This window comes from Dactylosporangium sp. NPDC005572 (assembly GCF_040605515.1).
GTDB lineage: Bacteria > Actinomycetota > Actinomycetes > Mycobacteriales > Micromonosporaceae > Dactylosporangium.
In genome coordinates this window covers 1-43,030 of the sequence record NZ_JBEXCY010000092.1, presented here as the reverse complement: position 1 = coordinate 43,030, position 43,030 = coordinate 1, and the positions used below count along the sequence as shown (strand labels likewise).

The window sequence follows — 43,030 nt, the reverse complement described above, 5'->3', positions numbered from 1 at the left end:
AACTACACCTTCTCATTAACCCTCTTCCCCTCCACGCCGCTCTTCCGATCCGGGTGCCGGAGGGGGGTGTTCACGCCGTCGCGGTGGGGGCCGCGCCCGCCCACCCCAGCCCGTCGGGCTGGGCTGGCCGGCGCTCACTGCTGCCGGTAGGTCCAGCCGAGGCGTCAAGGCAAGATAGTCCGCGAGCAGGTCCGGCCTGGCGGGCCGGATCATCGACGTCGTTACGCCGCTGCCGCTGCCGCCGATCGAGCCCCTTGCTCGTCGCGCTGCACGGTCATGTGCCGGCCGGCGTGCGCGTCGTGGTGACCACCGTCTGTGGCCGTCAGGTCAACGAGGGCACCGTCTGGTAGCGGCGCGCGGGCCGAAGCCCGCGGTTGGTCAGCGGCTCAGCGCGGCGACGTGCTCCAGCATCGCGTCCAGGGCTACCTCCAGCGGGCGGACGTTGCGGTGGATCTGGGTCATCAGCAGTCCGCCCTGCAGCGCCGTGAGGAGGGCGAGCGCGAGGTCGTCGGGGTCGCCGGCGAGGTGGCCGCGCCGGTGCATGGCGGTCAGGCCGGACCGGATAGCGGCCTCCCAGCGCAGGTAGCCCGAGGCGACCGCGAGGCGGGCCTGCGGGTTGTGCTCGGCGACGTCGCTGCCGATCGAGCCGATCGGGCATCCGCCGCGGCATTGCAGCCGCCGCTGGTGCTCGACCAGCGCGTCGCGCCACGCCCGTAGGCCGGCCATGGTGTCGAGCCGGTCGAGGTGGCCCGCCTGCAGGTCCATGACGGCCTGGGTCTGGTGGTCGATCACCGCCATCAGCAGCGCCTGTTTGTCGGCGAAGTAGTGGTAGATCTGCGAGCCGCTGACGCCGGCGGCCGCGCGGACGTCGTCGAGGGTCACCTCGGTGACGCCCCGCTCGTACATGAGCTGAGCGGCGGCGACGACGATCCGGCGGCGGGTGGCCTCGCCCTTCGCGGTGAGGCGTTTCGCGGTCACGGCCGCCACCTTAGCCGATTTTGGACTGGACAACCCATTTTTGGCGAGGAATTGTGGGCCAGGCAACCCATTCGGTTCCGAGAAAGGCCCACACATGGAACTCACCGGCAAGACCGCACTCGTCACCGGCGCGACCGGCGGCATCGGCGGCGCGACGGCACGGCAGCTTGCGGCCAACGGCGCCCAGGTCGTTGCCTCCGGCCGCGACCCGGGCCGTGGTGCACAGCTCGTCACGGCGATCACCGAGGCCGGCGGCCGTGCCCGGTTCATCCCCGCCGACCTGACCGACATCGACTCGCTGCGCCGGCTGGCCGACGCGACCGGCGACGTCGACATCCTGATCAACAACGCCGCGCTCTTCCCGGTCGCCCCGACGACGGCGCAGGACGTCGCGGCGTTCGACCAGGCCGTCGCCGCGAACGTGCGCGCCCCGTACTTCCTGACCGCGGCCCTGGCACCCGCCATGGCCGCCAGGGGCACCGGCAGCATCGTCAACGTCAGCACGATGGCGGCCAGAATCGGCATGCCGGGCTTGTCGACCTACAGCGCCACCAAGGCCGCGCTGGAGTCGCTGACCCGGACGTGGGCGGCCGAGTTCAGCCCGGCGGGCGTCCGGGTGAACACCGTCGCACCCGGACCGACCCGCACCGACATGGTTATGCACACCATGGGCGAGGACGGCGCGGCGCAGGTCGCCGGGACGACCCTGCTGCGGCGCCTGGCGTCGCCGGAGGAGATCGCCGACGTCATCGTGTTCCTGGCCACCGACCGGGCCAGCTACATCACCGGCGCGACCCTCTCCGCCGACGCCGGAAGGACCGCCGTCTGACGGCGACCCCGATGCTCCGCTGTCCTGGTTCGCGCCGGGACAGCGAGGCGGGGCGCAGGCCTCGGGGATCTCGCCACCGAAGGTCTCGAGGGTGATGTCGGCGCGCTCGGGCCCGCTGAGGTACCGGTGTCGAGGCCGTCGCTCACCGGCGAGCTGCTCGCCGGTGAGCTCGCCGTCGAACACGTCGACGTTCTCCGCCTTCCTGGCCGGGCCGGTCGACTTCGGGATGGCCGACCGGCCCTGTTGCACATGCCAGCGCAGCATCTCCTGCGCCGGTGTTCCGCCGTGTGCTTTGGCGATCTCACCGATGCCCGGGTCCTGCAGGGTGCTGGTGTGCTTGCCGTCGCGGGAGAACGTGATGCCGCCGAACGGCGAGCACGCCGGCGACGGGATGGGTGCACGGCGCCGAAGGCCCGCGCGTCGCGCTGGACGAAGTACGGATGTGCACCTCGATTTGGTTCACGGCAGGTACGACCGGCGCCGTGTCGAGCAGCGCGGTGGGGTGGTCGACCATGAGGTTGTTGACCCCGATGGCGCGGACCTCGCCGTCGGCGAGCAGCGTCCAGGTCGTCTTTGTTCGATCGCAGAGCTGATCAGGCCTGTGTGCCGTCGGGCCGGCCGGCACCTCTGGGCAGTGGCTGGCCTGGGCTTGGCTACTGCCGATCACGGACCTTCTGCGAACGCGAGATCGGCAGCGATCTTCCCGGCAGCGCTCGCCGCCACTCCTTGCAGCAGGATGCCGACCAGGTTCGATCTGGTGACTGGAAGCCCGGACTGCTCGTCCGTGCCGATCTTGGTGCTCTGGGCGGTGCCGCCGTCCGGACCGGCCGGTTCTGCCGGTGCCGGGCGCGGCCGTTGGGAACGAAGTGAGATCCGGGGTGGCGGAGGCGTCCCGGTGTGCGGGGCTTGCCGGGAGGGGTAGCCGCATCGCGATGCACCGCCGGATCCGACAGGAGGCGTTCGTACCGTGCCCGGGCCAGCCAGATTCTCGTCGGTGCTCACCGCCGTGTTCGTGATGGCGATCTGTGCCGCGCTCGGCACGATGTTCATCTCCTTCGATCAGCGCCGGCGGGCCGAGCGTGCAGCAGAGGCCGAGGACCGGGCGAGATCCGCTGTGACAGCGCTGGCGTTGCTCGTGACGGATGCCGAGGCGGCCCGGTGCGGTCTTGCGGTCACCGGCGACCAACTGTTCCGCACGCGTCTGACCGGCAATCTGGATGTCATTCCGCAGCGGGAGCGGGAACTGGAACGAAGCGTCGCGCATGACCCCGTCGAGGTCACGCTGGTCCGGCAGATCAGTCGGTACCTGAGCGAGTACCTCAGGAACTACCTGTCGCCGGCGCTGGCGGCGAGCCGTTCCGGTGGTCCTGCCACCGTGCCGAACGCGATCATGCTGGCGGCGCGGCGACACGCCGACATGGTCGGGTCGCTCCTGGACCGTCTGATGGAACGGGTGGCCCGGTCTAGTGTCCGGGATCGGGCGATGGCCGAGACGCACAGCAATGCGGGCATCCTCGCCGGGGTGGTACTGCCGTTGTTCTCAGTGGTCGCCCTGGTGCTGATGCGCCGCCGCGTGACAGTGGTCGCGGGTTCGGTGCGCAGGCTCGAGACCGCTGCGGGCCGGGTCGCCGATGGTGAGCTCGACGTCCGGGTGCCTGAGGACGGTCCTGTGGAGACCGACCGGTTCCAACGCGTGTTCAACGACATGGTCGCTACGTTGGCACGGCGGCGGCACACGCTGAACGAGACGGTGATGGGGCTGACCGAGCAGGTCGCCGAGCGGTCAGCGTTGTGTAGCGCGGCGACGCTTGCCGCGGGTGGGCAGCCACCCGAAGAGGTGTTCGACGCGGTCACCGAGCAGGCCGGCACGCTCTTCCGCGCCGACCTGGCCGACCTGCTGCACTTCGAGCGCGACGGCACCGCGAGTATCGCGGCGACGTGGAGCCACGAGCAGTGGGATCTGCCCACTGACGAACAGGTCCGGCTCGAGCCGGAAGGCATGGCCGCCCAGATGCTGCGCTCCGGCCGTGCAGTCCGTCTCACCCACCCCGGAGCCCCAGCACCCGCATGGCAGCGACCCGCCCGCTTCGGCCTGCAGGTCGCGATCGACATGCCAGTCTTTGTCGCCGGCCGCGCCTGGGGCGTGTTGCGGCTGATGTCACGGCGCCGGGAGGCACTGCCCGAGGACGTCATGTCCCGGGCCGCGCCGTTCACAGACCTCGTCGCGGCCGCGGTCGCCGACCACCAGGCGCGCACCGACATCGCCGAGGCATGCGCGCGAATCATGTTCGCCGCTGACGAGACCCGCCGCACGATCGAGCGGAAGCTGCACAACGGACCGCAGCAGCGGTTGACGGCGTCGCTGTGGGCGTTGCAGACGCTGGACGCGCAGATACCGGCAGACCTCACCGAACTCCACACCCAGATATCCGTGGTGACTGCCCGCATGAGCGCAGCGTTGGACGACCTCGCGAGCATCGCCCGCGACGTACACCCGGCGATCCTCTCCCAGCGCGGTCTGCCATCGGCGGTCCGATCGCTGGCCCGTCGCTCGAAGGTTCCGGTCGAGACGAGCCTCGATCTGCCGGCCCGGCCGGACGAGCGGGTGGAGACCGGCACATATCACATGCTTGCCGAAGCCCTCGCCCTCGCGGACGAACATCCCCATACGAACCTCGTCAACGTCGAGGCGTCCGTGCGCAGCGGCCGGCTGCAGCTCCACATCGAGATCAACGGCATGCGGACCCGGGACGCGACGTCAGGTCCCGGACTGGTCGGCATCCGCGACCGTGTCGAGGCACTGGGCGGCGTGACCACCGTCGAAAGCAGCCCGGAGCACGACATCCGACTCCTCATCGACGTGCCATTCACGACCCGCTGAAGCCCGCAGGTTCACCGAGCCCGTAGCAGCCGAACAGCAGGAACAGCGCACCTCGCGCCCCAGAAATGACGTGCGCCACGACGGACACGGCGGTGTTCGGTCCGAGGGCGGGAGCAAGGCGAATGCGGGCGCTCATCGACCGGGCACTCGGCCGGCACCGAACGCCAACCTCGATCGCGTTGATCGCGAACGTGGCGTCCCTTCGGGCAGCGGCAGCTCGGAAGGGCTGCCGGTCGCGTGTCGGCAAGGGCGGGCGTGCGGTCGTTGCCGACGCTCATGGTCGTCGCGTTCGTCCTCGTCGCGGGGCAGGTGATCGCCGAGGGTACACGCGGCGCGCTGGTGCCGCAGGTGGCCGGCACCGAGAACCTCGACGGAGCGGCCGTGACTCCCGCCCGGCCCGGCCGATCCGGCGGTCGGGCGGCTGGCGGTGCGCAATAGTGATCGGATGAGTATCGGCAGTCTGGCGGTGGTGTGCGCGGTCGCGCTGCTGGGGCCGCTGCTGGCGTTGCCGCGGCGTTGGCACCTGCCGGTCGTGCTCGGGGAGCTCGTCGCCGGGGTGGCGGTCGGGCGGACCGGCGCAGACATCGTCGACGCCCGGGACGGCACGTTCGTATTCCTGGCGAACATCGGTTTCGCGCTGGTGATGTTCGTGGCCGGGACGCATGTGCCGGTGCGGGACCTGCGCCTGCGCGGCGCCCTGCGGATCGGCCTCATGCGCGTGGCGGGCCTCGCGGCGCTCGCGTGCATTCCCGCGGTACTCCTCGCGAACTTCTTCTTCCACACCGGGCATGCGGCGCTCTACGTGGTACTGATGGCGTCGTCGTCGGCCGCGCTGATCCTGCCGATCGTCGACGGCCTCGGCCTGGCGGGCGACGCGGTGCTGCAGCTGCTGCCGCAGGTCGCGATCGCCGACGCTGTGTGCATCGTGGCCCTGCCGCTCGCGATCGACCCGCGGCACGTCGGCCGGGCGGCGCTCGGCGCTGGCCTGGTCCTCGCGGCAACGGCGGTGCTGTACGTGCTGCTGCGGTGGCTTGAGGCGTCGGGCCTGCGCCACCGGGTCCACCGGGTGTCCGAACGACGCAAGTTCGCCATCGAGATGCGCGTCAACCTCGTCATCCTGTTTGCGCTCGCGGCGCTTGCCCAGGCGGCACACGTCTCGGTCCTGCTCGCCGGCTTCTGCTTCGGGCTGGCGGTCGCCGCGGTCGGCGAACCGCGGCGGCTGGCACGGCAGCTGTTCGCGCTGACCGAGGGATTCCTGGGCCCGCTGTTCTTCGTCTGGCTGGGCGCGACGCTCGACGTGCGGGCGCTCGCCGCGGATCTCCGGTCGGCGGTACTCGCCGGGGCGCTCGGACTGGGTGCGGTCCTGGTCCACGTGGCAATGCGGCTGACCGGCCAACCGTTCGCTTACGGCGGCCTGGCCGCGGCGCAGCTCGGCGTCCCCGTCGCCGCTGCAACGCTCGGCACGCAGCTCGAGCTGCTGCGTCCGGCCGAGGCCGCCGCCCTGATCCTCGCCGCGACGCTCACGATCGCCGTGGCGGTGTGGTCCGCCGCGGCCGCGGCGCGTGCAGCAGCCTCGACGCCCTAGCGCAACTCCCTGGCCGCTGATCCCGCCAACAGGCGGCGCCACACGCTGACGGCGCACTCAACGCCGCCGAACCGGACCACTGCGTGCTCAGGTTGATCACCGGGGTCGGGTGGACCGCCAGCAACAGTCACTGTGGGCGTCGGACGGTTCGGTGGGACGACATGCGCTCGAGCGAATCAAGCGTGAGCGGGAAGCTGGGATCCACGGCGCCCAACAGGCAAGCTTCGCGACCAACGCGGCTGAGAAGTGCCCTGCGTCGTCGACGAACAGCGACCACCACGGGCACAACACCTCTGAACTGGCCAGCCCACCGACGGCACTACCAACACCGCGGCTATGGCGAGCGGAACCGCCGAGAGGCTGCGTGACAAATAAACCAATCCTGACCGAAGCTGATCAAAACGACACGCAAACCATCGTACCGCGCCCCGGGCGGCCGCCCGCCGTGTCCCGACCTGATCGTCATGTTGCGGCCGGTTCGCGACCGACACCACTACTGCTTCCACCCGACCGCCCGGACTGCCGAACAGGGCGGCCGCCGAGGCGTGCGCCTTCCACGCGCCGGCGTCCGGGCCGACGACGACCGCGGCCGGCTGCCGGGCCAGAACATCAAGCATCGGCCACGACGCCGCATCCAGCTGCTGACCGGCCTCGATCAGGCGCAGTGCCGGCACGGCGAAATGATGCTTCTCCTCGGTGACCTCACCGAGAACTCGCCCAGTGCGGTTGACCCGGCGACGCAGGCGAGAACAGCGGAGTGTCGAGGGTGAGTTGCGCGTCGATCACGCGGCGAGGATCCGGGCCAGCACGGCCTGACAACGCGCCTCCCGCTCTTCCGACGTCCAGCGGTTGGCGAGCTCGTCGAGCTTCGCGCGCATCCGGGCCCGGCCGGCGGCGGTGAGGAGCACGCCACGCTCGTCGACGTAGTCGCCGCGGGCGTCGGGCTGCTGCTCGGCGATGACTCGACTGTACCCAGTCGGAGTGGCCGGGTACAGCAGGTGACGCTGGGCCGGCCGCCGTGGGACGAGAAGAGATGACGAGGACCTCGAACATGATCGTGTCCTAACTGTCGGACATCTGGTCAACGCCATCGGTCCTGAGCTTTGACGCGGTTTTCCTGCGCCTGACCTGCCATGACTATCCGGGCTACGGTGAGTCGGCCCTCCGGGCGCGCGCCTCGTGCTTCGCCTCATCTTGTATCGCCAATCAGGGCAATTTAGGAAGCCGGTGCCACGTTTTAGGCGGTAACCCCCGGCTCGGCATGTTTCGGCGGTCGCGTCGGATAAGGTGCCCTCTGCTTCCCGCGCGAGTCATCGCCCAGACGCACTTCGAGCCCCAGCCGTTGCGCCCTGGGAGACGGATGCGGAGACGCAGCCGGGCCACCGGCCTTCGACACCGGTGACCCGTGCACGAAGTTGTCCCTGCCAGCTGCGAACCGCTAAGGAGTTCCTCCGAAGTGCAAACAGTACATGGGGGCGGTAGCCCCTGGCGTGAGCCTGCGCGGACGTCGCGTCCGCGGCCGGCGCATTTCACGACCGAGCCGTGGTTCCTGATCGGCTCGGTGCTGGCCACCGTGGTGTTCATCGTGGTCGCACTCATCGCGACCGGCGCCATCGCGATCCTGGCCACGGTCCTCGCAGCGTTCGGTGGTGTGGTGCTGGCGTGCGCCACTCTGTTGAATGCCGCCGCGAAGTATCGGCGATGAAATGGGCCCAGTGCGCGACGACCTCGCGTACTGGGCCTTCTCGATGGTGTCCGCGGGTAGCGTGATCAGTGTTGCTGCTGGTCACGGGGGTGCGCGATGCGGCCACCTGTCGAGCCGATGCACGCCATCCCAGCCGCAGTCCTACACGCCCGCAACGGACCCGAAGCCATCGAACACCTCATCGGGTCCGGACAGCCGTTCGCAGGCGAGGTCGTCGCCGCGGCCACTGGCGAGCGCGACGCCTTCTACACCCAACTGCACGCCTGCCGCACCGACCGAGTCCACATCCTGCTCGCATCGCTGCGCGCCGCTGGACTGCACAGCTACGCCGACGCATTGTCCCAGCACGGCGTCGCCGGCGTCCGCAGCGGCGACGAGGTCGCCGTCCTCATCCGCAACCTCCGCCAGGTCGGCGACGACCTAGATGCCGAGCGCCTGTTGTGGCACGCCGTCGACGGACGACCAGTGATCGATCAGCGGGCCGTCATCACAGCCCTGCACCGGCAGGGCGCCAACACGGATGCCGAAGCCGCGCTCATCCGGCTGCGAAACAGTGGCAACTCAGGCAGCGCCACCCTCGCCGGCATGTTGCGCCGAGAAGGACTCACCCACCTCGCCGACATCGTGGCGCCGCCGCTTCCCCCACCGATTGACCCGTCGCGCAAGCGACTCTGGCCGAGCCGGTGGTACCCAGCCGCGCCCCGAGGGCCGACGATGCGTCATAGCCGGAACTGTCGATGGAGCCGGCCCGACCCAACGGCCGGACCCGCGACGCGTCGATCGAGACGTGTATCGACGAATCGCACCTGGCGCGTCCAGATCAACTTGAGAGCATCCCGGCGAGGGCGTTGTCGGCGTGAGCAGGAGCATGAGCAGGTCACCGGTGGCGAGCAAGGCCAGCGATGCTCGGGTGACCGCATTCGAGAGGTAGTACGACCCGAAGGTTGGTGCCTTGACCGGTGGGGCTGCTGATCGTGATCGTACCGCCCAGCGCATCGACCCGGTCGGTGAGTCCGGTGAGTCCTGAGCCGCGTGCTGGGCTGGCGCCGCCGATGCCGTCGTCTATGACGGACAGATACAGTCGGCTGTCGCTGGCTTCGGCGTCGATGTGTATGACGGATGCGTTTGCGTGTTTGATGGTATTTGCGAGTGCTTCCGCGACGATGTAGTACGCCGCTATCTCGACGGGCTCGGGGAGCCTTCTGGTGAGGTCGAGGCTGAGGTCTGTTGGGACGGAGCAGCGACGGGTCAGCGCGCGCAGCGCGGGCCGCAGGCCGCCGTCGGACAGGATCGCGGGGTGGATGCCGCGCGAGATCTCCCGCAAGTCGTCCAGCACGCCGGTCAGCCCGCTGGCCATCGCTGAGAGTCGTTCGCGGAGCTCAGCCATCTCGCCCGGGATACCGGTCTCCGCCTCGCGGATCTCGAGCGCTAGTGCGAGGAGCCGCTGTTGGACGCCGTCGTGCAGGTTGCGTTCGATGCGTCGCAGGGCCTGATCGGCGGCGATCACCGCGCGTGCCCGGGAGGCCGCCAGGTCGGCGCGGGCCTGGGCGTTGGCGATGGCGATGGCGACCAGTTCGGTGTACTGCGTGAGGCGCATCTCGGCGTTGAAGGTCCACGGCTCGTCCCGTGTCATGGACGCTGTCACGACACCCCAGAGGTGCCTCTCCACGACGACCGGGGCCCCGATGGTGGAGCGGACGCCTTGCTCGCGCATCAGTGCGGCAAGCGGACCGGGAGCGTCCGTGTAGTTGTCCATCCGGGCGGAGCGGCCGCTGCGTGAGACCAGCGCCGCGACACTTTGGCCGTCCAGCGGCACCTTCACACCGACCGGGAACAGTGTGCCGGACCAGTCCCGGGCTGCGAGCATAGTTACTGTTCCGTCTGGTTCATAACGAATGACGTTGGTCAGGTCAGCGTCGACGAGGTAGGCCAGTTCCGCGGCGACCGCGTCGAAGATCGAGACTTCGGTTGCGCCGTGTGCGACCAGTACGGCGATGCGTCGTAGTGCGACCTGTGCTTCGGCGAGCCGGGGGTGTTCCCCGGCGTTCTGGTTCTGCGAGTGATTCATCGTGTCCAACCTGGCTGATGTCTGCTTGGAGTCGCGCCGATGCCCGCGGTGGAAGCTGGCCCGCTTCGCGGTCGCGATGGCCGGCGGCGACTCGGCTGGATGTGGCGGCAGATGTTCGATGTGGACAGAACGTGCCCCCGTCGTCGGTGGCCCGCGCCGAGGCGCGCAGCAGGTCAGGGCATCCGTCGGCGGAAGCTCCGGCCTGGCTCGGCTGAGGTCACTCTCCGTGCTGTCCTACCAGTGCCGCTACACCCCGCACGGTCGCGGGAGCGGCGAGCGGATGCGTGCGTGCGTGACTGCCGGCATGGCGTCGAACGTTTCGAGGTTCTTGATGGCGTCGGCGGTGACCTCGTCGATGGTGCGCATCCCGTTGATGGCGAGCAGGATGCCACGCTCCGCGTACCACTCGAGGACCGGCTTGGTCACCTCGTGGTACAGCGCCAGACGCCGGCGGATGACCGGTTCGGTGTCATCGGCACGGTGCTCGGTCGCGGCTCGCGCCAGCAGGCGACGGACCACTTCGTCGTCATCGACCCGCAGGTGTAGGGCGACTTCGGCGGTCATCCCGAGTTCGGCCGCGACCTGGTATGCCGCCCAGGCCTGTGCCGGTGTGCGCGGGTAGCCGTCCAGGACGTAGCCGGTGCCGGCGATTTTCGCGGCCCGCAGTGCCCGGCGGGCCATCTCCAGCACGATGGGGTCCGGCACCAGTCGCCCACGGTCGAGACAGTCCCGCACGGCGCGGCCGAGATCGGTGCCGCGCAGGACATGGCTACGCAGCAGGTCGCCGGTGGCGATGTGCGGGATGCCGAAGTGGGCGGCGATGCGGGAACCCTGGGTTCCCTTTCCGGCGCCAGGGGGCGCGATCATCAGTAGACGCACGATCCTCTCCTAGGCTTCGTTGAGGGCGGTTGTTGGTAGCTACCACTCAACGGTGCATGGGGTGGCGGGACCGAGCATGAGTCGGATGACCTCATCCGGGATACGGTGGTCAGCACCGGATATTCGTCCATGGGCAGAGGGTTGCACCGTGACCGTTCCTGAACCTTTCGGCCGACCGGATGGCGGGCCTCCTGGGGTCGATCTGTTCGGTCGCTCGTTCGAGCTGGAGATGATCGACGCGCTGCTGGCCGACCCGGGCGGCGCCGGCCGGGGCCTGCTGTTGCGGGGGGACCCCGGAGTGGGCAAGACGGCATTGCTGGATGCGGCGGCTGTCCGTGCGGCGGCCGTGGGGGTGCGCGTGTTGCGCGCGAGCGGCGCGCCGTTCGAGGCGCAGATGAAGTATTCGGCGCTGCATCAGATGTTGTACGCCGTCCGGGACGTCGCGCAGCGCCTTCCCGGGGATCAGCGCGACGCCCTCGCCCACGTCTTCGGCCGGGGAGCAGGGCCTCCGCCTGCTCCCTTAGTCACGGCGACGGCCGTGCTCACGTTGTTGAGTGAGATCGCCGCCGACGGGCCCCCGCTGGTGCTGGTGGACGACGTGCAGTGGCTCGACGAGGACAGCGCGACCGTGCTGGGGTTTCTCGCCCGGCGCATCGTCGACATACCGGTGCGACTCATGGTGGCCGTGGACGACGGCGCGGTGAGCCTCTTCGATGAGATACGGCTGGCGGAGCGGACGGTCGGCCCGCTCAATCCCACCGCGGCGGCGACGCTGCTGGACACCCGTCATCCTGGACTTCCTGGTGCCGTGCGGCGGCGGCTGCTCGCCGACGCGGCCGGCAATCCGCTGGCGCTGCTGGAGCTGCCCGCCGCGCTGACGGGTCGGCAACGCTCGGGCCATGCCCGGCTGCCGGTGTTCCTGCCGCTGAACGCACGGCTGGAAGCGACGTTCGCGGCCGGGCTGGCGGACCTGAACGCATCGGTGCGGCAGCTTCTGCTGTTGGCTGCGCTGGACGCCGAGGCCGGCCTGCCGGTGATCCGCACCGCGGCTCGGCGCCGTACGGCGCTCGACGACCTGTCGGCGACCCGGCAGGCCGGCCTCGTCCGGCTGGACACGGCCGACGATCGGCCGGCCTTCCGCCATCCGCTCGTCCGTGCCGCGATTGTGCAGCTGGCATCCGCGGACGAGCGGCGCGCGGCGCACCAAGCCCTTGCCGAGGCGCTCGAGGGCGAGCCGGATCGTCGTGCCTGGCATCTGGCTGAGGCGGCGACGGGCCCGGATGAGACGCTCGCGCGCGCGTTGGACGACGTGGCCCTGCCCGGCTGGCGTGGCGGCGACAGGGCCCAGCCGCAGGGCAGCGCCTCGAGCGCGGTCTGCGCGCTCGTCCGCGCCGGTGAGCTCAGCACGGAGCCGAGTCTGCGTTCACGTCGGCTCGTTGAGGCGGCGTACCTGGCGAACGTGACCGGCCAGCTCGATCAGGTGCCGCAGCTGCTGACCGATGCCGGGCAGGCACCGGACACCGCGACCGGACTCGTCTTCGCCGCGGCGGCGCACCTGCTCACCAACGGTGAAGGCGACGTCGACGCGGCCCACCGCCTGCTGACCAAGGCGCTGGATGACATCGACGAGAGTGCGGGCGCCCACGGCTGGGACTCGTACGGCATTCTGTACGCGCTGCTGTTCGTCAGCGTCTACAGTGGCCGTCCCGAGCCATGGGAGCTGCTGGGCGCTGCACTGTCACGATTTGATCCGGATGCTGTGACTCCGCTGCAGCTGTGCTACGACGCGTTCGCCGATCCCGCCCGGACGGACCGTCCCGTCCGGCAACGCATCGCCACGGCCTTCGAAGCTCTCTCGGCCGATGCCCCGCCGTGGGACTTCATACCCCTGGCATACGCGGCGCTCCAGGTCGACGCCCTGGGGGAGTACCGGCATCTGTGCCAGCGCGCGATCGACCGGTACCGTGACGCCGGCGCGACCACCGTGGTCATCGTCGGACTGCAGCTGCTCAGCGCCGACTCCACCGCCCACGGCCGCTGGGACGAGGGCGAACGGCTCGCCGAGGAGGCACAGGACCTGGCCGTCGCCGACGGCTACCACCTACTCGAGGGCCAGTTGCGGTCCCAGCTGGCATTCATCGAAGCATGCCGCGGAAACGCCGACCGCGCCCACGCGATGACCGACGAGGTCACCGCCTGGGCGATCCCCCGTGGCGTCGGGCTGATGCAGGCGGTGGCCCGGCAGGCGCGGGTCATCGCCGCCCTGGGTCAGGGTAACTACGAGGACGCCTTCGTCGAGGCTGCCAGGATCGCTCCCGCCGGGGTTCCGGGCTGCGGCGTCCCGGACCGTTGGATGGTGCTGGATCTGGTCGACGCGGCCGTCCACATCGGACGCCTCGACCTGGCACGCGAGCACGTCGCAGCTGTGCAGCGGGCTGGGAACCCCGAGGTGTCCCCCCGAACGAGGCTGCTCACCGCTGGGGCCGCGGCGCTCGCCGCCACCGAGAGCGAAGCGGCTGCGCTCTTCGAATCGGCGTTGTCGCTGCCCGACGCGAACCAATGGCCGTTCGAGCGGGCACGCCTGCAGCTCGCCTACGGCCAATGGCTACGCCGAACCAGGCATACCGCCCGAGCGCGCCTCCATCTGCGCGAAGCGCTGGACAGCCTGCAACGCCTCGGGGCCCGGCCATGGGCATTGCAGGCCCGCAACGAGCTGCGGGCCGCCGGTGTCGCCACCGTGCGCCGGCCCGCCTCCGATGCCGTGCTCACCCCGCAGGAGCGGCAGATCGCCGCCCTCGCCGCCACGGGGCTGACCAACAAGCAGATCGCAGAACGGCTGTTCCTCTCGCACCGTACGGTCGGAGCCCATCTGCACCGGCTCTTTCCGAAGCTGGGCATCACCTCACGCGCTGCGCTACGCGGCGCGTTGCAGGACCTGACACCGCAAGAACAGGCAGGCTAGACCATGGCGGCCCGTGCCGGTCTCCACGCCGACGGTCACGCGTGCCGCCGCCCGCCCGGATGCGCAGGCCCCGTGGAAGGCCGACGTGCCGATGCCGTCCTCGTTTCAGCGGTGGGAGCGGCAATCTTGGAACTCTCAGCGTGTTGTTCAACCTTCGGCGGTCGGTGGGTGACCCCTGGTTGGTTGTGGAGACAGGCCTTGGTTGATCACTCTTCCTGTCGAGGGAAGAAGATCTATTCTCAAGGGTTGGTCGGGGTGTCCACTCTGCACGACGTTGCGGCGTCGGCCGTGTTCGGGGAGTTGGGTCGCGCCGCGGGACTCAACGTGCAGCAGCGCGATCCGCTCCGGCGGGGCGATCTCGGTCCAGGTGACCCACCGAGGACCTTCGCCCCTATACGACGCCCGCAGGGCGAGGCACGATCGATCCATGGGTGATCGTCGCGCACGCCACCCCGAGCCGCGGTGCCCCGTACGGCCGGGTGAGCCCTGCACGCTCTGCCAACCCAGCGTGACCGGGCCGCAGGACTGCGGGTTGGTCTACCTGGTGATGAGCGACCCGGACCTGCGCGCGGCCGTGCGGGCGGGAGCGCATGTCAGTTGAACGGAACCCAGGCAGCGAAGAAGCAGGAGCAGGAGGCGAATCGGCGATCACGGACGTCAACGCGGTGGGCGGATCGGCCGCCGGCTCGCCCATAGGGCCTTGATGGCCCCGGTCTGGCGGCCCCGGCGGGGTGCCGGATCGGTACCTGCCGTGGTCAGGATCGCCCGAATGGTGCTTACGGCAATGCGGTGACCCAGGCCGACCAGTTCACCCTGAAGGCGCCGGCAGCCCCCATTGGGTTCTCCCGTGCCGGACGCAGCACCAGCGCGCGCCGCTCCGCCCGCAACGCTGGACGCCCCGGCCGTCTGCGCGGATACGTCCCCACCTGCGGGCGACCGGGCCGATGTCCCGGCGGTGCAGGTCGGCCTCGGTGGGTACCGGCGCTGGCCGAGATCCAACCGCAACAATCCCGGGGTTTGCCCATGTCGAATGTTGTTATAACGTCCTGCCAATCTAACAACTTGTTGGCAATGAGGGAGGCGACATGAGGGTGAGCCGATCCCGACTGCTGCGACTGCTGGCGGGCGGCGCTGCAGCTGTGCTCTTGGCAAGCGCCGCTGGTTGTGGTGACGACGCCGGCAGTGGTGGCGGCAAGCAGACCGTGACGTTCCTGACCCACTGGGCGCCGGACCAGGTCAAGATGCTCGAGGATGCCGCTGCGGTCTTCGAGACGACACACCCGAACGTTGACGTGCAGATCCGTGCGGTGCCGTTCGCGAACCTGCTCAGCACGCTGCGCACGCAGGGCGCGTCGCCGAGTGGGCCCACGATCGCGAGCATCTACGACCTCTGGTTGCCGGAGCTGGTCCGCGATGCAATCGCCGCGCCCGCGCCGGACGCCAAGGCCGCCGATCTGAAGGCGAACTGGCCGGCCAACCTCGTCGAGGACGTGACCAAGGGCGGCAAGGCGTACGGGTACCCGAACGAGGTCGACCTCTACGCGCTGAACTACAACAAGAAGATGTTCGCCGACGCGGGCATCGCCGCACCGCCGGCGACATGGGCGGAGCTTGAGGCCGACGCGGCGAAGCTGACCAAGGGCGACCAGCAGGGATTCGGTGTCATCACGAGCTGGCCGGCCGGCGTCGTGCACCCGTTCCTGTCGCTCGTCGCCTCCAACGGTGGGCAGCTGCTGAACGGGACCACCCCGCAGCTTACGGAACCGAAGGTGGCGGCGGCGGCCGACCTGTACAAGCGGCTGGTGGACGCGAAGTCCACCGTGGCGACGATGGGTCAGGCCAATGCCAACACGACAGGGCCGTACCTGGACAACTTCGTCAACGGCAAGACCGGAATGATCATCATGGCGAACTGGTGGCAGGGTTCGCTCAAGCAGGCCATGGGTGACAAGTACGCCGACGTCGGTGTTGCCCCGGTGCCCGTCGGTCCGTCCGGCACGAAGTCGTCGGCCATCTCCTACTCGTGGCTCACGATGGTCAACGCGAAGGCGCCCCAGGCCAAGCAGGACGCGGCGTGGGAGTTCCTGGCGTGGCTCAACGGACCCGAGTCCGGCAAGAACGGCTCCTCCGCCATGGCCGATGTGCTCATGTCGATGGGGATCCTGCCGAGCCGCAACAGCGACCTCAAGGCGCACGAGGCCGCGCTGTCCGACCCCTTCCTCAAGGTGTACGTCGAGCAGCTGCCCAACGCCACGCCGTTCCCCACCGTGCTCGGTGGTGAGCAGATGTCGCAGGCCATCCAGAAGCACGTCGAAGACGTCGTGTTCGGCAAGGCCACGCCGGCGGAGGCGATGAAGGCCGCGCAGGACGACGCAGCGGCAGCCCTCCAGAAGGCCAACCCGTGAGGTTCGAGGACCTGTGACGAATGTGCAGCACCAGCGCCGCGGAGCACGGGGGCACCGCGGCGCCGGCACCTTGTTGCTCTCGCCGGCGCTCGTGATCACGGGTGCGTTCGTGTTCGTGCCCATCGTCCTGACCGCGTGGATCAGCCTGCACGAGTGGTCGATGTATACCCCGATGAGCGAGATGCGCTGGCTGGGGCTGGACAACTACGAGGCGCTGTGGGCGAGCGGCAACTTCCGCTCGGCGCTGTGGCACACGGTCGTCTATGCGCTGATGGTCGTCGGTATCACGCTCCCGCTGGCGTTTCTCCTCGCGATGCTGCTGTACTTTCCCAGCGTCCGAGGCAGGCACGTCGTTCGCACGATCCTCTTCGCGACGTACGTGGTACCGACCATCGCGGTTGCGCTCGTGTGGGGCAACCTGTACGCGCCCGGGTACGGCCCGCTGGACCAGATGGTGATGGCCCTGGGCCTGGATTCCGTCGGTTGGATCAGCGACCCGGACGTGGCACTGTTCTCGATCGCGCTGTTCAACGTCTGGCAGATGCTGGGCTACTACACGGTGCTGCTGATCGCCGGTCTGACCCAGGTTCCGGCTGAAGTCTTCGAGGCGGCGAGAATCGACGGCGCCGGATGGTGGCGGCAGACCGTGAGCATCATTATTCCGCTGCTCCGCCCGACCCTGGTGTTCGTCGCGATGATCGCGGTCATCAACTCGATCCAGGTGTTCGACCCCGTGTACCTGCTCACCCAGGGCGGACCCTCCGACGCCACGAACGTGCTGACCTTCGAGATCCAACGTACCGCGTTCCAGTTCGGCCTCGCCGGCCAGGCGAGTGCGATGGCGATGAGCCTGCTGCTCGTGCTGCTGGTCCTGGCGGGCACGATCCTGGCGGCCAGGCGTCTGAGAGGTACACGATGAGGCGCTTGGCCCGCATCGGCGCGGTGGTCGGCCTCGCCGCCGCCGCGGTGTTCCCCCTCTTCCCGCTCTACTGGATGTTCATCTCCAGTGTGAAGTCGCCCGCGGAGCTCAGCGAGATACCCCCGACGTGGTGGCCGCGGGAGCTCACCTTCGACGCCTACACCACCGTCTTCGACGTCGTCCCGTTCGGGTCGGCGATGGCGAACAGCGTCCTCATCGCCGGCGTCGGTACGCTCTCGGTGCTCGTCACCAGCATCGGCGCGGGTTACGTCTTCGCGAAGTACCGATTCCGTGGGCGCGACGCGCTCTTCTGGACGCTCGTGGGGACGATGTTCCTGCCGCCGATCGTGACCCTGGTTCCGCTGTACTGGATGGTCTCCTCGCTCGGGCTCGCGGACTCGTACCTCGGCGTCCTGCTGCCGTGGCTGGCCAATCCGTTCGGCATCTTCCTCATGCGGCAGTTCTGCCTGGATGTGCCCGACGAGCTGATCGACGCCGCACGCGTCGACGGGGCCGGTGAGCTGCGCATCCTATGGACGGTCGTGGTGCCTCTGCTCAGGCCGGCCGTGGTGACGCTCGCGGTGTTCGCGTTCGTCTACTACTGGAACAGCTTCCTGTGGCCGCTGTCGGTGCTGCAGAGCGACGACAAGTTCCCCGTCGTGCTGGCCCTGTCGCAACTGCTGTCGTATGCGACCAGCGTGCGCTACCAGTCCGTGGTGATGGCGGGGGCACTGGTGGCGAGCATTCCGACGATCGTGGTCTTCCTGCTCACCCAGCGCGTGTTCATCCAGAACATCTCGCGGACGGGGGTCAAGTGATGCCGGCCCTGGGCGTCGACGTCGGCGGCACGTCGCTGCGGGTGTGCGCGGTCACCGGTGGGGTCCGCTCGAAGGTGCTGGCCCGGCCGGTACCGACCCGGTACGAGGCGCTGCTCGACGCGATCGGCGAACTGGCCACCGAGCTCGGCGCGGCGACCGCGGGACCGGTGGTGGTTGGCCTGCCGGGCGCCACCGGTCCGTCGGTGCCGGCCTGGATCCCGGCCCTGCCCTGGCTCGACCGGCGTCCCCTCGCCGACGACCTCGCCGCCCGGTTGGGTGCTGCGACGGTGACGCTGGCCAACGATGCCCAACTCGGCCTGCTCGCTGAGGCGAGCGAAGGCGCGGCGCGCGGCGCGAGCAACGCCGCCCTCGTCTCGGTCGGTACCGGCATCGGCGGGGCGATCATGCTCGGCGGCCGGATCGTGCGGGGCGCGCACGGCACCGCCGGCTCCTTCGGCTGGCTGCCATCGGCCGGGTACACGCCGACACCCGACCATGGTGGCCTGGAGCTCGCGGCATCCGGCCGTGCGCTCGACCGGATGGCGGGCCCGGGACGCGCCGGGCGCGATGTGGTCGCGGCGGCGCTCGCCGGGGAGCCCACCGCCCGTGAAACCCTTGACACATGGGCGAGTGCGCTGGGTGAAGGGCTCGCCGCCCTGGCCAGCGTCCTGGATCCGGAGATCGTCGTGCTCGCCGGCGGGCTCTGTGACGCCTTCGATGTCTACGCCGAGGCCATGCTCAGCGCGCTGAGGCGGGCGGGCAGTCCTGACGCTCGCCGCGTGTCGGTTGTACCGGCAGCTCTCGGCAGTCACTCTCAGGTCGTCGGGGCGTCGATCGCCGCCATGTCAGGGAAAGTGTGGTCATGATCATGAGTCGTCCGCTGGACCCGTCGACCGGGGTTCCACTGCACATGCAGGTCGAGGAGGACCTGCGGCGCCGGATCGAGGCTCGCGAGTGGGTTCCGGGCGAGAGAATCCCCGGGGAAGAGCATCTCGGCGAGGCGTACGGGGTCAGCCGGATCACCATGCGCCAGGCAATCGGACGCCTCGTCAGTCGCGGGCTCCTGGTACGTGAGCGTGGCCGCGGCACCTTCGTCCGGGACACCGCGCTGGTGGCAGGCGCCCGCCACGTGACGTCCTTCACGAGCGAGCTCGCCCAACTCGGCCTCGTCGCCAGCGCCAAGGTGCTGGACGCTTCGCTGGTACCGGCCGACGAACCGAACGCCCTCGCACTGTCCATCATGGAGGGTGAGCCCATGGTGCGGATCCACCGCCTGCGCAGCGCGGACGGCAAGCCGATCGGACTGCAGACCTCCTACCTCCCGGCCGCCCGCTTCCCCGGCCTGCTGGAGGTCGACCTCGGCGACAGCAGCCTGTACGAGCTGCTGCGCCGCCAGTACCGCATCACCCCCGTCCATGCGGTCGAGACCTTCACCGTCGGCCTCATCAAGGGTGCCGACGCGAGGTTGCTCGACGTGGCACCCCGTACCCCGGGCTTCTTCGTCGAGCGCGTCACCCAGGACAACCTCGGCCCGTTCGAGCGCGTCACCAGCGTCATGCGCGGCGACCGGTACCAGATCCGCTTCGCACTCCGCAGTCCGTAGATCGCACAGTCACAACCGGAAGGAAACACCACGTGTCCACCCAGCCCGCCTACACCCGCCGCCTGGTCGAACTGCTCGACCGGCTGGCCACGACCCAGAACGAGATCCTCGACCAGGTCGCGGTCCGGTGCGCCGACGCCGTCCAGGCCGGCGGTCTGATCCACCTCTTCGGCAGCGGCCACTCGGTGCTCCCCACCCAGGATGCGTTCCCGCGATACGGCAGCTTCGTCGGACTCCACCCGCTGACGGACCCGCGGCTGATGTGGCACAACGTCCTCGGCCCCGGCGGCGTGCGAGAGCTGCTGTGGCTCGAGCGCACCGAGGACTACGTCGACAAGTACCTCGCGAACCAGCCGCTGAACGCGGGCGACGTGCTCGTCGTGTACAGCCACGGCGGACGCAACTCGGCCGGCATCGAAGCCGCGATGTACGCCGGGGAGCGAGGCCTCTTCACCGTCGCCGTCACGTCGTCGGAGTCCCTGTCCCGGCCGGCGGAGCACTCGACCGGCAAGCGTCTCGCCGACGTCTGTGACGTCATGGTCGACACGGGGGTGCCGGTCGAGGACGCCCTGATCACGGTCGAGGGCTGGGACCGGCCGGTGGGTGGCTCCTCCACCGTGGTCGCCTCCGTTGTGAGTCACGAGATCATCACTCGGACGGCGGCAGTGCTCGGGTCGCGGGGTGTGGTGTTGCCGACGTTCGTGTCTCCGACGGTCGCGGGCGCGACGCTGGCGAGCAACAACGAGGTCTTCGCGGCACACCGGGCACTGCTGCACGCCGCGGAGGGACGCGCGATCCAGGAGCGGTAGCGGGTGCCCCACGCGCAGGGGCCGTTGTGCCAAACTCGACGGCCCCCGCGCACACGCCGCCACGTCTCACGTGCGACGGCCGCGATCGCGCCGCGGCAGCGGAGCACCCGGCGCCGGCACCGGGCTAGCGTCGCTTGTCCGCCTAGGCGGCGAGCGCCGCGCGCAGGATCGCCTTGGCGCGGGAGTCGAGTGGCACGTGCGCGGCGAGGCTCGGCCCGCCGCACAGGTCGCTGAGGAGCATTAGGTCGGCGGCCATGCCGGCTGTCGTCGGGTCCGCGGCCGCGGCGATGCGGGTGCCGTCGAGGTCGTATCGGTTGCCGTGCCGTGCCAGCCAGGCCACAGCGGCGTAGGTCTCCTCGACGGCGGCGGCATAGTAGGTCTTCGGGCACCGACTGTAGTCCACGACAACCACCGCCGCGGTCAGATCGGTGGCGAGCATGGTGGCTCGGCGGCGGGTACCGACGTTCCCCACGACGTGATCGTCGCCGTGCACGTAAACGATGACGGGTAGCGCTCCGGCGGCACCGGTCAGTCGAAACAGGCGGAGCCGGATCCGGCCGTGCGGACCGCCGGGAATGCTGAGGTCGCGGACGTCCAGCGATGCTCCAATGTCCGCGGCCGACGCCGGTCCGGTCAGCGGCCGAAGCGGTGCCGGTGTGGTTGACGGATGGTTCGTCACTGTCGGCGCGCGGGCGCTTGTGCCGGATCGCGCGGAGTTCGTCGACAGAGCGGCAATGGTCTGGCTGAGAATCGTCATCGGCGTGTCCACCTCGAATCTCCAGGCGGCCCGGGTCGGGCCGCGACGTCAGGTTGCGACCTCAGGTTCGGACTGCGAGAGCGACGCCGTCGTGACGGTCGAGGGTGCCGGGGCCGGTCATGGCGATCCAGCCGCCGCGGGCGAGGACGAGTTCGATGAGCTCGTCCACCGCGTCGTCGGTGACGTCGGGGTGCTCCACGTCGTCGGCGAGGTTGAGCGTGTCGCCGTCGTCGCTGATTCGGGCGGGATAGAACAGTGATTCGTCCACGGCGAGTACCTCAGGTGCGATGGTGCGGGCGGCGTACCATGCGGCCGGCACACCGCTGGCGACCCGGCCCGCAGCGGCGCGACGGGCGATGAGAGCGAGCGTCTCGTCGCGGCGGCGGCCCAGGTAGGTGTCCAGGGCGGCGCGGGTGCGAGTGGCAAGGTGAGCCGCGGACGCGTTGTTGACATTGCCGCGCACCACGCCGGCCACCCGATCGGTGTTGAGCGAGACGCGCTGGAACGCGCCGAGCGCCCAGTCGGATCCGACGAGCACCAGCGGCGCCGGGTGCCACCGCAGGTACGCGCCCAGGGCGGCGTCGACCTGCCGGTAGAAGTCGTCGTCGGTGCCCGTGCGGCGGCCGGTCCGGCACTGCCGGTCGGCGTGGCCACGGCCTCGGTGCCTTCGCCGGGGCGGCGCGTGCATGGGAAAGGCGGCCGTGAGGGCCGGCAGGACGGCGTCGCCGGCGGTGTACAGCAGCGTCGCCCGTGCGGTGTCGAAGGCCAGCACGAGGTGGTTCGGGGCGCGGTGCATCGCGAGGACGAGGTCTCGGGTGGCGAACGTCGGGTCGACCACGGCCCGGTCGCGGACGGGGATCGGTAGGCGCAGCAGCGCCTCAGTGGAGGCGGATGCGTAGATGGCCAGCGCGTGGGAAGTCGGTGCCGTGCGGGCCTGATTGACGAGGTTGGCCAGGCGCTGCGCCGCGGGGCGAGCGGCTGCGGGCTGCAGTTCGGTGGACACGCGGTGGATGGCGCGGCTGGCGAGTGCCCTCAGGCGCAGCGCGTCCGCCTGGGTGAGCTGGGCGGCCGGGGTGGTGGTCAGCAGTACCGAGATGGCCGGGTACTCCTGGATCCGCTGCAGGGCTGTGATCTGGGCTGCGGGGGGCGGGCTGGCGTGCTTGCCGATGCGGTCGGCGGCGGTCGGGGCGAACATGGCCTTCTGCTCCTCCGTACGGTGTCGGCGGACGTGCCGCTGTACGGCCGATCGCCTCCGGTCAGCAACGTCATGGATCCAGCGTTCACTGCGGCGTGCCGAACGGTCAGGACGGTTGTGCGCAGTCATCACGCCGTGTTCGTTGCCGACGGCGGGCAACATCGACCACCAGGCGGTGGAGTCCGAAGGCCGAGGAGTGCGCGCTACTGTTGCCGAATTCGGCACAGATGAGAGTCCGACAATGGTGGAGTGGGACGACATCGCCGCGGCCGCAGCCGAGGAGGCCGGCGTCCGGCACAGCGCGCTGCTGGACGGATTCCTGCCGCGGCTGGCGGATGCTTGCGCGACGGGCATGCGGCTGGGCGCGAGCGACCTGCGGCGGTTCCGGGCGCTCGGCGCGCAGGCAGCCGATCGTGATGTGGCGTTCTCGGCGCTGATCGACCTGTACCTGTCGGCCGCGTGGCGGGCCTGGCGGCACTTGCCATCCGTCGGGGGTGACGACCCGGAGGCCGTCCGGCGGGTCGGCGAGATCGTGCTGCACGCTGTGGACGACACGATCGTGGCGGTGGGCGACGGGTTCGCCGCCGCTCGGCGGGCCGCGGTGCGGTTGGAGGAGTCCGATCGCCGAGAGTTCGTCGATGACCTGCTGGGCGGCACGGCCGATCCGATGGCCATGCTCGACCGCGCCGAACGCTTCGGTCTCGACCTCGCCGCTACCCATGCGGTGGCCGTGGTCCGCAGTCCGCGGCCGCTCGGCGACGCCAGTCGCCTGGTGTCGCGGGCCATGTCGTCACTGGCCGCGGCCGGTGCCGGCGAGTTCCTGGTCACGACGCGGCGCGCGATGCTGGTCGCGGTCCTGCCCGACGGGGCGCCGGTCGAGGCGTTGCCGCAGCCGACCGGCGGCCGGATGGCGGTCGGCCGTGCTCACCCCGGCGTGGCCGGAGTGGCGCGATCGTACGAGGAGGCCGTTGACACACTCGAGTTGTCCGACCGCCTCGGTCACAGCGACCCGATCGTCCGTGCCGACGAGTTGCTGATCTACCGGGTACTGCTACGGGATCGTGAGGCGATCACCGACCTGATCGACACAGTTCTGGCGCCTCTGCGGCAGGCACGCGGCGGGGCGGGGCCACTGCTGGAGACCATCGAGGCGTACGCGGCCTCGGGCGGCAACACCGCGGCCACCGCGCGGCGGCTGCATCTGTCGGTCCGGGCGATCACCTATCGGCTGCGTCGTATCCACCAACTCACCGGCCGCGATCCGGCCGGCGCCACCGATCGGTTCGTCCTGCAGGCGGCCGTGCTCGGGGCCCGCGCCCTCGACTGGCCCAACTCCGCCGCATCGGCCGGCGAAGATTGACAACGCCTCCGCCGACCACAGCCGGCTCACGAACTGCTCGGAGTCACTCCCGCGGGACGGGCGACCGCCGGTGCGGCCCTACAGGTTTTACAAAGCAGAATCTGTTATTTCGGAGGCGCATCCAGGGTCGCGTGCCATCGATTTGGAACTTTCATCTGGCACGCTAATCCTGATGATTCTATGATCATGGCGGGCAAGGCCATGACCTGCGTATTTGAGCATACCCGTTTACGGTTGCTGACGATGTAATCCGCCTCTCTTCTTCGGAATCAGGCGACCTTGCGGTCCGGACGAGGTTTTGTCATCGTTCATCGATGTTGCACGATCGGTGCCGACGGCCAGAAGGACGAGGACATGACGAAACATCAGAATGAACCTCAGAATGAACCTCAGAATGAACCGGTGAGTGGCGAACCGCGTTTGCTGAGCCGGAGAACTGTCCTGACGACGCTGGGTGCCGTGCCGGTCCTCACGGTCGCGGCGTCGGTCCTGGGGGCTGCGGAGGCTGAGGCCGCGGCAGCGAACATCAATCCGTCGGCACCGCGACAGGCGATCCGGGGCTTCGGTGGCATGGCCCACGCGGCCTGGATCGGCGATCTGACGGCTGCGCAGCGGGATACGGCGTTCGGTGCCGGCGAGGGTCGGCTGGGGTTCTCCGTGCTGAGGATTCCGGTCGGCGAGAACCAGTCGGACTGGAGCCGGGATCTGGCGACGGCGAAGCGCGCGGTCGAACTCGGGGCGACCGTCATCGCGTCGCCGTGGAACCCGCCTGCCAGCATGATCGAAACCTTCACCCGCGGCAGCCAGACCAACGCGAAGCGGCTTAGGTACAACGCGTACGGCGCCTACGCCCAGCACCTGAACGACTTCGCCACGTACATGCGAAACAACGGGGTGAACCTCTATGGCATATCCGTGCAGAACGAACCGGATTACGCGGCGGACTGGACGTGGTGGACCTCCGCCGAAATCGTCCGGTTCCTGCGGGAGAACGCCGGCTCGATCAGCACCAGGGTCATCGCGCCCGAGTCATTTCAGTACGTGAAGTCGATGTCCGACCCGATCCTCAACGACCCCACGGCGCTCGCCAACGTGGACATCATCGGGGCTCACCTGTACGGCACCTCGTACGCGAACTTCCCCTACCCCCTGTTCAAGCAGAAGGGCGCGGGTAAGGAACTCTGGATGACCGAGGTCTACTACCCCAACAGCTCCGATTCGGGGGACCTCTGGCCGCAGGCGCTCGACGTGGGGGAGCACATCCACCACGCCATGGTGGACGCCGAGTTTCAGGCGTACATCTGGTGGACCATTCGGCGCAGCTACGGACCCATGCGGGAGGACGGTCAGATCAGCAAGCGCGGCGCCATGATGGCGCACTTCGCCAGGTTCGTCCGCCCCGGATACGTGCGGATCGACGCGACGGCGAACCCTGCGTCGAACGTCTTCGTCTCGGCGTACCGGGGCGGCGACACCGTCGTCATCGTCGCCGTCAACAAGAACACCTCGTCGGTCAGCCAGCAGTTCACCCTGGCGAACACCAGCGCGTCCGGCAGCGTCGCGAACTGGCTCACCGACGCAAACAGGAACGTCGCGCCCCAGAGCGCGCTCAGCATGACGAACGGCTCTCTCACCGTCACGCTTCCCGCCCGAAGCGCAATGACCTTCGTGACCAGCGTGAGCGGCACCGCGTCGCCAAGCCCGTCACCCAGCCTGTCGCCCAGCCCCACGTCGAGTCCCGCGCCGGGCGCTGGCACGGCACCCAGGGTCACCTACACGATGAACACCTGGAACTCCGGCTTCACGGCCAGTATCAGCATCACCAACACCGGCACGTCGACGATCAACGGCTGGACGCTCGGCTTCACCCTGCCCGCTGGCCAGTCGATCACCTCAGGCTGGAATGCCGCCTTCTCTCCCGCCAGCGGCCAGGTGAGCGCCCGCAACGTCAGCTACAACGGCACGCTCGCCTCCGGAGCCACCGTCGACCTCGGCTTCCAGGCCACTCACACAGGGAACACCGCCGAACCGACCGCCTTCACCCTCAACGGCATCCCCTGCACCGTGGCCTGACCACCAAGCGACGAATACACACGTGTGGGCCCCTCAAGGCTCTCATGCCGGGCATGGCGGGCGCGGCTGAGATGGCCCGGTTGCGCAAGGCCGTGAGCCCCGAGGTCGATGTGTTGTACTGCGAGCTGATGACCCGCCATCATCTGGGCGGCATCATGATGGTCGATGCCGTCCTCGCCCGCACCGATCGCGAGCAGGTGCGCGACCTGGCCGAGCCTATGCGCACCGGCCAGCGCTCCGAGATCACGCTGTTCGAGAAGCTGACCGAGCGCATCAAGAACCCGGCCTGATCACCCTGGGCACCGGGCGGGCCAGTGGCACGCTGGGCCGGATGGCTCGTCGGCATCAGCCCACCTGCGCGGCCGGCTGACGGCACCGGCGGCCGGGCCTCGCCGACTGATGGCGGGTGACGAGGGCTGCCCGGGTACCGCCCGCAGCGAACCGGTTCAATAGCCCGCTTCGCGATCCACCACCGCGGCCAGCGACGCGCCCGCGGCGAAGCGGCGCAGGTTCCCGGCGGCTGTGTCGAACGACCGGCGCCGGGACTGCCGGGTCGTCGAGCCGTTGTGCGGCGTCACGATGACGTTCGGTAGATCCCACAACGGGCTGCCGGCCGGGAGCGGCTCGACGTGGTGGGCGTCGAGGCCGGCGCCGGCGATCCACCCCTCGAGCAGCGCCCGCTCGAGGGCCAACTCGTCGGCGACCTCGCCGCGGGATACGTTCACGTAGTAGGCGGTCGGCTTCATCGCCCGGAACTCGGCCTCGCCCAGCATGCCGCGGGTCTGCGGCGTGAGCGGCGCGGTGACGACGACGGCGTCGCACTCGGCGAGCATCTCCGCGACCCGCTCCGGCGGGTACAGCGCGTCGACCTCGGGCGTCTCGACAGGCGTGCGGCGGGTCGCAAGGATTCGCAGGCCCAGGCCCCGGGCGATCCCGGCGAGGTGCCGGCCCGCGTGGCCGAGCCCGACCAGGCCGAGGGTCCGGCCGGCCAGCTCGCCGTGTATGGCCGGATCCCAGCGGTGTTCCCACTGCGCCCGCGCCCAGTGCCAGCCGCCCCGGTCGAGCAACAGGAGCAGCAGGACCGCGTGCTCGGCCAGCCCGATCGCGCCGTTGCCAACCGACGCGGTCAGCGTGATGTCGGGGCGGGCGGCCAGGCCGGGGGTGAAGGCGTGGTCGGCCCCGGCCGTCCAGAGGTGGATCCAGCGCAATGCCGGCGCGGCGGCCAGCTCGGCGTCGGAGATCCGGCCGATGACCGCGCCGACGTCGCCGAAGCCGACGGGCTCGCCGTCGGCCGGGAAGCGCAGCTCGAGCCCCGGGCCGGCGGCGTCGTGCAACTCCTGCCGCTCCCGCTCGTCCAGGCCGAGGCCCCGCACGACGACCGGGGTGCGCATCACCGGGCCGCTCCGGCCGGGTGCGGCGCCGTCGCCCGGTGCCGGCCGGGGCCGAGGCGTTGCGGCGGTACTCCGTCCAGGTCGAGGACCGCCGTGGTGCCGGTCGGCACCGTCGTGTCGACCTCGATGCCCTTGGCTGTCAGGCGCCACGCGATGGCCGCCTCGCCGTACGGCGTGATGTGGCGCGCGGAGGCCGACGTCAGCCCGCCGCCCGGGCGGGGCCGGAACAGGATCTCGCGGTAGCCCGGCGCGGCCGCGGCGAGGCCGGCGACGACCCGGTGCATCCAGTCCGCCACAGCCCCGAGGGCATAGTGGTTGAACGACGTCATCTGGCCGGGGTTGACCGTGCCGTCGGGGAGCAGGGCGTCCCAGCGCTCCCACACCGTGGTCGCGCCCTGGGTGACGGCGTAGAGCCAGGACGGGCACTCCCGCTCGAGTAGCAGGTCGTAGGCGGTGTCCAGGTGCCCGTTGGCCGACAGCGCGTCGCTGACGAGCGGCGTGCCGACGAACCCGGTCGCGATGCGGTTGCCGGCCTGGGCGACGAGCTCCGCCAGCCGGGCGGCCGTCGCCGCACGCTCGGCCGCATCCGGGATGAGGTCGAACGCCAGCGCGAGCGAGTAGGCGGTCTGGGCGTCGCTGGTCATCCGCCCGTCCGGCCGGACGTACTGGGCGGCGAAGGCCTTGCGGACCGCCTCGAACAGGTCCGCGTAGTGCGCCCGGTCGTCGGCCCGGCCGAGCAGCTCGGCCATCCGGGCCGCGGCGCGGGCCGAGGCGGCGAAGTACGCGGTGGCCACGAGGTAGCGGTCCGTCGTCGCGTCAGCCGGGTCCTCGGGCGGCGCGGCCGGATCGAGCCAATCGCCGAGCTGGAACCCCTCGTTCCACAGGTGGTCCGGACCGGCGAGGCGGTCGATGAGGTCGACCCAGCGCCGGGCGCTGTCGAACTGCCGCTCGACGAAGGCCAGGTCCCCGTAGCGGTCGAACATCGTCAGCGGCGTCAGCGTCGCCACGTCGCCCCAGGCCGCGCCGGGCCGGATCGGCGTCCACATGTACTTCGACGGGATCACCGGCACGTACCACGGGATCGTGCCGTCGGGCAGCTGCTCGCGGGCCACGTCCTGCAACCAGCCGCCCAGCATCCCGGACACGTCGTAGAGGAACGCCGCCGTCGGCGCGAAGACCTGCAGGTCGCCGGTCCAGCCGACGCGCTCGTCGCGCTGGGGGCAGTCGGTGGGAATGTCGAGAAAGTTCCCCCGCATGCCCCAGACGACGTTGTTGTGCAGCTGCTCCAGCATCGGATCGGAGCATGCGAACCAGCCGGTGCGCTCCAGATCGGTGTGGTAGACCCGGGCGACGATGTCGCCCGCGGCGACGGCGGCGTCCAGGTCGCCCGGCCAGCCGGACACCTCGGCGTAGCGGAAGCCGTGGAACGTGAACCGCGGCTCCCACTCCTCGGTCCCGCGCCCGGCCAGCGTGTAGTGGTCCGTGGACCGGGCCGAGCGCAGCGGGCGGGTGTACAGCTCCCCCTCCTGCAGCACCTCGGCGGTCCGGATGCGCACCGTGGCGCCGGCCGGCCCCTGCACCCGGATCCGGGGCCGGCCGACGAGGTTCTGCCCGAAGTCGAGGATGCGCGCGCCGCTCGGCGCGGTGAGCACGGCAACCGGTGCGACCTCCTCCGTGCACCGCACCGGTGGGCCGCTGGGCGCCCGCAGTACCGCCGGATCCTGCTGGTGCACCGCGACCGGGGTCCACGTCGCGTCGTCGAAGCCGGGCGACGACCATCCGGGCTGCTCCTCCCGGGCGTCGTAGTCCTCGCCGTCGTAGTTCCCGGTCCGGATGATCGGGCTCGGCGCGGCCCGCCAGGACGCGTCCGTGGCCACCGTCTCGGTCCGGCCGTCGTCGTAGCGCAGTTCGAGCTGGGCGAGCAGGGACAGGTCCGAGCCGAAGAGATTGCGGAACCCGCCGCGCCAGCCCAGGCGGCCGCGGTACCAGCCGTCGCCGAGCCACGAGCCGATGGCGTTGCCGCCCGTCCGCAGCAGCGGCGTCACGTCGTACGTGTAGTAGCGCAGGTGCTTGCCGTAGACGGTCCAGCCGGGCGACATGGCGTCGTCGCCCACGCGCCGGCCGTTGAGCTCGACCTCGTACAGGCCGTGCGCCGTCACGTAGAGGCGCGCCGAACGCAGCCCGGCACCCACTTCGAACTCCCGTCGGACCAGGGAGGGGCGCCGGTCGTCGGAGTCCGGGTCCTCGTCCCACGCCGCACCCACCGGCGCGGCCACCCAGTCGCCCGGCTCGAGCAGGCCGGCCTCGAGTTCGGTCGGCTCCGACCACGGGCCGTGGACACCGTCGGCGCCCGCGACCCGGACGCGCATGGTGGCCCGCTCCCGGGACGCGAGCGGGGCGGACGGCCACGGGACGAGGATCTGTTGGGACGTTTCAACGCGGACCTTCTCGACGGTACCGCGCCGCGCGACCTCGAGTTCGTACGCGTGCTGACGCCAGTGCGGCTCCGCCGTGGTCGTCCACGAGACGCGCGGAGCGGGCTCGCCGATGCCCCGGGGCTCGCGGTGATGTTCGATCCGCGGCGCGGAAGGCGTGCCCGGCATGCGTTGCCCTTTCATCGGAACGGCTGGGGGACCGAACTGTAACAACAGTTCTTGACACGTTTCAACCGGCGAAACAAGATGGACCCCGTGCCGATCTACACCCCCTCGGACTGGCTCAACGATGCCACCCGGCCGCCCGCCACCCCACTCGGCTCCGCCGGGCGGTTCGCCGTGCCGCTGCACGGTGGCCGGTTCGACCGCCACTTCCACGACACCGCGGAGCTGTGGTTCGTGGCCGAGGGACGGGCGAAGATCCTCGTCGACGGGGCCGAGCGGTACGTCCAGTCCGGCGACATCGTGCTCACGCTGGCGGGCGACGAGCACGACTTCATCGAGGTCTACGAGACCGTCCGCGGCTTCTTCGCGGAGAGCCCGGTCCCGCCGGGCGGCCGCGGCGGGCACCGGCACACCGACCCCGGGCTGGCCGCCGGTCACGACGTCCCCACCCGGCCACTACCCGGTGATTTCCCAGCTCGTCACGGGGACGGGGCCTCACGGGAGGGGACGGCATGAGGATCGCGGTCACGGGCAGCTCCGGCAAGCTCGGGCGGGCCACCACCGCCCGGCTGCGCGACGAGGGGCACGAGGTACTCGGCCTCGACCGCGGCGGCGAGGCCGGTTTCGGCTTCACCCGCGTCGACCTGAGCGACTACGGCCAGGTGCTCGACTCGCTGCTCGGCGTCACGGCCCGGCACACCGGGCTGGACGCGCTGGTCCACCTGGCCGCCATCCCGGTCAACGGGCTGGTGCCGGACGCCACGACGTTCCACAACAACATGGTCGCGTCGTTCAACGTGCACTTCGGGGCGCTGCGCGCGGGCCTGCGCCGGATCGTGTTCGCCTCGAGCATCACCGCGATGGGCTTCCCGTTCGACCAGCCACCACCCGAGCTGCCGGTGACCGAGGAGCACCGGGCCGCCCGGAACACCTACGGGCTGGGCAAGGTCCTCGAGGAGACGATGGCCGAGCAGCTCGTCACGTGGCAGCCGGAGCTGTCCGTGACGGCGCTGCGGTTCACCAACGTCGTCGGCGCCGGGGAGTACGGCGGGTTCGCCCGGGCGTCCGACCCCGGCTACCGCCGGGACCTGCTCGGGTCCTACGTCGACGCCCGCGACGGCGCGCTGGCCGTGTCCCTCGCCCTGGCCAAGGGCAAGCCGGGTTTTGCGGTCTACAACGTCGCGGCGCCGGACACCGGCCTCGACATCCCGTCGGCCGAGCTGGCCGCACGGTGGTTTCCGGGCGTTGCGGTTGCCGCGGACCTGGGCGAGTTCGAGTCGCTGATGTCGACCAGGAAGGCACGTGACGGGCTGGGTTTCACCGCGCAGCACCGCTGGAGAGACGAGTACCACCCGGCGTGAGCCGGCCGGTCGAAGGAGACGAATTGGTACAGCTAGAGGGCCGGCGGGCGATCGTCACGGGAGCCGCGGGCGCATTGGGCGCGGTCATCTGCGAGGTCTTCGCGCGCGAGGGCGCGGACATCGGCGGGCTCGACCTCAACGCGAGCGGCCTCGCCGCCACCGGCGATCGGGTCCGGGCGGCGGGTCGCAAGTGGGCCGGTGCCGCCGTGGACCTCACCGATTTCGCCGGGGTCCAGGAGGCGACCGCCGGGCTCGTCAGCCGCCTCGGCGGCGTCGACATCCTGGTCAACTGCGCCGGCGGCGGGGCGGTGAGCTTCTTCCACGAAATGACCCCGGACACCTGGCGCACGCAGATGGCGCGCAACCTCGACCAGGTCTTCAACGTCACCCGGGCGGTGCTGCCGACCATGCTCGCCGCGCAATCGGGGCGCATCGTCAACATCGCCTCGATCGCCGCGGTGTCGGGCGGCCGGCTGGTGCGCGGGGCGACCGCGTACGCGACCGCGAAGGCCGGCGTCATCGGGCTCACCAAGGCGCTCGCCATCGAGGTCGCCGAGCAGGGCGTCACGGTCAACGCGATCGCGCCGGGCGCCCAGGCGACGCCGGGCCGGGACCGGGACACGCCGCAGCGGCGCGCGGCTCTGCTCGACCAGATCCCCACCCGGCTGCTCGGCGAGCCCGAGCACCTGGCCGCGGCGATCGTGTTCCTGGCCGGCCCGGCCGGGGTCAACGTCACCGGCGTCGTGCTGCCGCTCGACGGCGGCCACTCCATCTGACGACCGGGAGGTCAGCTTGAAACGGTTCGAAAAGGGCGCGCACTGGTTCGAAGAGGTCTACGGCGCCGGCAAGGCCGACGGCCTGGTCGAGATGCAGACCGGGCTCGCCCAGGACCTGGCGCGCTTCGGCGTCGAGTTCAACTTCGGCGACATCTACTCGCGCCCGGGTCTGACGCTCGCCCAGCGGGAGCTGCTGTCGCTCGCCTCGCTGGTGACGATCGGCGGCCTCGAACCGCAGCTGCGCGGGCACACGCGGGGCGCGATCCGGGTCGGCTGCACGCCGACCGAGATCCTCGAGACGGTCATCCACGTGGTGCAGTACTGCGGCTTCCCGAAGGCGCTCAACGCCATCCGGGTGGTCACCGACCAGCTGATCGAGCTGGGCGTGGAGATCCCCCCGGCGCTGGGGGAGGGCGGGGAGTGAGCGTGTCGCCGCTGGTAGGGATTCAAATCGGCGCCATCTCGTTCGCCGACGAGGGCGTCGAGACGGTCCTCGACACCGTCGCGGAGAAGGCGGCGGTCAACACTGTGTTCGTCGCGACCCAGGCGTTCGACCGCGGGCTGGCCGGGCGCCAGACGTGGTACCGGCCGTGGCCGGGGCACGGCCCGGAGGAGAAGGACGACGTCCACCTCGGCGGGTCGTTCGTCGAACAGCACGCCGAGTTCTACGGCGGCACCGTCCTCGGCCCGCACCGGGCCCGGGACGCCGAGGTCGTCGGGTTCGACGCACTCGACGACGTGATCCCGGCGGCGCGCGAACGCGGCATCGCCGTCTACTCCTTCGTCCTGGAGAACACCCACTCCGGCCTGACCAGGCACGTTCCCAACTGGCCGAAGGTGCTGCAGGTCGATGCCTGGGGCCGCGCCGACGCGTACGCGTGCCTGCGCAACCCGGACTACCAGAACTGGTGGCTCTCGCTGGTCGAGGACCAGGTCAAGAGCTATCAGCTGGACGGCATCATGTGGGGGTCGGAGCGCAACGGCCCCCTGGACAACGCGCTCGGCGACGGCGGGTTCGCCCGCAACGGCAACCCGTACTGTTTCTGCCGCTGGTGCACCGAGGCCGGCGAGCGCGAGGGCATCGACGTGCGGCGGGCCCGCCAGGGGTACCTGGAGCTGGACCGCCTGCTCAACGACGAGGCCCCGGACGTGCCGGTCGGCGACTCGTCCTTCATCCGCTTCCTGCGGCTGCTGGGCACCTGTCCGGAGATCGTCGCCTGGGACGCGCTCTGGCACCGCGGCTACGAGGAGTTCCAGGCCCGGCTCTACGGGGCTGTCAAGTTCCTCAACCCCGAGGTCCGGGTCGGCTGGCACATCTGGCACCACAATTCGTTCTCACCCTGGTACCGGTCGCAGCTGGACTTCGCGAAGATGTCGTCCTACTCGGACTTCGTCAAGCCGGTGCTGTACAACAACTGCGCCGGCTACCGGCTGCACCATTACATCCGGACCGTCGCGGGCCGTCTCTTCCGCGGCGTGCCGGAGCAGACCGTGTACGACCTGTTCCGGACCTCGCTCGGCTACGACGAGGCCATCGCGTTCGAGGACCTGCCGAGCATCGGGCTCTCACCGGACTACGTCCTGCGGGAGACCCGGCGCACGGTCGCGGCCACCGCCGGCCGGGTGGCGGTGTACCCAGGGCTCGACATCAACATCCCCACCCCGGATCACGTTCGGCAGACGACGCCGGACGAGGTCCGCAAGTCGGTCCGGGCCGCGCTGGACGGCGGTGCCGACGGCGTTCTGTTGTCCCGGAAGTACTCAGAGATGACCTTCGCCAATCTCGAGGCGGCGGGCGAGGAATTGCGCTCCTGCAACGCCTGATTGGGAATCGGCCGAGGTTGTTGACCGGACCGAAACTTGCTTGTAACGTTTCATCACCCCACGCGCCCCCGAGTCGCTCCGCCGGGCGCGGATCTTGAAGGAGCCCTGAACGTGAATCTGATGATGCGCATCATGCCCCGCCGGGCGAGCGTTCCCATCGCGTTCGCCGCCGTGACGAGCCTGCTCCTAGCCGGCTGCTCAGGAGGGAAGGACGACGCCCCCGCGGGCGGCGCCAAAGAGTTCTCCGTGCTGGTCACAACCGAGAACACGCAGACCGGCGCGATGTTCGACGGCCTGAAGGCCAACCAGTGCTCCGACGCGCAGCAGCAGCTGCCGTACACGCTGTCGCAGACCCCCAGCTCGGAGATGCAGTCGAAGGTACAGCTGCTCGGCGGCCAGAACGCGCTGCCGGTGATGTACGCCGGAACCCAGTCGCTGATCGCCCCCAAGGGTGACCTGCAGGTGTCCGGCCAGGTTCTGGACCTGAAGGAAACGTTTCAAAAGCTCGGGGTGCTGGACCAGGTGACCCCGGCCGCGCAGTCGGTGATCGAGCAGCTCTACGCCGGCAGCTTCCCGACGGTGCCGCTGCAGTTCAACATCGAGGGCATCTTCTACAACAAGAAGATCTTCGCCGACCACAACATCGCGATCCCGACCACGCTCGACGAGCTCACCGCCGCCGCCGCGAAGCTGAAGTCCGAGGGCGTCACCCCGTTCGTCGCCTCCGGCAAGACCGGCTGGACGATCAGCCGGTGGCTGGGCGCGATCATCTACAGCCAGCTCGGGCCGGACGCGCTGCAGAAGGTCAAGGACAAGAAGGCCAAGCTCACCGACCCGCAGTACGTCGCCGCCGCCCAGAAGCTGCAGGAGCTGGGCAAGTACTTCATCGACGGCATCACCAACCTGGACTACGACACCATGAACGCGCAGATGCTCAACGGCAGCGCGGCCATGATGTACATGGGCACCTGGTTCCTCGCCGCGGTCAACGACCCCAAGCAGAGCAAGGTCGGCGACAACATCGGCTTCTTCGGCGTCCCCGGCATCAAGGGCTACCCGGCGAACGTCGGCTCCCCGAACGCCATCAACGCCAAGCTGTACAACGACGGCGTCGGCGCGTGGCTGACCTGCATCGCCAAGAACTGGGGCTCCGAGTCACTCAAGAAGCAGGGCACGTTCTCCGGCTTCAAGGTGAACACCCCGGTCGACAGCCTGCCGGCGCTCACGGCCGACATCCAGAAGAAGATCGACAGCGCGCCGGCCAGCGTGCTGTGGTTCGAGGGCCTCTTCACCCCGAAGGCCAACAACGACTCCAGCGCGAACGCGGCGCCGCTGCTCACCGGCGCGATGTCCGCCAAGGACTTCATGACCCTCATCCAGTCGGACCTCGACGCCGAGTCGTAGTCCGCCCGGTCCATGCCCCGGGGTGGCGGCGTCCGAGCCGGGCGCCGCCGCCCCGCCCTCAACGGAGAGGACCTCCCGTGAAGCACGTCTTCGGGAACAAGAAGGCCATCGCGACCTTCCTGCTTCCCGCGCTTCTGATCTATCTGGGAGTCATGGTCGTCCCGGCGGTCTGGTCCCTCTTCCTGGCCTTCATGCACGGCAACCCGGTCCGCGGGTTCGAGTTCACCGGCATGAAGAACATCGACAGGCTGTTCAGCGATCCCCAGGCGGGGCACGCGCTGTGGTTCACGCTCAAGTACGCGATCGTCATCAGCGTGGGCCAGATCGTGCTCGGCTACGCCCTGGCGCTGCTGTACGTCTTCGTCCTGCGCAAGGCCTCGACGTTCGTGCGTACGCTGGTGTTCTTCCCGGTGGTGGTGCCGACCGTCGCCGTCGCCCTGCTGTTCAACCGCATGTTCGCCTCCTCGCCGCAGGAGGGGCCGGTCAACGCGATCCTCGGCCTCGTCGGGCTCGGCGGCACCGACTGGTTCGCCGACGGCAACAAGGCCTTCATCGTCATCGTGATCATGGACCTGTGGCGCACCATGGGCTTCTTCGCCGTCCTGCTCTACGCGGGGCTGATCGAGATCCCGGAGGAGATCATGGAGTCGGCCCGCCTGGACGGCGCCGGCACCTGGCGGCTCGTGCGGCACATCGTGCTGCCGCTGTCGATGCCCGTGCTGCTGGCGACCGTCATCTTCAGCCTCAACGCGTCGCTCAAGGTCTTCGACTCGATCGTCGCACTCAACAACGGCGGCCCCGGCTACCAGACGACGCCACTGAACCTGCTCATGTTCAAGACGGCCTTCAGCTTCGGTGACTTCGGCTACGGCAGCACGCTCGCGCTCGTCATCACCCTGGTGTGCCTGACCGTGACCCTGTTCGTCTTCCGCTCCTCCCGGCGCGACCTCACGAAGGACTGAACCGTGACCGCGATCAACGTCGAAACGGCTCCGCGTCCGCGGACGGGGGCTCCGCGCCGGCAGTCCGGCACGCTCGCCGGCCGGCTCACCGGCGGCCTCCTCGTGAAGCTGCTCATCGCGGTGATCATCATCGCGGAGATCTACCCGATGTTCTGGATCCTGACCAACTCGTTCAAGACCAAGAGCGAGATCGTCGACGAGCCCCTGTGGTCCCTGCCGGGCGGGCTGCAATGGCACAACTACGTCGACGCCTGGACGACCGGCAGCCTCGGGCACTACGCCCTCAACAGCCTCATCGTCACGGTGCCGTCCCTGATTCTCATCCTCCTGCTGGGCGCGGCGGCCGGCTTCGCCCTCGAGGTGATGGTCTGGAAAGGCCGCAACGCCGTGCTCTTCCTCATCGTCGGCGGCATGATGGTGCCGCTGCAGATGGTGCTGCTGCCGCTGTTCACCATCTACTTCAACGTCGGCATCTCCGACAGCTACCTGCCGCTGATCATCACGTACGTCGGCCACGGGCTCCCGCTGACCGTCTTCATGATGGCCACCTATTTCCGCGCCGTGCCCCGGGAACTCTTCGAGGCGCTGGCGATCGAGGGCGGCGGGCCGTTCCGCGCGTTCTTCTCCATCGGGCTGCCGCTGATCCGCAACGGCCTGTTCACGATCGGGCTCCTGCAGTTCTTCTCGGTCTGGAACGACCTGCTCATCGCGCTGACGTTCAACGTGGACTCGAAGCTGTCGACGGTCCAGGTCGGCCTGCTGCACTTCAGCGACGAGTACGGCTCCGTCGACTACGGCCCTCTGTTCGCCGCCATCAGCATCACGGTGTTCGGCACCCTCGCCGTGTACCTCATCCTGAACCAGCAGGTCATGCGGGGCCTGACGGCCGGGTCGGTGAAGGGGTGATCGTCGACGCGCACACCCACATCTGGCCGCGCTGGCCCTACCGGCCCGACGTGCCCGACTCCGAGTCCCGCGGCCGGGCGGAGAACCTGTTGCTGGAGATGGACCGGGCCGGGGTCGGCGCGGCGCTCCTGGTGAACGCGCGCATCGAGCACGCCGAGGACAACAACGACTACGGTGCCGAGGTCGCGGCCGTCCACAGGGGACGGTTGCTCCAGGTCGCCGACATCGACAGCCGGTTCGGGCCGGACTACCACCGGCCGGGCGCGGCCGACCGCCTCCGCGCGACCATCGAGAAGTATCAGCCGGTCGGCGTGTCCCACTACCTCGCACCGGACAACGACGGCTGGTTGCTGTCGGACGAGGGGCGGGAGTTCTTCCGGGTCGCGCAGGACGCCCGACTGCTGGTGACCCTCGCGGCCCCGCCGAACTGGTACGACGACCTGCGCGACGTCGCCCGCCGGTTCCCCGGCCTGCCGATCATGGTCAACCATCTCGCGGTCGTCATGCTGCATCCGGACGGGATCGACGCGGGCCTCCGGCTCGTCCTCGACCGCGAGGACGTACCGAATCTGCTCGTGAAAGTCTCCGGGTACTACTACGGGCACGAGCGGCCGTGGGACTACCCGTATCTCGACCGGCTCCCCATCGTCAAGGCGTTCGCCGAGAACTGGGGTGCGGGCCGGATGGTGTGGTCGTCCGACTGGCCGTCGCTGCTGCCGCACCACAGCTACCGGCAGGCGCTGCAGGTGCTGCGGGACCACGCGGACTTCCTGAGTGCGGACGACGTCGCCCGGATCCAGGGCGGCACGCTCGAGACACTGCTACGCGAACGGGGACATCTGCAATGAGCGCGCCGAAGCCACGGGTCGGGATCGTCGTGACCGGGGCGGGCCGCCGCCGGTACTTCTTCCCCGAGGACGTCGAGCGGATGGAGCGCTTCGCCGACGTCGTCTGGCTCGAGCTCGACGGCCCCGACCGGGTGTTCGGGCCGCCGGCGGAGGACCCGGCGATCACCGCGCGGGTCGCCGAGTTCGCCGCCGACCTCGACGCGCTCGTCGTGAGCTACGGCTGCCCGCGGATCACCGACGCGGTCATGGCCGCGGCGCCGCGGCTGCGCATGATCGGCGATACCCACGGCGACCGCTTCGGGTTCCGGGTGGACGTGGCAGCCGCGCACCGCCGCGGGATCGTGGTGTGCGACACGACCAACGGCTCGTCGGACCCGGTCGCCGAGTGGGCCCTCGCGCTGGCGATGGTCGGCCTGCGCAACGCCGGCGCGCTGTTCCGCCGGCTGATCGCGGGGGAGCTGCTCTGGCCCGACCGGACCGTGTTCCTCGAGGACCCCGGCTACCTGCGCGGCGAGCTCACCGGCAAGACGGTCGGCCTCATCGCCCTCGGCAACATCGGCCGCCGACTGCTGGAGCTGCTCCGGCCGTTCCACGTGCGGGTGCTCGCCCACGACCCGGGCGCCCCGGACGTGCTCGCCAACGCCTACGACATCGACCTGACGAGCCTGGACAATGTGCTCGAGCGCTCCGACGTCGTCATCTGCCTCGTGCCGCTGACGCAGGCGACGGCGGGCCTGATCGGGCGGGAGCAGATCGCCCGGCTGCGCCCCGGGGCGGTGTTCGTCAATGTCTCGCGCGGCGCCGTGGTGGATACCGAGGCGCTGGTGGACCGGCTGCGCCGGGGCGATATCATTGCCTGCCTCGATGTCGTCGAGCCCGAGCCCTTGCCGACCGACTCGCCTCTGCGCACAATGCCTAATGTGTTCCTGAGCCCGCACATCGCCGGCGTGACGGACGCCGCGGAGTCGAGGTTCTTCGAATACATGGTGGACGACGTCGAGCGCGTCCTCGCCGGGGTGCGCCCGCGCTACCGGCTGGTGCCGCGCGAGCCCAGTTCCGCGTGAGACGTTGTGGAGTAGTCCGACGGTGAGTGAACGAGGCAACGGCGCGGTGAACAAGGTCGGCATTCGCGAGGTGGCGCAGCACGCGGGTGTCGCGCTGGGCACGGTGTCGCACTACCTCAACCATCCGGAGCGGGTGTCGGAGGAGAAGGCCGAGCGTATCCGCCTCGCCATCCAGGAGCTTGGGTTCGTCCCCAACATCGTCGGCCGCCAGCTGCGCCTCGGCGAGAGCAACGCCATCGCCTACATCGCGCCCGACTTCAGCAACCCGTTCTTCTTCACCCTCGTCGAGGGGGTGGAGGCGCGGGCGGCGGAGCACGGGCTGGCGGTGTTCGTGGTCAACGCGCACGGCAACCGCGAGCGGGAGGACCAGTACATCGGGCTGTTCGAGCGCTACCGGGTGCGCGGCATGCTGGTCGCGTCGTTCGAGCGGCTGGAGGACCGGCTGGCGGCGGTGCGCCGGCGCGGCACGCCCAACGTGCTGATCGGCGGCCGCGCCGTCTCCGAGCAGCAGCCGTCGGTCTCGGTGGACGAGGTCGTCGGCGGGCGGCTCGCGGGGGAGCACCTGCTGTCGCTCGGGCGCCGGCGCCTGGCCTTCGTCGGCGGGCCGCTGTCGATCCAGCAGGTCGCCGGGCGGCTGCAGGGGGCGAGCCTCGCGGTGCGGGAGGCCGGGACGGCCACTCTCGAGGTGGTCGACATCGCCGAGCGCACGATCCGGGCCGGGCGGGCCGTCGGGCACCGCATCGTGGCCCGCGACCCGGCGCTGCGGCCCGACGCCGTGTTCGCGGTCAACGACCTGCTCGCCATCGGCATCATGCACGCGTTCGTCATGGCCGGCCTGCGGATCCCGGAGGACATCGCCGTCATCGGCTACGACGACATCGAATATGCCGAGTCGTCGATCGTTCCGCTCTCCTCGATCCGCACCCCGCACGAGGACTTCGGCTCGGTGGCCGTGGACCTGCTGCTGAGGAACATCGAGTCGGGTGCGGTACACCACGAGGTCTTCACGCCCGAGCTCGTCATCCGCGCCAGCACGAGCGGCTCGGTTCCCGCCTGATCCGGGCCGCTCGGCCGTCGCTTATCGGGCGACCTCCTTCAGGTGCAGCATGCGGGCCAGCACGTGGTCGAGCTCGTCGTCGCGGAAGACCTTCTTCCAGTCGTCGCGCAGGATCGACTCGCGGCCGTAGTCCATCGCGATGAGGCAGGCGTCGCTGAACGGGTTGTCGCCCTTCAGCGTGTTCGCCAGCGCGACCTGGGTGTGCCCGAGCAGGATCGCCCGGGCCGCCGGCTCCGGGACACCGAGCTTCACGGTCTCGTCCAGCGCCTCCTTCAGCAGCGAGCCGACCATGCAGGCGATGGTCTCGACCAGGGTCGGCTCAAGCTGGGCGAGCTGCTTGACCGTCACCCAGTGCACGTCGCCGACCGGGGCGAAGATGGCCCGCACCACGGTCTCCACCCGGTCCTTGACGGCTGGGTCGTCCGACTCGACCGCGGCGATCGCGTCCTGGAGGGCCGCGATGCCGCCGAACGTGTCCGCGTACTCCTCGGGGGTGTGGCGCTCCACGAAGACCGAGGGGTGGCACGGGTGCGTGACCGCCTGGACGATCTCGTCGCGGCGGGTGAGCAGGCCGGCGTAGGCGGCCGCCGGGTCGAGCGTGAGCACGACGCTGCCCGGCTTCATCAGCGCAACCAGCTCGGCCGACACCGACTCCAGCGCCAGGTCGGGCACGGCCAGGATCACGACGTCGGCATCGGCGACGGCGGCGGGGGAGTCGGTGAGGGTGCGGCCGGCCGCCGTCACGCGGTCCCGTCCGGCGGGCGAGTTTTCGCTGTACCACACCTGGTGGGCGGTCTTGACGAGGTTGTTGGAGACCCGCATCCCCATCTTCCCGCCGGCCCCGATCACCGCGATCTTCAACGCCTCGGTGTCACTCATGGTCGTGCTCCTTCTGATAGTCGCGGAGGTATTCGAGTGCGACGGCCGTCCACCGCTGCTCTTCGGCCGCGGTCGCCGCGGGGTCGCCCTGCCAGGGCAGCCAGTGCTCGACGATCTGGGAGATGCCGTTGGGCTCGGGCCGCACCGCGCGCTCGAGGTGCGGGTAGTCCAGCAGCCCGGTGCCGAGCGGGGTGCCGGTGTACTGGAACCCGACCCAGCCCTCGCTGCGGGTGAAGGCGAAGTCCTTGACGTGGACGTCCTTGACGTACGGCGCGCACCGCTCGACGGTGTCGCGGGGCAGGTCGAGCGCGGCGACCCCGTTGCCCGGGTCCAGGCAGATGCCGAGCCGGTCCGAGCCGACCGCCTCGACGAGTCTGCGCAGATTCCGCACGGGTACCCGCTCGTACGTCTCCAGCGCGATCGTCACCCCGGCCCGGTCGTAGTCCGGCAGCACCGCCCGCAGCCGCCCCTCGGACTCCTCCAGCGGCGCGTCGTCGCCCACCGGGTTGAGCATCGTGCGCACGACCGGGGCCTCGAGGACGTCGGCGAGGCGCAGGAACGCGGTCAGGTGGTCGGTCATCGTGCCGCGGGTGCCGAGCTCGAGCCGCAGGCCGAGGTCGTCCGCGCGGCGGCGCAGGTCGCGCAGCTCGTCCCGGCCGAAGGTGAGGATCTTCGGGTAGTCGCAGATCTGGAACATGCCGACGCCCTGGGCCGCCGTGCGCTCCAGGGCCTGGGCGAGCGTGAGCGGCCGCGGCATCCGGTCGGACAGCTGCCAGAAGAACGCGTACGTGCCGAGCCCGATCACGCCCGTCCCTCCAATGCCTCGTCCAGGACCTTCGCCAGGTTCGCGGGATCGTGCGCGAAGCGGCCGAGGAACAGGCCGTCCACGCCGTCGCCGAGCTCGCCGAGCAGGCCCGGGCCGGCGCTGCCGCCGTAGAGCACGGCTCCGCCCGGGGCCACCTCGGCGAGCACCTGGCGCAGGTGCCGGGTCACCGGCGTGATCTCGCCGGCCGGCGCGGGCTGCGCGGCGCCGATGGACGTGAGCGGCTCGTAGGCCACCCACACCGGTCCGGCGGGTGCCTGTGCCAGGGCCGCGCGGAGCTGGGCCTCGGCGACGGCCGCCGCGTCCTCGTCCGGCCGCGCGCCGACGCAGATCAGCGGGGTGAGGCCGTGCCGGGCGGCGACCGCGACCTTGGCGGCCACCGTCTCGTCGGTCTCGCCGTACAGTCGGCGCCGTTCGGCGTGTCCGATCTCGACCACGGCGACGCCGGCCTCGGCGAGCTCGGCCGCGCTGACCTCGCCCGTGTACGGCCCCGGCTCGCCGGCCGCCACGTCCTGGGCGGCCAACCGGACCGGCGTGCCCGCGAACGCCGCGGCGGCGCCCGGGATGGCCAGGTGACTGGGCGCGACGAACAGCACCGTGCGCCCGTCCTCGAGCTCCGGCCGGTCCGCCGCCAGCGCGGCCACGGCCCGGCACCAGTCGTGGGCGGCGCGCAGCCCGAAGTACATCTTCAGGCTCACCCCGACGATCAAGAGGCTTCCTTCATCTCGTACCGGCCCAGCACGGCGAGCTTGTCGAAGCTCGCGCTGGTGGGGTCGAAGCGGTACCCGAGCCACTCGCGGACGAGCCGCCGGGCCAGTTCGATGCCGATGACCCGCTGGCCCAGGCACAGCACCTGGGCGTTGTTGCTCAGCACGGACCGCTCGACGGAGAAGCTGTCGTGCGCCGTCACGGCCCGGATCCCGGGTACCTTGTTGGCCGAGATCGCCACGCCGAGCCCGGTACCGCAGACCAGCAGGGCCCGGTCGGCCTCGCCGCGGGCGATCATCTCGGCGGCCTCGATGGCGACGCGTGGGTACGGCGCGTGGCCGTCGGCCTCCACCCCGACGTCGACGACGGAGGCGACGAGGTCGCTCGCCTCGAGGTCGGCTTTGAGCAGCTCCTTGTAGCGGTACCCGGCGTCGTCGCCGCCGACGACGATCCGCAGGCGATCGGTCACGATGTCTCCTCGAGTTGGGTCAGGCGATCGGCGGCGGCCGTCATGGCGATGGCGAAGGACCGCGCGCCCGGGTCGGGGGTGCCGAGGCCGGTCCTGCGGGCCATGGCCGACGGGCAGATCGCCCGCATCGAG

At 70.2% G+C, this 43,030-nt stretch carries 40 protein-coding genes; 27 read left to right on the top strand and 13 right to left on the bottom strand.

Features of this window, described 5'->3' with window-relative positions:
- Positions 1 to 378: 378 nt before the first annotated feature.
- Entirely contained in the window at positions 379 to 978 is a 600-nt protein-coding gene (locus tag ABZS66_RS34225; RefSeq protein WP_354765022.1) for a TetR/AcrR family transcriptional regulator, read from the bottom strand.
- Between the two features lie 94 nt (positions 979 to 1,072).
- Here ABZS66_RS34225 and ABZS66_RS34220 point away from each other — a divergent pair, with 94 nt between their 5' ends.
- The 4 genes from ABZS66_RS34220 (at position 1,073) to ABZS66_RS34205 (ending at position 6,273) form a co-directional block, all read left to right on the top strand.
- Positions 1,073 to 1,807, top strand: coding sequence for an SDR family oxidoreductase (locus ABZS66_RS34220; RefSeq protein ID WP_354765020.1), 735 nt, complete (start codon positions 1,073 to 1,075; stop codon positions 1,805 to 1,807).
- A 994-nt stretch (positions 1,808 to 2,801) separates the two neighbouring features.
- Positions 2,802 to 4,688: a GAF domain-containing protein gene (locus ABZS66_RS34215; protein WP_354765018.1), complete on the top strand. Its 1,887-nt coding sequence runs from the start codon at positions 2,802 to 2,804 to the stop codon at positions 4,686 to 4,688.
- Between the two features lie 237 nt (positions 4,689 to 4,925).
- Complete coding sequence (locus tag ABZS66_RS34210; RefSeq protein ID WP_354765016.1) at positions 4,926 to 5,126, top strand: hypothetical protein; 201 nt, start codon at positions 4,926 to 4,928, stop codon at positions 5,124 to 5,126.
- Between the two features lie 7 nt (positions 5,127 to 5,133).
- Positions 5,134 to 6,273 carry a cation:proton antiporter gene (locus tag ABZS66_RS34205; protein ID WP_354765014.1) on the top strand — a complete coding sequence of 380 codons (1,140 nt, stop codon included), beginning with the start codon at positions 5,134 to 5,136 and terminating at the stop codon, positions 6,271 to 6,273.
- Positions 6,274 to 7,055: 782 nt separating this feature from the next.
- On the opposite strand, the gene ABZS66_RS34200 is transcribed toward ABZS66_RS34205, so the two are convergent.
- A complete protein-coding gene (locus tag ABZS66_RS34200; RefSeq protein WP_354765012.1) occupies positions 7,056 to 7,181 on the bottom strand; it encodes a hypothetical protein in 126 nt (41 codons plus the stop codon).
- Positions 7,182 to 7,834: 653 nt separating this feature from the next.
- On the opposite strand from ABZS66_RS34200, the gene ABZS66_RS34195 reads away from it, so the two are divergent.
- Positions 7,835 to 7,978: a hypothetical protein gene (locus ABZS66_RS34195; RefSeq protein ID WP_354765010.1), complete on the top strand. Its 144-nt coding sequence runs from the start codon at positions 7,835 to 7,837 to the stop codon at positions 7,976 to 7,978.
- A gap of 141 nt (positions 7,979 to 8,119) precedes the next feature.
- On the opposite strand, the gene ABZS66_RS34190 is transcribed toward ABZS66_RS34195, so the two are convergent.
- From ABZS66_RS34190 to ABZS66_RS34180, 3 genes are all read right to left on the bottom strand, one after another.
- Positions 8,120 to 8,299, bottom strand: coding sequence for a hypothetical protein (locus ABZS66_RS34190; protein WP_354765008.1), 180 nt, complete (start codon positions 8,297 to 8,299; stop codon positions 8,120 to 8,122).
- Between the two features lie 556 nt (positions 8,300 to 8,855).
- Positions 8,856 to 10,046 (bottom strand): GAF domain-containing sensor histidine kinase, encoded by a 1,191-nt coding sequence (locus ABZS66_RS34185; protein ID WP_354765007.1) that lies wholly within the window; start codon positions 10,044 to 10,046, stop codon positions 8,856 to 8,858.
- A 246-nt stretch (positions 10,047 to 10,292) separates the two neighbouring features.
- Positions 10,293 to 10,925, bottom strand: a complete 633-nt coding sequence (locus ABZS66_RS34180; RefSeq protein WP_354765006.1) for an adenylate kinase — start codon at positions 10,923 to 10,925, stop codon at positions 10,293 to 10,295.
- 148 nt (positions 10,926 to 11,073) lie between these two features.
- On the opposite strand from ABZS66_RS34180, the gene ABZS66_RS34175 reads away from it, so the two are divergent.
- The 8 genes from ABZS66_RS34175 to ABZS66_RS34140 all read left to right on the top strand — a co-directional run bounded on the left by ABZS66_RS34175 (position 11,074) and on the right by ABZS66_RS34140 (position 20,441).
- Entirely contained in the window at positions 11,074 to 13,887 is a 2,814-nt protein-coding gene (locus ABZS66_RS34175; protein ID WP_354765004.1) for an AAA family ATPase, read from the top strand.
- Between the two features lie 427 nt (positions 13,888 to 14,314).
- The gene (locus ABZS66_RS34170; protein ID WP_354765002.1) at positions 14,315 to 14,488 is read left to right on the top strand and encodes a DUF6767 domain-containing protein; all 174 of its coding nucleotides are present in this window, start codon (positions 14,315 to 14,317) and stop codon (positions 14,486 to 14,488) included.
- Positions 14,489 to 14,972: 484 nt separating this feature from the next.
- A complete protein-coding gene (locus tag ABZS66_RS34165) occupies positions 14,973 to 16,292 on the top strand; it encodes an extracellular solute-binding protein (protein ID WP_354765000.1) in 1,320 nt (439 codons plus the stop codon).
- A 13-nt stretch (positions 16,293 to 16,305) separates the two neighbouring features.
- A complete protein-coding gene (locus ABZS66_RS34160; protein WP_354764998.1) occupies positions 16,306 to 17,211 on the top strand; it encodes a sugar ABC transporter permease in 906 nt (301 codons plus the stop codon).
- Positions 17,212 to 17,216: 5 nt separating this feature from the next.
- Positions 17,217 to 18,029 carry a carbohydrate ABC transporter permease gene (locus ABZS66_RS34155; RefSeq protein WP_354764996.1) on the top strand — a complete coding sequence of 271 codons (813 nt, stop codon included), beginning with the start codon at positions 17,217 to 17,219 and terminating at the stop codon, positions 18,027 to 18,029.
- A complete protein-coding gene (locus ABZS66_RS34150; RefSeq protein ID WP_354764994.1) occupies positions 18,029 to 18,895 on the top strand; it encodes an ROK family protein in 867 nt (288 codons plus the stop codon). The genes ABZS66_RS34155 and ABZS66_RS34150 overlap by 1 nt, the downstream gene beginning before the upstream one ends.
- 2 nt (positions 18,896 to 18,897) lie before the next feature.
- A complete protein-coding gene (locus ABZS66_RS34145; RefSeq protein WP_354764992.1) occupies positions 18,898 to 19,632 on the top strand; it encodes a GntR family transcriptional regulator in 735 nt (244 codons plus the stop codon).
- Positions 19,633 to 19,664: 32 nt separating this feature from the next.
- Complete coding sequence (locus ABZS66_RS34140) at positions 19,665 to 20,441, top strand: sugar isomerase domain-containing protein (RefSeq protein ID WP_354764990.1); 777 nt, start codon at positions 19,665 to 19,667, stop codon at positions 20,439 to 20,441.
- Between the two features lie 142 nt (positions 20,442 to 20,583).
- Here the strand turns inward: ABZS66_RS34140 and ABZS66_RS34135 are convergent, their stop codons facing one another.
- Both ABZS66_RS34135 and ABZS66_RS34130 read right to left on the bottom strand, forming a co-directional pair.
- Entirely contained in the window at positions 20,584 to 21,198 is a 615-nt protein-coding gene (locus ABZS66_RS34135; RefSeq protein WP_354764988.1) for an alpha/beta hydrolase fold domain-containing protein, read from the bottom strand.
- 61 nt (positions 21,199 to 21,259) lie between these two features.
- Positions 21,260 to 22,393 carry a hypothetical protein gene (locus ABZS66_RS34130; protein WP_354764986.1) on the bottom strand — a complete coding sequence of 378 codons (1,134 nt, stop codon included), beginning with the start codon at positions 22,391 to 22,393 and terminating at the stop codon, positions 21,260 to 21,262.
- Between ABZS66_RS34130 and ABZS66_RS34125 the strand changes: the two genes are divergently transcribed.
- The 3 genes from ABZS66_RS34125 to ABZS66_RS34115 all read left to right on the top strand — a co-directional run bounded on the left by ABZS66_RS34125 (position 22,392) and on the right by ABZS66_RS34115 (position 26,116).
- Positions 22,392 to 23,753 (top strand): helix-turn-helix domain-containing protein, encoded by a 1,362-nt coding sequence (locus tag ABZS66_RS34125; protein WP_354764984.1) that lies wholly within the window; start codon positions 22,392 to 22,394, stop codon positions 23,751 to 23,753. The genes ABZS66_RS34130 and ABZS66_RS34125 overlap by 2 nt on opposite strands.
- A gap of 402 nt (positions 23,754 to 24,155) precedes the next feature.
- Positions 24,156 to 25,826: a cellulose binding domain-containing protein gene (locus ABZS66_RS34120; protein WP_354764982.1), complete on the top strand. Its 1,671-nt coding sequence runs from the start codon at positions 24,156 to 24,158 to the stop codon at positions 25,824 to 25,826.
- A gap of 44 nt (positions 25,827 to 25,870) precedes the next feature.
- Positions 25,871 to 26,116, top strand: a complete 246-nt coding sequence (locus ABZS66_RS34115; protein WP_354764980.1) for a DUF305 domain-containing protein — start codon at positions 25,871 to 25,873, stop codon at positions 26,114 to 26,116.
- 156 nt (positions 26,117 to 26,272) lie between these two features.
- Here the strand turns inward: ABZS66_RS34115 and ABZS66_RS34110 are convergent, their stop codons facing one another.
- Together ABZS66_RS34110 and ABZS66_RS34105 are read right to left on the bottom strand one after the other, a co-directional pair.
- A complete protein-coding gene (locus ABZS66_RS34110) occupies positions 26,273 to 27,217 on the bottom strand; it encodes a D-2-hydroxyacid dehydrogenase (protein WP_354765026.1) in 945 nt (314 codons plus the stop codon).
- Positions 27,217 to 29,820, bottom strand: a complete 2,604-nt coding sequence (locus ABZS66_RS34105; RefSeq protein WP_354764978.1) for a family 78 glycoside hydrolase catalytic domain — start codon at positions 29,818 to 29,820, stop codon at positions 27,217 to 27,219. The genes ABZS66_RS34110 and ABZS66_RS34105 overlap by 1 nt, the downstream gene beginning before the upstream one ends.
- Before the next feature lie 87 nt (positions 29,821 to 29,907).
- Here ABZS66_RS34105 and ABZS66_RS34100 point away from each other — a divergent pair, with 87 nt between their 5' ends.
- From ABZS66_RS34100 to ABZS66_RS34050, 11 genes are all read left to right on the top strand, one after another.
- Positions 29,908 to 30,333: an AraC family ligand binding domain-containing protein gene (locus ABZS66_RS34100; protein ID WP_354764976.1), complete on the top strand. Its 426-nt coding sequence runs from the start codon at positions 29,908 to 29,910 to the stop codon at positions 30,331 to 30,333.
- Entirely contained in the window at positions 30,330 to 31,178 is an 849-nt protein-coding gene (locus ABZS66_RS34095) for an NAD(P)-dependent oxidoreductase (RefSeq protein ID WP_354764974.1), read from the top strand. Before ABZS66_RS34100 ends, ABZS66_RS34095 begins: the two co-directional genes overlap by 4 nt.
- A gap of 23 nt (positions 31,179 to 31,201) precedes the next feature.
- Positions 31,202 to 31,954, top strand: coding sequence for an SDR family NAD(P)-dependent oxidoreductase (locus ABZS66_RS34090; RefSeq protein WP_354764972.1), 753 nt, complete (start codon positions 31,202 to 31,204; stop codon positions 31,952 to 31,954).
- Between the two features lie 16 nt (positions 31,955 to 31,970).
- On the top strand, positions 31,971 to 32,378 hold the full coding sequence (locus ABZS66_RS34085) for a carboxymuconolactone decarboxylase family protein (RefSeq protein WP_229835708.1): 408 nt from the start codon (positions 31,971 to 31,973) through the stop codon (positions 32,376 to 32,378).
- Between the two features lie 2 nt (positions 32,379 to 32,380).
- Positions 32,381 to 33,778, top strand: coding sequence for a hypothetical protein (locus ABZS66_RS34080; protein WP_354764969.1), 1,398 nt, complete (start codon positions 32,381 to 32,383; stop codon positions 33,776 to 33,778).
- 120 nt (positions 33,779 to 33,898) lie between these two features.
- Positions 33,899 to 35,182 carry an extracellular solute-binding protein gene (locus ABZS66_RS34075; RefSeq protein WP_354765024.1) on the top strand — a complete coding sequence of 428 codons (1,284 nt, stop codon included), beginning with the start codon at positions 33,899 to 33,901 and terminating at the stop codon, positions 35,180 to 35,182.
- A 77-nt stretch (positions 35,183 to 35,259) separates the two neighbouring features.
- A complete protein-coding gene (locus tag ABZS66_RS34070; protein WP_190251732.1) occupies positions 35,260 to 36,144 on the top strand; it encodes a sugar ABC transporter permease in 885 nt (294 codons plus the stop codon).
- 3 nt (positions 36,145 to 36,147) lie between these two features.
- Entirely contained in the window at positions 36,148 to 37,050 is a 903-nt protein-coding gene (locus ABZS66_RS34065) for a carbohydrate ABC transporter permease (protein ID WP_354764967.1), read from the top strand.
- Entirely contained in the window at positions 37,047 to 37,898 is an 852-nt protein-coding gene (locus ABZS66_RS34060) for an amidohydrolase family protein (protein ID WP_354764965.1), read from the top strand. Before ABZS66_RS34065 ends, ABZS66_RS34060 begins: the two co-directional genes overlap by 4 nt.
- Complete coding sequence (locus ABZS66_RS34055; protein ID WP_354764964.1) at positions 37,895 to 38,962, top strand: hydroxyacid dehydrogenase; 1,068 nt, start codon at positions 37,895 to 37,897, stop codon at positions 38,960 to 38,962. Before ABZS66_RS34060 ends, ABZS66_RS34055 begins: the two co-directional genes overlap by 4 nt.
- 22 nt (positions 38,963 to 38,984) lie before the next feature.
- Entirely contained in the window at positions 38,985 to 40,019 is a 1,035-nt protein-coding gene (locus tag ABZS66_RS34050; RefSeq protein ID WP_354764963.1) for a LacI family DNA-binding transcriptional regulator, read from the top strand.
- Between the two features lie 21 nt (positions 40,020 to 40,040).
- Here ABZS66_RS34050 and ABZS66_RS34045 read toward each other — a convergent pair whose 3' ends face one another.
- Genes ABZS66_RS34045 through ABZS66_RS34030 form a run of 4 tightly spaced genes read right to left on the bottom strand, consistent with a single transcriptional unit; the run spans position 40,041 to position 42,898 of the window.
- Positions 40,041 to 40,898, bottom strand: a complete 858-nt coding sequence (locus ABZS66_RS34045) for a phosphogluconate dehydrogenase C-terminal domain-containing protein (protein WP_354764962.1) — start codon at positions 40,896 to 40,898, stop codon at positions 40,041 to 40,043.
- Entirely contained in the window at positions 40,891 to 41,703 is an 813-nt protein-coding gene (locus ABZS66_RS34040; RefSeq protein ID WP_354764960.1) for a TIM barrel protein, read from the bottom strand. The genes ABZS66_RS34045 and ABZS66_RS34040 overlap by 8 nt, the downstream gene beginning before the upstream one ends.
- Complete coding sequence (locus tag ABZS66_RS34035) at positions 41,700 to 42,431, bottom strand: triose-phosphate isomerase family protein (protein ID WP_354764958.1); 732 nt, start codon at positions 42,429 to 42,431, stop codon at positions 41,700 to 41,702. Before ABZS66_RS34035 ends, ABZS66_RS34040 begins: the two co-directional genes overlap by 4 nt.
- Positions 42,428 to 42,898: a ribose-5-phosphate isomerase gene (locus ABZS66_RS34030; RefSeq protein WP_354764956.1), complete on the bottom strand. Its 471-nt coding sequence runs from the start codon at positions 42,896 to 42,898 to the stop codon at positions 42,428 to 42,430. The genes ABZS66_RS34035 and ABZS66_RS34030 overlap by 4 nt, the downstream gene beginning before the upstream one ends.
- Positions 42,899 to 43,030: the final 132 nt, after the last annotated feature.

Excerpts from the sequence above, each read along its gene's own strand:
- ABZS66_RS34115 (WP_354764980.1), top strand. The coding sequence starts at position 25,871 with ATGCCGGGCATGGCGGGCGCGGCTGAGATGGCCCGGTTGCGCAAGGCC.
- ABZS66_RS34110 (WP_354765026.1), bottom strand. The coding sequence starts at position 27,217 with ATGCGCACCCCGGTCGTCGTGCGGGGCCTCGGCCTGGACGAGCGGGAG.
- ABZS66_RS34135 (WP_354764988.1), bottom strand. The coding sequence starts at position 21,198 with ATGACGATTCTCAGCCAGACCATTGCCGCTCTGTCGACGAACTCCGCG.
- ABZS66_RS34125 (WP_354764984.1), top strand. The coding sequence starts at position 22,392 with ATGGCCTTCTGCTCCTCCGTACGGTGTCGGCGGACGTGCCGCTGTACG.
- ABZS66_RS34105 (WP_354764978.1), bottom strand. The coding sequence starts at position 29,820 with ATGCCGGGCACGCCTTCCGCGCCGCGGATCGAACATCACCGCGAGCCC.
- ABZS66_RS34150 (WP_354764994.1), top strand. The coding sequence starts at position 18,029 with ATGCCGGCCCTGGGCGTCGACGTCGGCGGCACGTCGCTGCGGGTGTGC.
- ABZS66_RS34220 (WP_354765020.1), top strand. The coding sequence starts at position 1,073 with ATGGAACTCACCGGCAAGACCGCACTCGTCACCGGCGCGACCGGCGGC.
- ABZS66_RS34045 (WP_354764962.1), bottom strand. The coding sequence starts at position 40,898 with ATGAGTGACACCGAGGCGTTGAAGATCGCGGTGATCGGGGCCGGCGGG.
- ABZS66_RS34170 (WP_354765002.1), top strand. The coding sequence starts at position 14,315 with ATGGGTGATCGTCGCGCACGCCACCCCGAGCCGCGGTGCCCCGTACGG.
- ABZS66_RS34205 (WP_354765014.1), top strand. The coding sequence starts at position 5,134 with ATGAGTATCGGCAGTCTGGCGGTGGTGTGCGCGGTCGCGCTGCTGGGG.
- ABZS66_RS34095 (WP_354764974.1), top strand. The coding sequence starts at position 30,330 with ATGAGGATCGCGGTCACGGGCAGCTCCGGCAAGCTCGGGCGGGCCACC.
- ABZS66_RS34055 (WP_354764964.1), top strand. The coding sequence starts at position 37,895 with ATGAGCGCGCCGAAGCCACGGGTCGGGATCGTCGTGACCGGGGCGGGC.
- ABZS66_RS34185 (WP_354765007.1), bottom strand. The coding sequence starts at position 10,046 with ATGAATCACTCGCAGAACCAGAACGCCGGGGAACACCCCCGGCTCGCC.
- ABZS66_RS34145 (WP_354764992.1), top strand. The coding sequence starts at position 18,898 with ATGAGTCGTCCGCTGGACCCGTCGACCGGGGTTCCACTGCACATGCAG.
- ABZS66_RS34165 (WP_354765000.1), top strand. The coding sequence starts at position 14,973 with ATGAGGGTGAGCCGATCCCGACTGCTGCGACTGCTGGCGGGCGGCGCT.
- ABZS66_RS34130 (WP_354764986.1), bottom strand. The coding sequence starts at position 22,393 with ATGTTCGCCCCGACCGCCGCCGACCGCATCGGCAAGCACGCCAGCCCG.
- ABZS66_RS34075 (WP_354765024.1), top strand. The coding sequence starts at position 33,899 with ATGATGCGCATCATGCCCCGCCGGGCGAGCGTTCCCATCGCGTTCGCC.